Origin of the sequence: Pseudomonas sp. o96-267, from assembly GCF_003935465.1 — a bacterium.
In the GTDB taxonomy this organism is placed as follows: domain Bacteria; phylum Pseudomonadota; class Gammaproteobacteria; order Pseudomonadales; family Pseudomonadaceae; genus Aquipseudomonas; species Aquipseudomonas sediminis.
The window spans coordinates 54,356-106,112 of record NZ_RHQP01000008.1 but is presented as its reverse complement, the minus strand read 5'-3'; the positions used below and the strand labels follow the sequence as shown (position 1 = coordinate 106,112).

The window sequence follows — 51,757 nt, the reverse complement described above, 5'->3', positions numbered from 1 at the left end:
ATTGGCAGAGCGAAGAGGCCATTCGCGGCTGGCGCGAGCATGCCGAGCACAGCGCCGTTCGCGAGCAGGGACGCACCGACTGGTACGCCGCCTTCACCACTCGCGTGGCCAAGGTCGAACGCGCCTACACATTCTCGCGCCCAAGCTGAGTGATAGTGGCAAGCCGGCTGACCGTCGTGTAAGGATTATTTTACGGTTGCCAGGGCGTTGCCTGCCTTGCCTGAAAGGCGTAAGGAAAATTTGCCACTGCTGATCGCGGCTAACGTGTCTAAGTGTCGCAAGCCATCTTGAGAGCGCGTCTGCGCTCGGTTGTCATGGGGTTGTCCGCAACGCATTCGTGCGCTGCCATAACAATGACAATCAGGAGGCGAGATGAACGCCGTGGCTAAGATCGAGCAGCACAACCCCATCGGAACCGACGGTTTCGAGTTTGTCGAATTCACCGCACCGAATGCCGAAGGTATCGAGCAACTGCGCCAGTTGTTCACCGCCATGGGCTTCACCGAAACCGCCAAGCACCGCTCCAAAGAGGTGTGGTTGTTTCAGCAGAACGACATCAACATCGTGCTCAACGGCAGCCCTACCGGCCACGTGCGCGCCTTCGGCGAAAAGCATGGCCCCAGTGCCTGCGCCATGGCCTTCCGGGTCAAGAATGCGGCCCAGGCTGCGGCTTATGTCGAACAGCAGGGCGCAACGCTGGTGGGCAGCCACGCCAACTTCGGTGAGCTGAACATCCCCTGCGTCGAAGGTATCGGTGGCTCGCTGCTGTATCTGGTTGACCGTTATGGCGACAAGAGCATCTACGACGTCGACTTCGAGTACATCGAAGGCCGCAGCGCCAATGACAACGCCGTCGGCCTGCAATGCATCGATCACCTGACCCACAACGTGCGCCGCGGGCAGATGGACGTCTGGTCCGGCTTCTACGAGCGTATCGCCAATTTTCGCGAGATCCGCTACTTCGATATCGAAGGCAAGCTCACCGGCCTGTTCTCCCGAGCCATGACCGCGCCGTGCGGCAAGATCCGCATCCCGATCAACGAGTCGGCCGATGACAAGTCGCAGATCGAGGAGTTCATCCGCGAGTACCACGGCGAAGGCATCCAGCACATCGCCCTGAGCACCGACGACATCTACGCCACCGTCCGCCAACTGCGCGCCAATGGCGTCGACTTCATGACCACCCCGGACACCTACTACGAGAAGGTCGACAGCCGCGTCGCCGGTCATGGCGAGCCGACGGACGTATTGCGTGAGCTGAACATCCTGATCGATGGTGCGCCCGGCGATGACGGCATCCTGCTGCAGATTTTCACCAACACGGTGATCGGCCCGATCTTCTTCGAGATCATCCAGCGCAAGGGCAACCAGGGTTTCGGCGAGGGCAACTTCAAGGCGCTGTTCGAATCGATCGAGGAAGACCAGCTGCGTCGCGGCGTGATCGCCGAGGAGTGATGCCATGAGCCGCCAATGGATCCGCTTTCCCCTGCGTGAAGGCGAGTGCTCGCGCCAGGCGCACTGCGACCTGCCGCAGGGCACCTACGAGCGCGAGATGGGCCGCGAAGGCTTCTTCGGCCCCACTGCGCACCTGCACCACAAGCATCCGCCGACCGGCTGGATCGACTGGGAAGGCCCGCTGTGTCCGCACGCGTTCAACTTCAACAACATTCCCAGCGAGCGCGACTGCCCGCTGGCGGCGCCGCTGACGCTGCACAACGCCGACGTCAAGCTGCGCGTGTGGCGCACCCACGGCGCGATGCGCCATCTGGTGCGCAATGCCGACGGCGATGAGTTGCTGTTCGTCCACGAGGGCAGTGGGCATTTCTACTGCGATTTCGGCCATCTGGAGTACCGCGACGGCGACTACCTGCTGATCCCCCGTGGCACCGCCTGGCGTATCGAGGCCAGCACGCCGAGTTACTTCCTGCTGATCGAGAACACCGATGGTGCGTATCAGTTGCCGGACAAGGGCCTGCTCGGCCCGCAGGCGATCTTCGACCTGGCGGTGCTGGAGCACCCGTATATCGACGAAGCCTTCAAGGCGCAGCAGGACGAGAACACCTGGCAGATTCGCATCAAGCGGCGCGGCCAGATCAGCACCGTGACCTACCCCTACAACCCGCTGGATGTGGTCGGCTGGCATGGCGACAACACCGTGGTGCGCCTGAACTGGCGCGACATCCGCCCGCTGGTCAGCCATCGCTACCACCTGCCGCCGTCGGTGCACACCACCTTCGTCGCCAATGGCTTCGTGATCTGCACCTTCACCCCGCGTCCGGTGGAGTCCGACCCCGGCGCGCTCAAGGTGCCGTTCTTCCACAACAACGACGACTACGACGAAGTGCTGTTCTACCACCGTGGCAACTTCTTCAGCCGCGACAACATCGAGCAGGGCATGGTCACCCTGCACCCGTGCGGCTTCCCCCATGGGCCGCACCCCAAGGCACTGAAGAAGAGTCAGATCGACCCGGCCACTTTCATCGACGAGGTGGCGGTGATGATCGACACCCGCCGCGCCCTGGAAGTGAGCGATGCCGCTGCTGCGGTGGACGTGGCCGAGTACGTCAATTCCTGGCGTGCGCCGGGTCTGTAGGGTTAAACGACGCTGTGGGAGCGAGCTCTGCTCGCGAAGCTTTTTGTTCGGTCAGGGTTCGCGAGCAGAGCTCGCTCCTACCTCAGAATTCGAAGGATTATCGATGAAACTTGCATCACTGAACCAAGGCCGCGATGGCGTGCTGATCGTCGTTTCCCGCGATCTCACCCGTGCCGTCGTTGTGCCGCAGATCGCTTTCACCCTGCAGGCTGCGCTGGACGACTGGGCTGTGGCCCGGCCCAAGCTCGAAGCGGTCTATCAGCGCCTCAACGACGGCATGGAAGAGGGCGCTTTCGCCTTCGATCAGGCCGCCTGTCACAGCCCGCTGCCGCGTGCCTATCACTGGGCCGACGGCAGCGCCTACGTCAACCACGTCGAGCTGGTACGCAAGGCACGCGGCGCCGAGATGCCCGAATCCTTCTGGCATGATCCACTGATGTACCAGGGCGGCGCCGATGCCTTCATCCCGCCGCACAGTCCGATCAGCCTGGCCGACGAAGCCTGGGGCATCGACTTGGAGGCCGAGCTGGCGGTGATTACCGACGACGTGCCGATGGGCGCCACATCGGCCGAAGCGGGCGGCCATATTCGTCTGCTGATGCTGGTCAACGATGTGTCGCTGCGCAACCTGATCCCCGGCGAACTGGCCAAGGGCTTTGGTTTCTACCAGAGCAAACCGTCGTCGAGCTTCTCCCCGGTGGCCATAACCCCGGACGAGCTGGGCGAGAGCTGGAAGGACGGCAAGGTGCATCGGCCGCTGGTGTCGCATATCAACGGCGCGCTGTTCGGCCAGCCGAACGCCGGCGTCGATATGACCTTCAACTTCCCGACTCTGGTGGCTCACGCAGCCAAGACACGACCGCTGGGCGCGGGCACCATCATCGGCTCGGGCACCGTGTCGAACTACGACCGCAGCGCCGGTTCGAGCTGCCTGGCAGAGAAACGCATGCTGGAGATCGTCGAGTCGGGCGAGGCGAAGACGCCGTTTCTCAAGTTCGGCGACCGGGTGCGCATCGAGATGTTCGACGTAGCCGGGCAGAGCATCTTCGGCGCCATCGATCAGGTGGTGCAGCGCTACGACGCCCGCTGATTCGTAGGAGCGGCTTTAGCCGCGATTCGTCTGAAGTCGCTGAAAGCATCGCGGCTGAAGCCGCTCCTACCAAGTCGCGTTTCGAAAGGAATCCGCAATGCTGAAACTCTACGGCTACTGGCGCTCCAGCGCCGCCTACCGCGTGCGCATCGCCCTCAACCTGAAGGGCCTGGCTTACCAGCAAGTGCCGGTGCATCTGCTCAAGGACGGCGGCCAGCAGCACGGCGCCGACTACCGCGCGCTGAACCCGCAGGGCCTGTTGCCGCTGCTGGTGGACGAAGAAAACGGCGGCGTGCGCATCGCCCAGTCGCTGGCGATCATCGAGTACCTCGAAGAAATCTTCCCGGTGCCGGCGCTGCTGCCGGCTGATCCGGCCGAGCGTGCCCAGGTGCGTGCGCTGGCGCTGCACCTTGCCTGCGACGTGCACCCGCTGAACAACCTGCGCGTGCTGCAGTACCTGTCCAGCGAACTGGGTGCCGGCGACGAGGCGAAGAACGCCTGGTACCGGCACTGGGTCGCGCTCGGTCTAACCGCCGTGGAGGAGGGCCTGGCTGCATTCGACGGTCGCCTGTCGCTCGGCGACCGGCCTGGATATCTGGAAGCCTGCCTGATTCCGCAGCTGTATAATGCGCGGCGTTTTAACTGTGACCTTGCCGCGTACCCACGCATTGTCGCCATGGCGGCGCGCTGTGAACCCCTGGAGGCCTTCCAACTGGCCGCACCGGAGGCACAAGCCGACGCTCAGTGACACCTTCGGCTTCACCCAAGCCTTGCATTCCGCTGCGCCACAAGCGCGGCGGGTCCGATTCCGTCACAGATAAAAACAAACAGGTGACGCATGACCCGTGAAAAACCGAAGAACCTCTGGCTCTCGCGCTGGGGCTTCATCCTCGCAGCAACCGGCTCGGCCGTCGGCCTGGGCAATATCTGGAAATTTCCTTACATCACTGGCGAGTACGGCGGCGGCGCCTTCGTGCTGATGTACCTGGCGTGCATCCTGGCCATCGGCATTCCGGTAATGATGACCGAGATCGCCATCGGCCGCCGTGGCCGCGGCAGCCCCATCGACGCCATCGGCCGCGTGGTCCGTGAGAACGGTGGCAACCCGCTGTGGAAGGCCGTTGGCGGTATGGCCATGCTCGCCGGTTTCATGATCCTGTGCTTCTACGTGGTCGTTGCCGGCTGGGCTTTCGCCTATACGTGGAAGATGCTCGACGGTTCGTTGGCGGCCACCAGCGTCGAAGCACTGGGTGGGGTGTTCGAGGCGCACAACGCCAATCCCTGGCAACTCGGTGGCTGGAGCGTACTGGTGGCGCTACTGACGTTGTGGATCGTCGCCAAGGGCGTGCAGAAAGGCATCGAGAATGCCGTGCGCTGGATGATACCGGGTCTGGCGTTGATGCTGGTGGCGCTGGTCGGCTATGCGTTCACCAGTGGCAGTTTCAGCGCAGGCTTCGGGTTCCTCTTCCACTTCGATGCCTCGAAGATCACCGGCGAAGCACTGTTGGCGGCATTGGGACACGCCTTCTTCACCCTGAGTCTGGCCTCGGGCGCCATCCTCACCTACGGCTCCTACATCCCGGATGGTCAATCCATCGCGCGGACCACCTTCATCGTCGCTCTCTGCGATACCTGCGTGGCGCTGCTGGCCGGTCTGGCGATCTTCCCGATCATCTTCGCCAACGGCATGAGCCCCAGTGCCGGGCCGGGGCTGATTTTCATGAGTCTGCCGCTGGCCTTCCAGCAGATGCCATTCGGTACTGCGTTCGGCGTCTTGTTCTTCGCCATGGTATCGATCGCGGCACTGACCTCGGCGATCTCGATGATCGAGGCCAGCGTGGCCTACCTGAACGAAAAGCACGGCATCAGCCGCCTGCGCGCTGCCATCGGGGCCGGCGTGGTGCTGCTGGTGATCAGCCTGCTGGCGATGCTGTCGTTCAACCTGCTGGCGGGCTGGACGCCGCTGGGCAAGAACTTCTTCGACTGGCTGGATTACCTCACCTCGCGCTGGATGATGCCGTTGGGTGGCATCTTCATGGTCGTACTCGCAGGCTACGCACTGCGCGGCGAGATCATGCGTGACGAGCTGGATCTGCCGCCGGCCGGTTATGCCCTGTGGCTGTTCATGGTGCGCTACGTCAGCCCGGTGCTGATCATGGTGGTGTTCCTGCATGCGCTGGGCTGGCTGATGTTCGACCCTGCACTGCAGTGGTACTGGATTGCCGGTGCCATCGGCCTGCTGGCTGTGGCTGGGGAGGTTCTGCGACCGAGGGTAGTACCGGCGCTTGCCGGGCGCTGATCGCGGCTCGAATCCAGAGGCGCAGCTTCGGCAGAAGCTGCGCCTTTTTTATTGCGATGAGCCAGAAACGGCGCCTCAGTAGGCGGTATTTCGCCATTTATTCGGCGTCAATAAGCGGATAGTTGCCTGTCTTGGCCATTTCATTGGCTATGCTGATAACCATGGGTTGGCTAATTGCCAGCACTCAAGCGGTGGCACTCTTTGCCGATAAACCGGACTCGACATGGCACAGCAGTTGCGTAGTCAGTCGACCAGGTCGCGCCCACGATGCGCGGCTGTATAAGAAGAATCTGGAGTCGCCGTTATGTTCAAGCCTGCCGCACGCTTTTTCGCCAATCTTGCCGTTGGCAAGAAACTCTTTATCGGTTTCGGCCTCGTGCTGTTGCTTACCGCCGCCATGACGGTCAGTGGCTATCTGGCGGTTCAAGCGGTACTACATGGGCATGAGCAGGTTGGGCAGTTGGCGCAGGTAAACCAGGAGATTCTCCAGGCGCGTCGTCTGGAACGCAGTTTCGCTATCGAACAGACCCAGGAGAGCGCAGAGCGTGTGCGCGAAAGCTTGCTTAAAGTACAGGGCATGCTGGAGCACCTGGGCAAGGATGCAACCGAAAGCACGCGTGTGCAGACTATGCAGCAGGCCACTGCCGAGTACCTGAAGCAGTTCGACAACTATGTCGAGCAGCAGGGTAAGGCCCGTGAGGCTCGCCAGGACATGCGCACTGCTGCTGGAGAAACCCGTGACCAGTTCGAGGTGATTGAGCTGGACATGTATGACGCCGTGCGTGAGCTGCGCCTGCAGGGTGATCGTCTGCGGGGTAGCGACCCCCTGACCCTGGCGGAAACCGCATCCGGCCTGAGCAAACGCATGCTCGACCTGCGCGGCCAGGAAAGCCTGTACATCATCGATGGCTCGCCCGAAGCGCTGGAAGAGTGGGAGTACGTCAGCGAAGACCTGCAGACCGTTGCCCGCAGCCTGACCGTCTGGCTCAACGATGATCAGAAAGCCTCTATCGAAACCGCCCTGCAGGCGTTGACTCTCTACCAGCGCTCCTTCCTCTACTACCAACAGCTGCGTGAGCAGAACCAGGCCACCGAGAAGGCCATGATCGAGCGCGCCCGCTCGGTCGTCGACCTGGCCGAGTCGGCCCAGGCCGGCGCCGAAACCCGGATGCTCGCCGACACTCAGCGCGCACTGGTGATGCTCGGCATCATGGGCTTGGCTGCCGTGGTGCTGGGCCTGTGTGCCTCGCTGCTGATCACTCGTCTGATCGTCGCGCCCCTGCGCCAGACCGTGACCTTCGCCCAGCGTATCGCCGCCGGTGACCTCAGCCAGGACATCCCTCAGGATCGCGGTGACGAAGTGGGCCAGTTGCTTGCCGCCATGCAGGACATGACCGTCAGCCTGCGCAATCTGGTTGGCCGTATTGGCGGTGGCGTCGGGCAGATCGCTGCGGCTGCCGAGCAACTGTCTGCGATCACCGCGCAAACCAGCGCCGGGGTGCAGACGCAGAAACTGGAAACCGAACAGACCGCTACCGCCATGCACCAGATGGCCGCCACCGTGCAGGAAGTGGCGCAGAACGCCGAGCAGGCCTCGCTTGCCGCACGCGATGCCGACCTGGAGGCGCAGCAGGGCAATCGCGTGGTGCAGCAGGCGGTTGATCAGATCGACAGTCTGGCCAGCGAAGTGGAACAGTCGGCCAAGGCCATCGCCGATCTGAACCAGGAAAGTGCGCGCATCGGCAGCGTGCTTGAAGTGATTCGCAACGTCGCTGAGCAGACCAACCTGCTGGCGCTCAACGCGGCCATCGAGGCGGCGCGAGCCGGCGAGCAGGGCCGTGGTTTCGCTGTGGTCGCCGATGAGGTACGGGCACTGGCCAAGCGTGCTCAGGAGAGCACCGAGGAGATCGAAAGCCTGATCGCCGGCCTGCAACGCATGGCCAAAGGCGCGGTGCAGCAGATGGACAGCAGTCGTGATCTGACCCGGCGTACCGTCGAACTGGCCGGTGAAGCCGGCGATGCCCTAGGGCGTATCACCCAGGCGGTGAGCACCATCGAGCAGATGAACCAGCAGATCGCTGCTGCCGCCGAGGAGCAGAGTGCGGTGGCTGAGGCAATCAACGAAAGCGTCACCCGCGTGCGCGATATCGGTGAGCAGAGCGCCACTGCCAGCGAGCAGACCGCCGCGTCCAGTGCCGAGCTGGCTCGCCTGGGAGTGGAACTGCAGGGGATGGTGCGACAGTTTCGCACCTGAACCTGGTTAATACCGGACGCAGGATACGCTGTGCGCACCGGCACCTAATTGAGCATTCCCGTGCGAGCGCTCTGCGCAGCATGCAACGGCGTACCCTGCGACTGTAGGAGCGAGCTCTGCTCGCGAACCGAGGCGAGCACCAAGCTTCGCGAGCAGAGCTCGCTCCTACAGATTTAGGTTCAGGTTCAGGTTCGGGCTGGGCTGAAGCGCTGACCCGAGATCGCCGGATGGTAGAGCGGCTGGATCTTGTTGCCGGCGGGGTCCAGCAGGTGGAAGCTGCGTGCGCCGTCGCCATGGTCGAAGGGGCGATCCAGCAGTGTCACCCCACGCGCCTTGAGGTACTGGTACCAGGCATCCAGCTCCTCGACGCTGTCGACGATGAAACCGTAGTGATCGACCAGCGCTACGCCATGGCTCTCTGCATAGGCGCGGCCGAGCGAGAGGTTGTCATTGCCACAGGTCAGGTAGACCAGGTCCTCGTTGGCGCGGTGCAGCAACTGCATGCCCAGCACGTCCACGTAGAAACGCTCACACGCTTCCAGGTTGGGTACCAGCAGGGCCAGGTGGCGCAGGCCATTGAGGCGCGACGGGCGTTCGAGCATCTTTTTTGCACTCCATTATGTATACAGTTATTTTTCAAATATAAAACATAATGGAGTTTGCTGTGTACGTGCTATTGCTCAAGACCCAACTCAAACCCGGCAGTTTCGAGACGTTCATGGATGCCATGCGGATCAACGCCGCTGCTTCGGTGCGCGATGAACCGGGCTGCCTGACCTTCGATGTGATGCGTGACCGCAGTGATGCCGACTTAGTGTGGCTGTACGAGGTATATGTCGACGAGGCGGCTTTCGAGGCGCATACGCGAACTGCGCATTTCCTCGCGAGTCGGCCGCTGGTGGAGCCGCTGATCGAGCGTCAGGACGCCATCGAAGGCGATATGCTGGCGCTCAATCCGTCGCGTTGAGAAGAAGCTGCCCCTGTGCACCGCCAGCCGCTGCGAAGGCTTGGCCCGGTTAGGCTGTGCTGTGCGCCATCTGCACATCCAGCACCCGGATGCGCCCCGGCTCGGGGTAGTGCCAGTGCACGTCAAGATCCCAGAAGCGCGCGCCATAGCGGCGTTCCGGCTCTGGCTGTTGGTAGGCTGGGCGTGGGTCTTGCGCCAGGCATTGCTCGATCAGCTCCACCAGCGGTTCGTTCAGACGCAGCGCATGCTGGCGCGCCAACGGCAATGCATCGGCATGCCATTCCACCGGGATCAGGCGTGGCGCGCCATCGGCCATGGCGTTGTGCGCATCGCTCACGCAGTCGGCGTAGGGCACGTAGGGTTTGATGTCCAGCACGGGCGTGCCGTCGAGCAGATCGATGCCGGACAGGTACAGCCGGCCAGGTTCGACCTTGTCCAGGCGTACCACCGATTGGCCGATGCCATTGGGGCGATGGGTTGCACGGGTACTGAACACGCCCACCGACTGATTACCGCCCAGGCGTGGTGGGCGCACCTTTAGCCGTGGCTTGTCCTCCAGCGCCTGGTGAAACAGAAACAGCAGCCAGACATGGCTGACCTGTTCCAGTCCCTGCACGGCTTCACCTTGATCGAAGGGCGGCAACAGTTCCAGCACGCCGCGAGCGGCGGGAGCCAAGTGTGGCTGGCGGGGAATGGCGAACTTTTCCTTGAAGCAGGAACGCACGATACCGACAGGCGAAACCAGATGCTGCATGGCGTCCTCTTAGCGGCTGCGCACAGGCGCGTCGTGCGCTACCCGGCAGCCGGCATCGCGGAAGGGGCCGGTGAATCGAATCCAGCCGTCACCAGGGCTGACCTGGGCGCAGGTCAGGTGGCCGTCGACCTTGCTCTGCCAGAGGAAGAAGGGGGCTGGCGCGGCCAGGGCGGGCAGGCTCAGGGCAAGTAGGGCGGTGAGTAACAGGGTACGCATGAGGGTGGTCTCCAGAGCGTGACGGACACAGCCTAACACGGCCTCAGAAACGTTCCTTCTCACCCAGATAGCGCCACTGCCCGGAAGGCAGTTTGGCCATGGGTACGCCGCCGATACGGATGCGCTTCATGCTCAGCACTTTCAGGCCCAGCGCCGTGCAGATCTGCCGAAGCAGGTCAGGAGTCGGATTCTTCAGGGCGAGCGCAGACGCTGTTCGCTCTGCCAGCTGGCCTTGCACGGTGGGAACTGCGTGCCCTTGTGCAACCAGCCTTTCTTCAAGCGTTCCAGCGCGCTGGCGGGCGCCTCGCCGGCGACCTCGACCAGGTATTCCTGCTCCAGCTTGGCGGCATCCTCGCGCAGCTTGCGCTGTGTGCGCCAATCCTGGCTGAGCACCATCAGGCCGCTGGCGCCGGTCTGCAATGGCAGGCTCTGCTCCTGGCGCAGGAAGTGGCCATGCAGGATGCGCTGGGCGTGTGGGTCTTGTTCCCAGTGTCGTTCGCGCACCAGCAGGTGTTGCAACTGCGCGGCGTTACAGCCAGCCGCACCATGCACCAACAGGGTGACGGGCTCTACCGGCTCAAGTGTGGCATCCGGATGCAGCTCGATACGCTGATCTTCGATCTTGAATTGCGGCGCCTCGACCACCTGGCCGTCCACCGTCACCCAGCCGCCAGTGATGTACAGATCGGCCTCGCGGCGCGAGCAGCCGAACAGTTCGATGACGCGTTTGGACAGGCGGGTGGGTTCGCTCATGACTGGGCTCGACAAAAAGAAGGTCATTGTACCGGCAAGAAGTAGTGGTACCGGGAAAGAAAAAGCCCCGCATGCTGCGGGGCTTTTCAGGAGATAGGTCGGTCAGACCAACTCGCCCCACATGTCGTATTCGTCGGCATCGACGATGCGCACACGCACCTTGTCGCCCGGCTTGACGTTGGGGGAGTCGATGAACACGCTGCCATCGATCTCCGGGGCGTCGGCCCAGGAGCGAGCCACGGCACCTTCGCCGTCCACTTCGTCGACCAGCACGTCCATCTCCAAGCCGATCTTGGCCTGCAGCCGCGCAGAGCTGATCGCCTGCTGGTGCGCCATGAAGCGCTCCCAACGCTCCTGCTTGACGTCGTCAGGCACCACTTCCAGACCCAGGTCGTTGGCGGGAGCGCCTTCGACCGGGGAATACTGGAAGCAGCCAACGCGGTCGAGCTGGGCTTCGGTCAGCCAGTCCAGCAGGTACTGGAAGTCTTCCTCGGTCTCGCCAGGGAAGCCGACGATGAAGGTGGAGCGGATGGTCAGTTCCGGGCAGATCTCACGCCACTTCTTGATGCGCGCCAGGGTCTTGTCTTCGAACGCGGGACGCTTCATCGACTTGAGCACTTTCGGGCTGGCGTGCTGGAAGGGGATGTCCAGGTACGGCAGCAGCTTGCCGGCGGCCATCAGCGGGATCACGTCATCGACGTTGGGGTAGGGGTAGACGTAGTGCAGGCGCACCCACACGCCCATCGACGACAGCGCCTCGCACAGCTCGAGCATGCGCGTTTTCACCGGCTGGCCGTTCCAGAAGTCCAGCTTGTACTTCATATCGACGCCGTAGGCGCTGGTGTCCTGACTGATCACCAGTAGCTCTTTCACGCCAGCCTTGACCAGGCGCTCGGCTTCGCTGAGCACATCGCCCACCGGACGGCTGACCAGCTTGCCGCGCATCGACGGGATGATGCAGAAGCTGCAGGTATGGTTGCAGCCTTCGGAAATCTTCAGGTAGGCGTAGTGGCGCGGGGTCAGCTTGATGCCCTGCGGCGGCACCAGGTCGATCAGCGGGTTGTGCTCGGTCTTCGGCGGGATGACTTCGTGTACGGCGTTGACCACCTGCTCGTACTGCTGCGGGCCGGTGACGGCCAGCACGCTCGGGTGTACGTCGCGAATGCTGTCTTCGGCCACGCCCATGCAACCGGTGACGATCACCTTGCCGTTCTCGGCCAGGGCCTCGCCGATGGCGTCCAGCGACTCGGCCTTGGCACTGTCGATGAAGCCACAGGTGTTGACCACCACCACGTCGGCATCCTGGTAGGTCGGCACGATCTCGTAACCTTCCATGCGCAGTTGGGTCAGGATGCGTTCGGAGTCGACAGTCGCTTTCGGGCACCCCAAGGAAATAAACCCTACACTTGGAGCTTTCTTAGTTTGAGTAGTTGTCATTGACTGATCACGGGAGAACAAAAATTAGCGCGCGAGTATACAGCTATCTCAGGTTTTCCGATCCCCGGCAGGCGACCGGCAGCAGTGCCGACCGTCAGTTGCAGTACGCCCAGCGCTGGGCGGCTGAGCGTGGTCTGGTGCTCGATGAATCGTTGTCGCTGCGCGATGAGGGGTTGTCGGCCTATCACCAGAACCACGTCAAGCAGGGGGCGCTCGGGACGTTTCTACGTGCCGTCGATGAGGGACGCATACCCGACGGCTCAGTGTTGATCGTTGAAGGCCTCGACCGGCTGAGCCGGGCCGAACCCATCCAGGCGCAGGCTCAGATGGCTCAGATCATCAATGCCGGCATCACGGTGGTGACGGCCAGCGATGGGCGGGAGTACAACCGGGCCGGGCTCAAGGCACAGCCGATGGATCTGGTGTATTCGCTGCTGGTCATGATCCGTGCGCACGAGGAATCCGACACCAAGAGCAAGCGGGTGAAGGCCTCAATCCGGCGGCTGTGTGAAGGATGGGTCGCCGGAACTTATCGCGGGCTGATCCGTAACGGCAAAGATCCGCAGTGGCTGCAGTGGGATGGCCAGGCATGGCAGTTGATACCGGATCGGGTGGAGGCGGTGCGCTATGCCATCGAGCTGTACAAGCAGGGCGAGGGGGCGACGCGGGCCGCACGGAAGATGGCTGAGCGCGGGTATGTGTTGAGTGACTGGGGGATTGCCGGGCAGCAGATCTATCGACTGGTGAAGTTGCCGGCGTTGCGGGGCGCAAAGCGCATCAGCGTCGACGGTGAGGATTACCTGCTTGAGGGCTATTACCCGCCCGTGTTGACTGATGATGAGTTTGAAGCCCTGCAGGCGGCGACCGAAACGCGGCACGGCCGGCGCGGTGTGCCTGAGATTGTGGGCCTGGTGACGGGCTTGGGCATCGCTTATTGCGGCTACTGTGGCACTGCGGTTGTTGCACAGAACCTGCTGAGCCGTGCGCGTGAGGATGGCTCGGTGGCGGACGGGCATCGTCGTCTGCATTGCGTCGCTTATAGCAAACGAACGGGGTGTCAGGCGGGCAGTTGCAGCGTGGTGCCGGTGGAAAAGGCAGTGTTGTCGTACTGCTCAGATCAGATGAACCTGGCTCGGCTGCTGGAGCCGGCGGACGATGGCCGGCAGTTACGGCAGCGCCTGCAGGCGTGCCGGCGAAAGCAGGGGGACGTCGAGCGGCAGTTGCAGCGCGTGACCGATGCAGTGCTGGCCGACGATAGTGGTGTAGCGCCGCTCGCGTTCGTGCGTAAAGCGCGTGAGCTTGAGGCCGAGTTGCAGCAGTTGCAGGCCGAGGCGGATCAATTGGAGCGGGAGCAGGCGATGGTTGGCCAGGTGCAGACGCCGGCCGGTGCCGACCTGTGGCGCCGACTTGCTATCGAAGCGCAGGACATCAAAAGCCCTGCGCGTGAGCAGCTGCGGCAGCTGGTGCTCGATACGTTCAGCCGCATAACGGTGTACATGCGAGGGTTGGTGCCTGACCCTGCTTCGAAGGTCATCCACCTGGTTCTTGTGTCGAGGGCGGGGCAGCGGGTGGCGCTGGATGTCGATCGGCGGTCGGGTGCCTGGAAGGCCGGGCTCGACCGCCGTGAATGATCATTTCTGAAGGGGGAGGTTTTCTATCTCTGCTGCAATATGGCGAAGTGTCTGCGCTGCCCAGGCTCGTCTTTCTTCTGGGGATGATCCGTCTGATGTGGCAGTCATCATCTGTTGGCGGGTCAGATCAAGCAGCATTTCGCTCAATGTTTGCTGCGTATGTAGCCCTAAATTGCTTAGGTCGTCCGTGTCTAGGGATATGTCCATGATGAAGTCCCGTTCCTTATACATTGGCCATGGGGCAATGCTTACATCTTCCAAAAACAATCTAATAGCTCTTTCGTACTGATCCTTCAGGGCAACTGCTAGTGCGCTAGATGGTGGCAAGTGCACTGTTCCATTGAGGATGTTCCAGTCTTGTTCTTCGTTCATGGGTGCTCCATTAGGCTGCTTTTCTGCCTATCAGTTTAGCTGCAAGTTCAGGGTCTCCGGGTGGGCTGCTGTGCACCACCAGATGGCCCATGCCTTCCCAGTAGTTCTCTTGCACCTCGATGCAGACTCGCCACGCAGCCCAGGCCACGTCGGCGCCTGCCTCGATCACATTACCTGCCTTGTCGACTATGGCCAGGCGGGCTGGCTTGCCGTCTGCCGTGGTGCAGCTGAAGCCGGTGCTGGCCGTGGCGCTGATGCGGGCGGCCTGCAGCAGGGGGTTGGGTACTGAATCTTTCATGCTGCCTCCGACTGCTTGCGCCAGGCGCCGAAGGCGTCGAAGACACGCTCGGCTTGGGCTTCGGTGAGGGTGATTTCGGCGGGGATGGCGAGCCAGGCCAGGCCGATGAAGTGGTAGGGGTTGCAGCCAGCCTTCAGCTCGACGCAGTAGGCTTCGACGGTTTCAGCCAGTTGGGCGGCTTTGTAGATGCCTTGCGGGGCAATCTCCACGCTCTTCATGTAGGCGGTGCCGAGCTGGTCGCGGCACAGCGCGGCCAGGTAGAGGCTCCAGCGGTGTGGCATTTCGGTGACTGCCGTGGCAACCGCCTCTCGGCCGTTGCCGATCGCTCGGGCGTGCTTCCAGTCAACGAGCACCTGTAGTTCCAGGTGATCGATATCGAGCACCGCCACGTGGTTACTGCGCAGCATCGACCGGTAGTAGTTGGCCAGGCGGGCTTTGTGGTTGTAGGGCTTGCGCTGGCTCATGCTGACATCTCCCACAACTGTTTTTGCCCTTTGTTCGCCGTATCAACGCGTGGGCGACTTGGAGTGTTCCAGCTTCCGCCTCCGCGTTTGCCGACAAAGCGCCAGTTGCTAGCTTGTAGGCTGGTCCCGGGCTCAGTTTCAAGTACGTAGGTAATGAGTCGTCTGTACCCCATAGCCCGCGAAGCCATCCAAGCTGCGCCATAGAGTTTCGAGCAACCATTTCGTATGCCATTTGTGCAGCAGCGCGTCACCTCTAGGGTGAGGCCGTCATCTAGGTGGCGCGCCACTGGGCGGCCAATAATCGCCACTCCAACGACCTCGGTGCCATAAACCAAGCCGATGCTGAACTTATGGCCCTGCACAGGTCCGTGGTGCCGGTGGTGTTTTGAAACGAAGGCGTTGGCTTCGGCAAGAGACAGGGGGCAGATTGATAGGCTCATGCTGCCTCCTTTCGATACAGCTCGATCATGTCGGCGTCGTTGGCGGCGATCAGGGCTTCGGCTTCGGTCGGGCAAACGCTGTTGCCGATCAGCTTGATCTGCTGGGCGATGGTGAGCGGCTTCCATTCGAGTTGGCCGGTGGCTTCGTTGAGGAATAGGCCGCGGTCGATGATGTAGTCCGGGGCGAAGCCCTGGGCGAGTTTGAGCTCCTGCGGTTTGAGCATGCGCAGGCTGATATCAACCAGCACGTAGTCACCCAGCACCACCAGGTCTACCTGATCAGGGAAGTGCTCGGGCAGGTACTTGTGGAGGAAGCGGGCACAGAGCTTGGCCTTTTCCATCAGATGCGGCGGGAGCAGGTCGGCCGGCACCTGGTGCACGGTGACCAAGCCAAGGCGGGCCTTGGTTGGCAGGGTGTGGGCGGGTTCGTTGCAGCTCTGCCACTGGCCGCCGGTACCGTAGTACTTGATCAGGTACGCAGTGGCCAGGCGCTGGTTGCTCTTGCCGCAGATGGTGCTGATCGGTGCAGAGGCTGCGCGACCGTCGCCCTGGTAGAAGCCGCCGTTGGCCTGTTCGAAATGGCAGGCTGCCACGGCATGGTGGCCGCTGCTGGTGGTGGCGGTACTGAGCGGTGAGAACATCGCCGAGCCGACGCTGCCCTTGCGCATGGTGACCATGGCGGCCGTGACCTGCTGCTGGGGCTTGGCCAAGTGCGCTGAGGCCACTGCAAAGTGCCCGCCCTTGATGTTGGCGACCTGGGTGCGCAGCGGTTCATCAGCGGCGAAGGTGCGCTGGCCGCTGGCGTTGGCGAACTCGGTGAGATGGGCGGCCGCCAGGGCCTGGTCATCCAGTGGGACGGTGAACGGCTGCTCGGCCATGACGGTGTGACGCCAGAAGCCTTTGGCCACGCGCACGTTGGTGTTGGCCACCAGGCGTTCGTCAATGATCGATGTGCCAAGGTCGCTGAAGTCGATGCACTCAGCTGCTTGGCGCCAGGCTTGCTGGCCGCGCTTGGGCTGTTCGTGGTGCGTCGGTGCCGGCCAGACGATTGGCTTGCCGTCCGTGCGGCCGATGCCGAACCAGCGGGTGCGGATGGTCGGCGCGCCGGTATTCGAGGCGCGGCGGATGCGGTGCTCGAAGTTGACACCGAGGCCGCGCACCAGCGCTTCCTTGGGTACCCATTGGCCGACCGCGTCCATGATTTCGGGGAAGTCGGGATGGTCGGCAGCCAGGCCGGTGCTGAGGCAGGCCACGAAGGCCTCGAAGGCGCGCCCGGCCAGTTCCTTGATCGGCCTGCCGGTGTCGTCGAGCGGCCCCCAGGTAGTGAACTCGGGCACGTTCTCCATGAACATCAGGCGCGGGCGAGTGACGTAGACCCAGTGGACGATGACCCAGGCCAGCATGCGCACGCGCTTGCTGCGAGGTGCGGCGCCCTTGGCCCGGCTGAAATGGCGGCAGTCGGGCGAGGCCCAAAGGATGCCGACTGGTTGCCCGCCCGTTGCTTCGAGCGGATCCACCTCGAAAACGTCGCTGATGTAGTGGCGCGTGTTCGGGTGGTTGGCACGGTGCACGGCGATGGCCAGAGGGTTGTGGTTGATCGCCACGTCCGGATCACGGTAGACCCGGGCGCCGCCGCTGCTCGCGCCGCCGGCACCGGCGAACAGGTCGACGTACAGCTCGCGGTTGAAGGGCAGCGCTTGCTGCGCTGCCTGGTGTAGGTGGGGGTTGAAGGCGGTCATTAGGGCACCTCAACCTTGATTGGTACTGAATGCCCTTTGCAGGGTGGTGATTCAGTAACGACTGCATGGGATGGGATCGTAAGGCGCTCAGGAGGGAGGGCCAAGCCGGCCACGGCCTTGGCGTAGATTTCCTTGGTCGTGTCCCATGGCACAGGGATTCGTTGGGTGTACTCGGTCTCGCCGCGACACACTTCGCAGTTCTCGTCGGGTTCGTCGATCTCGCATTGATCGCAGGTGCGTTCACTGTCGATATGGAACTCGCCGAGCAGCAGGCCCTTGGCGCCGTTCTCGGCGGTCAGCGCCTGCGGCATCAGCACATACCCGTTCGGCACTTCGCGCAGGGTGCCGGCGGCGATCTTCGCTTCCAGGGCATTCAGGCGGTCTGCCATTTGCTGGAAGCGCGGGTGCAGGTCGATGCAATCCGACTCGGGGTCGAGGATCTGGTTGGCCTCGTTCATGATCACCCACACCATGCCGCCGATAACGCGCCCGTAGAAGTTGGGCGCGTTGCGCAACAGGCGTGCCAGGTGGTTGTAGAGCGTCTGCAGGTGCTGGAGGTTGTCGCTGTCGAAGGCGTTGTCGCCGTTGTCCAGCAGCATGGCGAGGTCATCGCCGGCTTCGTGATTCTGGAATGGCCCGCCGAAGCGGGCGTCGATCATCTGCAGCACCTGATGCAGTTCTTCAGCGGCCTCGATGTCGCGGGCCGAGGGCTTGGCCATTTTCATGCTGTAGCCCTCCGCCGGTGAGTGGTGGCCAGCAGTTCGAGCAGGCGGCCGTGGTAGTGGATGGCGGCCTGGCTCGGCTGCCATGGGTCGATGAATTGCGGGATGGGCTCGATGCCAGCCAGGCACGGCCAGGGCTCCGGGTGCTCGGGCATCAGGTCGCGCTTTTCGGTGGCCAGTGCCACCAGGTCGGCGTTCGTCACGCAGACCGGCAGGATGGGGTCGAGGTCGAAGCGCTTGCAGATGGCGATCCAGACACGGCGCTCGACTTGGTCATACAGGGACTCAAGGTTCTGGCACTCGTAGAACTCGCGCATGCCTTCCTTGAGCGGGCGCACCAGATCGCCCACGTAGGCTTCGGTGGCGTCGTGCAGCAGCGCTTCCAGGCGGTACTCGGCCGGCACCAGGTCGGACACCAGATAACAGTGTTGGGCCACGCTGTAGTAGTGGCGGGTGTGGCCGTTGAAGCGGCACTGCATGCTCAGGCTGTGGGCGATATCGGTCGGGTCCACCATGTCGGCGGTGGGGTTGGCCAGGTCGAACTTCCGGCCGCTGCGGGTGAGAATCCAGCTCATACCAATGCTCCTACCTGCAGGGTCTGGTGGAGATTCAGTGCCATCAGCAGTTGCTTGGCCTCGTGCATGGCGTCATCGAGGGCATGGTGCTTGGTGCCCTCGAACGGCAGTGCCTTGGCCTTGGGGTAGAGTGCCAGCAGGGTGCGCAGGTCGCGGTCATTCCAGAACAGCCAGGGGCGCTGGATGCCGCAGGCGTCGAAGGCGTTGCCGACGATGACGTTGTCGAAGCTGCTGCCGTTGCCCCACAGCATTGCCTTGGGATTTGGTGTGTGCAGGTGGTTGTTGCCCATGAACGCGGCCAGGTCTGCGAGCGCCCATTCCAGGGTGTGGCCGCCGGGGTTGAATATCTCTGCGCGGGCAGTCTCTTCCTGCTTCAGCCACCATTCGATAGTGCTGGCATCCACCTGCAGGCCAGCCTGCAGGGAGCTTTCCAGGCGTACGCGGCGGTAGAGGCTGCCGTTGATGGCGCCTTGCTCAATGCGCACGCAACCGATGGCGACGATGGCCGAGGTGGGGCGGTTGCCCATGGTCTCCAGGTCGAGCACGTAGTGGGTGTCGTTGATCATGCTGCCACCCCCTGCTTTGCCTTGGCTGCAGCCACCAGCGACATGGCCTGGTCATACGAGAGTGCGCGGCGGTAGAAGGGCGGGAAGTCGGGGCCGAGGTGGTTGGTCAGCACCAGGGCCTTGGTGATCGGCGCGGGGTCGCCTGGCTGCCAGTCGTCAACGATCTCTGTCAGACCGAGGGCGTCGGCGATGGCCTGGGCGTTGGTGGTTTTGCCGCAGCGTTCGGGGCCGTAGACGAGCCAGCTTTTGCCGTTGGGTACGCCAGCGGCGAAGGCAGCCGCTTCACGCAGGGCGGCTTCTGCTTCTTGCTGGGTATTGGGCAGTGCGGTCGGGGTGGTGCCTTCGAGCTGATCCTCGATGCGCTGGGCGAGCAGCTCCAGTTCGCCGCATACGGTGAGGGCGTGGCGCGCCTGGTTGCTCAGCTCCAGCACCTGGCTGGTGGTGAGTTGGTTGTAGGTCAGGGCTGCCAGCTTGAGCTGTTTGGCGGCGCGGCGGATGGTGATGAGCTCGTCGCGGGTGTAGCTGCGGCCGGCGTAGATGGCGATGCGGCGGTCGGCGTCCTGCAGCTGGGCTTCGATATCGCGGTTGGCCTTGGCGAGCCGGCCGACCGAGCTGGTGAGTTGTTCCTCGAGGCTGGTGGTGTACTCGGTGAAGGCGGTTTTGGCGTCGCCGTAGCCTTGGTCATAGCCATTGGTGCGGGCGGTTTCTGCATTGGCGTAAGCCAGCCAGGACAGGCCGAGCAGGGCGATGATTGCCAGGGCGGCGATAACGCCGATGGTGATGAGTGAAATGGTCATGTGCTGTGTCTCCGATTGGTTGGTGCCCTGCGCCAGGGGTCAGAGTCTCTGGCGCAGGGAGTTGGGGCTTAGTTGCCTTGCTGGTAGGTGCCGATGGTGAGCGGCAGGAGGCCGCCAATTTCGTCGGTGAGCACCTGCTGGAACTCTTCGGCGAAGGCTTCTTGCTGAGCTTCCTGGCCGACCCAACGCAGCTTCAGCACCGGAGCCTTGTCGCCGGTGATCACCGACAGGCGCAGGGTGATGTCGGCGACGCTCAGCGGGTCGTAGGGCTTGGTGCTGAACACGAAGGTGGTCGGCAGGGTTTCGAGGCTGCGCGCTTCGATATCCTCCATCGCGCTGCGACGGTTGCTCAGGTCGCCCACTTCGCTGTTCAGCTCAGAGGTCGCCTTGATCTGCATGCGCCGCACGGCGTTGATGGCCGCTGCGATGTTCAACTGCTGGTCGCCCGAGCTGGCGGTGATGTGCGGCGCCCAGTCCTCGAGGAACTCGGCCAGCTGCTGCTGGCTGAGCGAGCGGCCAACCATCTCGCCGAGCGCCTTGTAGGCGGCAGTAGGCTTGAGGGTGAGGGTTGCGCGGTCGTCGCCGTGGCCGGCATCGTCCGGGGTGCCCAGGTTGAAGATGACGGTGGCGCGCATGGCGTCCTGATCGACGAAACCTGCGGCGCCGGTATCTTCCTCGCCACCGATATGGCGCTCGACGTAGGCCGAGAAGGCTTTCAGCGAGTGGGTGGCCAGGGTGCCGCGAAAGCGGTCGCGCCCGAGCTGGTAGGGTTCCAGATTGGTGAGCGTGCAGCTCGCTGGGGTAACGGCCAGGGTGCTGCCGCCGTGCTCGATGCGCACGTTGGCGGCTGCGACGGCTTGGGCGATGAGGGTATCCAGTGCTTTGTGATCGAACATCGTTGTGGTCCTTGTCAGAGTAAGGATGGTTAGGTGGTGCGGTGTTGCGGGTGATCAGCTGCGCGCGTGAACGGGCGCGTCTTGCTTGCTGAAGAGCTGGTCGGTCGGGTTGGTCTGGAGCAGCTGCAGGCCGGCCGGGGTGACGTACATGGGGGTGTCGAGGGTGGTGTCCTCGCGCTTCTTGCCGCGTTTGGTGGGCTGCACGAAGTCCAGCTTGTGGGTGATGTTCACCTGGTTGGTCTGCGCGATCTGCTTGAGCTTGAGGGTGATGATTACCTGGCCTTCCTTGCCGTGATCGATGCAGCCCGCGGCGACGTCGGAAAGAGCGCGGCCGAGCTGATCGGCGAACACGCCGGCGTTGAGGTCCTGGATGAACTTGCTGGTATCGGTAGGTTTCATGTGCTGTGCCTCGTTTGTCAGAGAGTTGCCCGGTACCGCCGGGCGCGGGGGTTAAGCCGCTTGCTCGGCGCGGGCGTCGAGGTAGGCGGCGAGGTCGGCCAGGCGCACATGCAGCGGCGCACGGCGCGAGTCGTAGAGCTTGAACGTGGGCAGCTGGATCGCGCCTGAGCGAATCAGTTCGCGGAGGTGCTTTTCAGTTTCAATGCTCTTCAAGTACTTCCGCCGCACGACGTACAGCGGCAGGCTGTTGACCTTCCAGCGTTCTTGCAGCAGTTGCAGCGTTGTCTTCACTGCGCCACCTCCCCGCACCCCGCCAAGGGGTGGCTGAGCTTGGCGGCGATGATCGCGGTGACGCCTTCGCCGCTCTTGCCGATGGTGGTGGCGGCGATGTTGCCGGCCTCGTCGGTAATCACCGCGCCGAACGGGCGCTCGGTGTCGCCGGTGAGGGTCACGTAGGGCAGCCAGCGACGCGGCAGCAGGGCGAACAGCGCGCAGTACAGTGCGGCCAGCTCCAGGGCCTGGGGCGGAATGCCCTGCAGGCGCTCGATGCATTCGTCTGCGGCGTCGCGCACGGTGGCGGCGCTGACGGTGCCCGGGTTGGCGTGGTGCAGGCTGACCAGCTTGACGACGCCGATGGCGTCGGCGATTGGGTTGGGCTTGTTCATGCGGCGCTGTCCTTTGCGGGTACTTCGGTGATTTCGATGCCGAGCTGTTTGGCCAGCCAGTCGATGCCGGCCTCGGTGACCATGAGCACGGCGTAGTGCTTGCGGATGCCAAGGCGTTTTGGCTCGGTCACGCGCGGGTCCATGAACAGCTTGCCGCCGCCGATGTGGCGGGCTGCCAGGGTGCCGTCGCGGTTGAGGGCGTTGATGCTGCGCAGGTGGGCGCGTAGCTGGCTCTCGGCGATGCCCAGTACCTGGGCAGCCTCTTTAACGGTGCGGTTCATGGCGTGGCCCTCAGGCTGCGTTGAACGCGGCTTCGATGTGCTTGGCGGCGACCACGTACAGCTCGCGCGGTGTGCCGGCTTGCAGGTGCGCCGTGCCGACCTGTGTTGTCACCAGCGCGTCGCGCTGCATGGATTGCAGCGTGTTGTGCACGGTGATCGATACGCCGCACTGCAAGTGGCGAGTGCCGCCCATGCGCACCAGGTGGCGCAGGCTGGCTTCGTCCTTTGTATCGAGGGCGAAGGGCTCGCGTGCCGGGGCAGTCGGGGTGCCGATCGCGCCGGTTTCGGCGGTGTCGGCTGTGCCGTTGGCGATGGCTTCGATCTGCTCGCAGATGTGGGCGGAATTGGCCGGGTCGTTGGCCTGCAGGCGGATTGTCGAGCGGTGATGGCCCAGCACGATGCTGACTGCCAGCTTGTCCGCGACTTGCTCAAGCTCAAGCATGACTGCAACGCGTGAGGCGGGGCGCTCAAGGTGGAGCGTGGCCTGCATAGACATGGGCGTGGTGAGAGCGCGGCGCAGCCCGTGGAGGGACTGCTGGGTCAGGGTGTAGGTCATGCTGCGCGCTCCCTCCTGGTGAGAACGCGCAGGGCGCGATGGCTGTGCAGGGGCATATTGCCGATCAGTTCTTCGCGTCGCAGGGCGGCGGCGTTGTTCATCAGCGCGGCCAGGCGTTCGTACTGCTGGGAGTCGATGGCTTCCAGATTCAAGGCGCCCGTAAGCATGCCCAGGGCGTGGTAGCGGTTGGACTCGACCGAGAAGTCGTAGAGGGCTGTACGCGTCGAGCGCAGCGAATGTTCAAGCGCAAGCAGGAAGTGGTGCCAGGCGATGGTGATGTGGTCGCGGCTCATGCTGCACCTCCCCAAGGCCCGAAGTCCTCGAAGGCGGGCAGGGTTTGGGGCTGCTTCAGCGTGGGGCGGCCGCCTACGAGCACTACAAAGCGGCCAGTGGCCTGCTGAACAGCGCGGACGGCGTCCGGGTTGGTGGTGCATGCCGGGTGCAGGAGCACCTGGGCGGATGTGTGCTGTGTCTGTTGCATCGCGTACTCCGGGGTCAGAGTGTGGGTACGCGATCAATCTATAGCTGTTGGGTAATGCTTGTAAATACCTGATGGGTATTTATTTAGAGTTTATCTAGCCGGAATGTGGCTTTGCCTACGATGTGCCAATCCTGCGTCACTTCAATGTAGCGGGGGTTGAAGTCTGGGTTGAGCGCAAACAGGAACATGCGGCCATCTTCTTCTACCAGCTTCTTGAAGGTTCCGTCGCCGTGGGCTGGACGCTTAGCGAATACGAAGTCGCCGACTGACCAGGCTAGGGCTGGCTCAATCATCACGCGGTCGTCATCCCAAAACTTAGGCTGCATAGAGAAGCCGGACAGGCGCAGGATAAAGGAGCCAGGGGTGTAGTTCTTCGGAGCGTCTATCCATTCCTCGGCGACGCCTGGTTGGTAGAGGTCGATTACTTCCATTGCAGCTCCTGCCGCTGTGACACCTACTACAGGTATCTTGCCCTTGGTGTACGCCTGGAAGGTCGCATCCGTGTGATAGCTACCGGATTCGGCAGTGCTCAGGCCGAGCAATACGATTGGGTTGTCTAGGTCGTAGGGAGCCAGGCCAAGCAGCTCTTCGAGTTCGCGCGCGGCGTCATCGCCGATGCCCTTGAATCTAGTTGGGCCGGCGAATTGCCCAACTTGGCTCGGTGATTTGCCAAGTCGGCGAGCGAGTTCGGCCGGGCCAATGTCCTGCTCGTCCATTATCCGGCGCAGGTTGGCGTGTCGTATTTCGGGGATCGTGGGGTATTTGCTCATAAGAGAGATTGAGCCATTAATTACCCGCCGGGTAAATTCCCTGTCTGGTATTGCCATTCGTTACCCGTTCGGTAATTATGTGTGCCGAGGTGACCCGACATGAAGCTCACAGACTACATCCGCAAGATCGACAATCCGCGCGACCCGGCAGGCAACCCGCTGGAGGCTTACGCCGGGCGTTGTGGCGTGACCATCGGCTACATGAAGGTTCACGTGCTGTATGCGCGCAAAGAGCCACGCTTTCGCCTGCTGCGTGCGCTGGCACGCGAAAGCCAGGGCAATGTCAGCCTGATGGAAGTTCTGGAGCACTTCGGTGTTCAGCAAGAGGAATTGACCGGGCTGGCTGCTTAGCGGCAAAGCCTGGAAGGTGCCAGCCCCCGAAGGGGCTGGCGGGGTGCTCGCCTGAGCTCTGACACACAGGCGGGCGGTACCTGGCGAGGCTCTGACCTCTCGCCAGGCGCACGACGCTCGATGCCGACACAGCACGTGAAGCATCGAGTCGCCGTAGCCGGAATAGTAGGGGAAGCCCTGGTGCTCTGGCTATGTCGTTAAACGGCGGTTTTAGGTAGTAACCGCGCCGGGGGCTCTGACCCCTGGTGCGGCCGGGGTCGAGCGGGGCAACTCTGACTGCCCAGCTCGGCAGACACAGCACACAACAGCCGGCCCCGCCGGGGGCCGGCTTGGGGTAGGTATGAGCCGACTTGATCTACTGCCGGGCGCTGGCCCGGTGCTCTCTTTGCGCCATGCGCTTTATCGCGCCGGGCGTGACCATCGGGGCGGCATTGGCGCCCTGGCCACCGATATGCTGTTGGACCCGGCGACGGGCTACGACACCCTGCAGAAGAAGCTCAACCCAACCGAGGAACGCCGCTGGCCGAACCCGGACGAGTTGGAAGACATCATCCGCCTGACCCAAGACCCGCGCCTGTTGGACGCCCTGAATCGCCCGGCCGGTGTGGTGTGGTTCAAGCCGATGGCGGTAACCGCTACCAATGATGCGCTGGAGGCCTTGGCGAAGATGATGCAGCGCCAGGCTGAGTTCGTCGGCAGCCTGCACGACGGCGGCGCCGACAACCGCTGGAAGCCGGACGAGGTGGACGCGCTGAGACACACCGGGCATCAGGTGATTCGCAAGATTCTCGGGATCATCGCCGGCGCCGAGCAGGCGATGCTGGCCGGGGAGGATCGCCACGATGGATGAGCGCGTACTGGAAATGGCAGAGGCGGCGCAGCAAGAGCGCCTGCAACAGGCCATCGACAACCGTGTGGTTTACCAGGGCGAAAGCGCGACCGAGTGCGCCAGCTGTGGTGACGACATTCCCGAAGCCCGGCGCCAAGCAGTGCCGGGTTGCCGTTTTTGCGTGGCGTGCCAGGGGTTGATGGAGGTGCGGCGATGAGCACGAACAATGATGAGCTGCGCCAGATCGTCACTGACGCACTGGTGGGCATGATTTCGGGCGTTACCGGGCTGGTGCCACCAACCGGGCCAGGCTCGATTCCTGACTTCGTTCAGGCACCCATCGACAGGGAGGTGGAGAAGATCAGCGCAGGCCTGCTGGCTGCTGGATCGGCTGTGGAAGAGGTGGAGCCTATCGGGTATGCCTGGATTAATCGCTACAACCAAGCGGTCGATCACGTAGCGCCATTCCCGCCTACAGACGGCGGCGTGAGCTACGGCGAGCGTCTCATGACCGTCTCCCAGCACGAGCGCATCGTCGCCGGCCTTTCCGCGCAGCAGCCCGGGGCGGGGAGCATGCCTGACGCCGCGCGCCTCGATTTCATGCTCGATAAATGGCGCAAGGTCGTATGCGAGCTCCTTCCGCATGACAACTTCGAGGTCTATGTCGAAGAAGGCTTTATGGGTGACAAGCGATATCCGGGCGTCCGCTACAGCGGTGAGTGGAATCAGGGCACACCACAGGCGTTGGAGATTCAACGCGAAGCTATCGATGCGGCCATCACCTCTCAAGGCAAGAAGTCTGGAGGTGATGTATGAACCGCCCAGCCCTGCGCGCCCATCTGCGCGCCAAAGTGAACCGTGCCGCCCAGCGCCTGCGTGAACTGCACGCGATGCGCGATTGGGAAGGCATGAAGGTTGCCCTGCAGGCCTACTGGCAGGCCGCCAACGCATGGAGGGCGGTCGATCATGGCTGATCACAGCATGTTGCATGAGTGGATTGAGTCTGTGCGTCAGCGCCAAACACCTGAATGGTGTGATTGGGCCTTGCAAGGTATTCAAGGCGCAGTGGTCTTTCATCTAGGCGCTTTCTGCGACATTCCTCCCGGTAAGCCTGAGCATTGGCAAATTCTCAAGCCGCCTTATCCGGTCACGGCGCTTGAGTTTACTTATGAGCTTGAGCATGTTCGTAAGGCTGGCTTGCTTCTGTGCGTTGAAAGTTTCGACGCTGATGGCTTCTATGTCATCCCAGCCGAGAAGGTGCGCGGGGGTGGGTGGATAACTGGCGAACCAATTCGCGGGTGGCGGAACGAAGCCGGGGCGCTTATTTTCGAAACTTCCAGCAAGACGGAGCCTAGTGGAGTTCTCATGGCGCGCTGGGCTTTGGCTGCAACGGTTTTCAATTTGCTGCAATGCGTCAACGTTCAGGCCATCGACAATCCTGCGCCTCAAAGGCTGAATGCCAAGCGGGTGGCAAAGGGCAATGTGCCGCTGTATTCCTTCAAGACTCTCTGCTTGGGGTTGCCGAATGAGCGCTGCAATGGCGCGGCGCTTGGCGGCACACATGCCTCGCCTCGTTTGCACCTGCGCCGGGGGCATATTCGTCACCTTGGCGAAGGGCGGCGAGTTTGGGTGCAATCGTGCGTTGTGGGTAGTGGCCCGGGCGTAGTGGAAAAGGACTATCGCCTAGTGGCTAAGGCGGCCGCCGCATGATTCCTGAAAACGATAAACCTATAAGCGTTCGCGCCCGTGAATACATTCAGGTGCATGGCATGTGCCTGGTTCCTATCCCGCCAGGTGGGAAAGGACCTTCGATAAAGGACTGGAACAAGCCGGGCGGCTACTTCACCGATGCCGACAAGGCCGAAGACTTCTGGACGAAGAACCCCAATCACAACATGGGCGTGGTGCTGGGGCCGAGCCGTGTGTGTTCGCTGGACGTCGACCATGTGGAGTACACGCGGCATGTGCTGCTGCATGTGCTCGACCTGAACCTCGATGACCTGGCGGCGGTGTACCCGACGCTGGTGGGCAACCCGGCGCGCTTCCGCCTGATGTTCCGCGTGCCGGAGGGCGTGGAGCTGAGCCGGCATTCCCTGGTATGGCCAAACCCCGATGACCCGGACGGCAGCAAGCACAAGCTGGCCACTGCGACGCTGAAGCAAGCCGAGGCCACCGGCAATGCCGCGCTGGCCACTGAAATGCGGGCGAAGCAGAAGAAGCTGGCACCGGTGACGGTGTTCGAGCTGCGCGGTGGCCTGGTGCAGGATGTATTGCCGCCGTCGATCCACCCGGACACGGGCCAGCCGTATTTCTGGCGTACGCCGCCCTCGGCGGATGGCCTGCCGGAGCTGCCGCGCGAGCTGCTGAGCATCTGGAACAACTGGGAAATCTTCAAGCCGCTGGGGCAGGGCGCCTGTGAGTGGGCGCCGGCGCCGAAAGAGCGCCCAGCGCCCAAGGCGAAGCCGACCCGGCCGGCGCCCTCTGGCGCAAGCGGTAGCACTGACGTGGTGGGCGCCTACAATCAGGCGAACGACGTCGAGCAGCTGCTGGCGGCGCATGGCTACAAGCGGCGCGGCAAGAAGTGGCTTTACCCGGGTAGCACCACGGGCCTGGCGGGTGTGACGGTGGTCGACGGCAAGGTGTATTCGCATCACGGTGCCGACCCGCTGGCGAATGGGCATATGAACGATGCGTTCGATGTGTTCTGCCTGCTCGAGCATGACGGCGATCAGAAGGCGGCGACCAAGGCAGCCGCCAAGGCGCTGGGCATCGACCATGCGAGCCAGCGCAAGAAGGTATCAGGCGGCACGCCGCCAGCGGCGAAGGGCGAGGTGGGTGGCAAGCCTGCGGCTGCTGATAACGCCGCCAGCCCGGCCGATGAGTCGGGCGACCTTCCCCCGCCCCCTACCGATTCGGATTGCGGCGCGCCGGCCGGCAGCAGCACCACCGGGGGGGCGGGGGGTGGCTTTCATATCCAGGGCCTGCTCCGTCGCTTCGCGCTGATCGTCGGCACCACGCAGGCCTGGGACGTGGATAACGGCAAGCGGATCAAGAAGGCCGCGTTTCAGGCGCTGATCGGCAAAGAGCTGTTCAAGCAGTGGGATGCTGAGACCGACCCGAAGCGCAAGAAGACGGTCAGCGAGGATTGGGTTAAGGAAATCGAGCGTGCCCAGGCACTGGCGGGCAAGGCGGTTGGCGATCTGAAGATGCCGATGCTGACGCGCTATGTGTACATCGACGGCACGAAGGACGTGTGGGACTACGCGAAGAAACGGCGCGTGGCTGAGGGCGCGGTGAAGATGGCCCTGGGCGATGCCTACAGCCTGTGGCTGAACAGCCCGGATCGGCGTGTGGTGGATATGAACCATATCGTGTTTGACCCGACGATGAGCCATGACCCCGAGGTGTATATCAACACCTATGAGGGCTTGCCGCTGACGCCTGAGCGCAATGATGCGAAGTGCGAGAACCTGATCTGGCTGATCAGCTTTCTGTGCAACCACGCCGAGGATGCAACGGATTGGTTGTGCCGCTGGTTGGCGTACCCGCTGCAGCACAGCGGGGCAAAGATGGACACGGCGGTGCTGATGCATTCGACCACTGAGGGCTCGGGCAAGAGCCTGCTGTTTTCGGTGGTGATGGGGATGCTGTACGGGCAGTACTCGGCGACGGTGGGGCAGACTCAGCTTGAGGGGTCGTTCAACGCCTGGCAGAGCGGCAAGCTGTGGGCGGTGTTCGAGGAGGTTGTGAGCCGCGATCAGAAGTACAACCAGGTGGGCAAGATCAAGCAGTTGATCACCGGGCAGACGGTGCGCATTGAGAGCAAGTTCGTGAACGGTTGGGAGGAAGCCAGCCACATGAATGCGGTGTTTCTCTCGAACGAGATCGTGCCGTGGCCGATCAGCGACAGCGACCGCCGGTTTCTGGTGATGTGGCCGGAGGAGAAGCTGCCTGCGGCTCGGCAGATGGCGATCAAGCAGGAGCTGGCCAACGGTGGCGTCGAGGCGCTTTATGCGTGGCTGTTGGCGTATGACCTGGGCGACTTCGACCAGCAGACCAAGCCGCCCGTGACGCCGGCACGCGAACGCCTGGTGGCATTGAGCAGGGCGCCGTGGCAGACGTTCGCCAACCTGTGGCGCTTGGGCGAGCTGGGCGATGGGTTGTGGGGCGGGTGCCTGAGCTCTGATCTGTACGCGATGTTCGTGGAGTGGTGCCAGCGCAATGGTGAGCACCGGATGAGCCAGACGAAGTTCAGCCTGTTCATCGAGACGCTGGGTGTGGACAAGACGCGGGCGATCCCGTGGACGGAGGGCAGCACGCGACGGTTTGCGGCGTTTTTGATACCGAGGGATGAGTCAGCCTTCCTGCCACCATCCATGCAGGCGGCCGCGCTTGGGGCGCATGTAGAGGCGTGGCGGGCCAAGGCGAAGCTGTGCGGCTGGCATGTGGAGGCGTGGGACCACGTCAAGGCGGCTGCAGCATGACTACGCCTAAAAGTGTGTTGGGTGTGTTGGCACTGTGTAGGCTTGTTTTTGCAACCTTACACACTTTCAGCCCAGTAACCACGCGGGTTACAGACGAGTGTGTAAGGTGTGTAAGGTTTAAGCGCGTGCGCGCGCGTGTGCGAAAAAAAATTGCACGCTGCATCACCTCTCTGGCTGCCCCGAACCCTTCGAAATTTTCCTTACGCGAGGCTCTGAAAACCTTACACACCTTACACACCTTACACAGATGCTCTAAAGCCTTTGTTTTTATTGAAGTTTTAGTGTGTTGGGTGTGTGTAGGGTTGGCGGTTTTTGTGTTGGGTTGCGGTTTTGGCGCGAGGGACGGGCAATGATCGAGGCTATCGAGACGCTGTTGATGCATTGGGGCGATCAGCTGGCCCAGAACGGCCTGGGGGGCGGTTTGCCCAGCACCATGGGCACCATCGTCGAGTTCGCCGGCTGTGCGCCGCGTGGCGGGGTGTATGGCGCGAAGCTGCTGGTTGCCGGCGCCGGGCCGGATTACGCAGCGGCTGAGGTGAACCAGGTGCTGTACGCCATCGAGCGGCTGGAGGGCGGCAGCGCGCTGGTGCGGTTGGCCTATGCGCGGTATCGCAACGAACCCCGGCTGACCATCGCCGAGCAGGTGGATGCGCTGGAGCTGGGGCGCGGCGATGCAGGGCGCCGGGCGTACTACCGGCAGGTAGGCGTGCTGCATGAGCGCCTGCAGGCCGGGCTACTGGAACGCCAGGGTAAGCTGGCGGTGATGCGGCGGGAGTCGCGCCGGGATGGCGACCGTGTGCGCCGGGCATCGTTGAAGCAGGCGGATGCGGCCCACCGTGGGCGTGGCCTTGAGTTGAAGGCTGACCGCTCGTCGGGCGACTCGGCTCCATAAGGCGCCGGCAAGGCTCCGAAGGGCGCCGGCTGGGATAACCCATAAACGGGGGTTTTCGGTTTGTCACTCGGGGGGTAAAAAGTCACCACGATTCGATAGGTACGCCTAGCGAGCAACAGAGCGCCACGTGCTGTGTCGCACAACCCGAGACCCGACTCGGATTCAGAGCCCCGCCTTGCGGGGCTTTGTCTTTTCTGGCTGACGCTACCGTGGCAGGGGCGGCAGCCGTTCCCGCGGCACGCGGGTTTTTTATTCTGGCCCTTGGCCGCCTGGGAGGGTTTATGAGCGAGCCACTGACCGGGCTGGCGGTGTGCGCAGCAGGCGTTGGCATCTGCATCTCCGGCTTCATGGCCGGCGTGGATGGCAACGCGGCGACCGGTGCGCTGTGCGGTGCGCTGGTGTTCGTGATCGCTCGTCCTGACTTGAAGGTCCTTCCTCGGGTGCTGTTGTTTCTGGTCAGCCTGGTGATGGGCTACCAGTTCAGCCCGGCTCTCGGTGAGCTTGAGCTGTGGGGCATCCGCCCATTCACCTATTCCGGGCCTGCTGCGTTCGCCGCTGCTGCGCTGGTCGTTGGCCTGACGATGGCCGCGATCAGAAAGCGCGTGGCGCCGTCGGCCCCTGGGGGAATCGATGGCTAGTGTGATCCTGACCCACGCGCTGCTGATGCTGTGCGGCGCCATCTTCATTCGGCTGTTCACGTTCCGGCGGGGCGCTTTGCGCTTCAGCCGGCTTAAGTCGTGTGGCGCCTGGCTGGTGATGGTCTGCGCCGGGGTTGCGGTGATCCACATCCTGCGTGGCGACCTGGTGGTGCAGCCTGCAGCCTGGCCGCTGGTGGTGTTGGTAGCGGTGTTCGCCTGGGCCATCTGGCGAGCGGGCGGCAACCTCGCCGGCGTGCTGCGCCCTGATGAGCCCGTGTGGTCAGGGGTTGAGCGGCGGCGGGGTGGGGGCCAGTGAGTGCGGGTCCTTCCTGGCACCTCTTCGCCATGCGGAGGCGTAGACCGCGATCTTTTTGCAGATAGACGGGTGTATAGGGGGTTCCGCTTCCGGGCCTGTCTATTCCGGTGCTTTGGAGTTGGTCATGCCTTCACAGAAAGAGATTGCTCAGCATCTGGACATGAGCGAGCGCAACTGCCGCGACGTGCTCAAGGCGCTGGGCATCGATTGGAGCGAGTCGACCCTCGACGAGATCCGCACCGCCTACATCCGCGACCTGCGCGAGAAGGCAGCAGGGCGTGGCGGCAGCCAGGTCGAGCAGCTCAACCACGCGCGCATCGAAGAATCCACGGTTAAGGCTGCCAATGGGCGGCTGACCTATCACGAGAAACTGGGAACGTTGGTACCGGCCGCAGACGCTGCGTCGGCTTTGAAGGACTGGGCAGGCTTCGCCAACCGTGAGTATCAGGGCGGTGTCGAAAAGATCGTCCAGCAGATCGAGGCCGAGCATCAGGTGACGGTCGACCGCGACGGGGTGAACCGCATTGCTGGATCTACAATCAGCCGAATTGGCGGCTATGCGGATAAACTTGGCCGTCGTATTGCTGGACGCGGCCCAGCAATTCAATCCCCCCAAGGATCAGCCGACAGCTGAGTACATCGAGAACGAGTTCTACCTGCCGGCCGAAGCCGGCGTGCTGCACGGTCTCTACGAGTTCTACTACACCCCGTACTTCCTGGGCGTAGCCGCGGCGCTAGACCATCCCGACGTCAAGGAAATCGACCTCATGAAGGCCGCCCAGATCGGCTGGACGTACTTCATGATCGCCGTGCTGTTCAAGCGCATCACAGGTCGGCCAATGCCGATCATGGTGCTGTTCGCCAAAGAAGGCGACGGCAAGGCTTTCCACGACGAGAAGCTGGTGCCGGCCATTCGCGCGAACGAAGCGGTTGGCCGACTGGTTGACGTGGAGACCGCGAAGAAGTCCGGCAACCGTTGGAACCACAAGGGCTTCCCGGGCGGCTTCCTCAAACTGGTTGCGTCCAACTCGCCCGGTAACGTGAAGTCGACGTCGAGCGTCGGCCTGGCCGTGGTGGAGGAGCCGGACGATACCAGCGACGACGTGAAGGGGCAGGGTGATGCAATCGGCCTGCTCGAGGAGCGCGTGAAGCGCTACCCCGGATCGAAAACCGTCGTCGGCGGTACGCCTTCGCTCAAGGGGCTGTCGAAAACTGAGCAGCGCCTGAAGCAAACCGACCAGCGTGTGCTGCCGATCTACTGCCACGGCTGTGGCGAAGCTCACGTGCTGGACTTCGAGCACATCAGCTACCTGAGCGGCGACCCGGATAAAGGCGACGTGCCGCATGAGGTCTACGGCTACGCCAAGCCGGAAACGGCGAAGTACGGATGCCCCCACTGCGGGGAGATGTGGGACGACAACCAGCGCAAAGAGAACATCCGCCGCACGGTGTATGAGGCTGTCGAGCGGGGTGACCCGATGTGCGGCTGGGTTGCTACGGCCCCGTTCTATGGCAAAGCCGGGTTCATGGAACTCAGCGAGCTCTACGCCTGCCTGCCGGGCACCTCGCTGGCTGACCTGGTGCGCGAACAGCTTGCCGCGGAAAAGCTGGCCGATGCCGGTGACCCGAAGCAGCTGATCAAGTTCGTCAACCAGAAGCAGGGGCGGCCTTACGAGTACCGCAGCGATCTGCCCGAAGCCGACAAGCTGCGGGAGCGCTGCGAGGAGTACCGCGAACTGGTGGTGCCCGGGGGCGGCCTGATCCTGTTCCTCACCGTCGACGTCCAGCACGACCGCATTGCCTTGATCCTGCGGGCCTGGGGTCGTGGTGAGGAAAGTTGGCTGGTGCTGTGGACTGAGATCGCCGCGCAGAGCGGCACCTCGGACAAAACCGACCCGGTATGGACGGAGCTGGACCGCATTCTGTTCGGCTCCTACGCGCACACGAAGGGTTACCGGCTGCATGTCAGTGCGGCCAGCATCGACTCGTCGGACGGGCAAACCAACGACGCCGTGTATCACTACGTGCGTACGCGCAAAAAGCGCTTCGCCAAACTGCTGGCCATCAAGGGCAGCACCAATGTCGATGCCGAGATCCTCACGGCGCCGCGCAAGATCGACCTGAACACCACCAGTACCAAAGCCTCGCGCTACGGCCTGCAGGTGTACATGGTCGGCGGCACCAAAGCGAAAGACCTGCTCTTCGAGCGCCTGAAGCTGGCGGGCAGTGGCCCAGGCCGCATGCATGCCTACAAGGGTGTTCGCGCGGACTACTTCGACCAGCTACTGGCCGAGGTCAAGGCGCCCAGCCGCAAGCATGGCGGCAAGAAGGTCTACCAGAAGAAGGCTGGCGCGGCAAACGAAGCACTGGACTGCGAGCAGTACCAGATTCACCTGGCGCGCTACATGCGCTTGCACCTGAAGAAGCCTCAGGACTGGGACGACATCGAGGCCCGCTTGATGCAGGCCGACCTGCTGGCCGAGGCAGACGAACAGGTGCCAGTTACCGCAGAGCCAAGTGCAATTCAACCCGCTGCTGCCAAGCCGGCAGTCAGCCTGGCCGACCTCGGCCGGATGATGAACGGAGACGACTGATGGCCACCCTGCAGCAACTCAATGAGGCACGCGAAGCGCTGCACCTGCTCGTTACTGGCAAAAGCACAGTGAGCGTGCAGCGTGACGGCAAGATCGTCTGGTTTCAGCAGACCAATCGCCGTGACCTTGAGAACTACATCGCCCAACTGGAGGCCCAGCTCGGCGGTGGCTCGCAAGGTCGCCGCCGTCCGGCACGTGTGATCGCATGAGCAAGGTTCAGATCCTGGCGCCCAATGGGTTGCCAGCCCGCGAGCAGCTCAGTACCTGGCAGGGTGCTGGTGTTGGTTTCGGGGGCCAGTTGGAACGCTGGCAGCCGCGCCTGCAGACGATAGACGCCGCGTTGCTGCCCAACCTCAAGCTGGGTAACGCGCGGGCTGAGGACGTAACCCGTAACAACGCTTTTGCCGCCAACGGCGTGCAGATGCACATCGATAACATCGTTGGCCACCTGTTCCGCCTTAGCTACAAGCCCCGCTGGCGTTTGCTCGGCATCACCGATGCTGACGCCCGCGCATTCGCGCAGGATGTCGAGGCCTGGTGGTACGAGTTCGCTGAAGACCCAGTTGGCTGCTGGCTCGATGTGGAGCGCAAACGCACTGCCACCATGATGGTGCGCGAGGCAGTCGGTACCCACACGAAACTCGGTGAGGTCTCGGCAGCGGCTGAATGGGTCGAGCGCCGCGGCACGCCGATGCGTACCGCTGTGCGGATGGTCAGCCCCAAGCGCATCGGCAACCCTGGCGACCGCTCCGACACTGCCACCATGCGCGCTGGCGTCGAGTTCGACCGTAACGGTGTGGCGATCGCCTACCACATTCGCCAGCTGGCTTCGGGTGGTCTGGGCCTCGGTACCGGCTTCGGCGGGGAGTGGCGCAGGGTCGAACGCGAGGCGGCCAACGGGCGCATCAAGTTCATCCACGTGTTCGAGCCCAGCGAGGACGGCCAGGCCCGTGGTGCCAACCAGTTCCTTACGGTGCTGGAGCAAAGCCACATGCTGCCCAAGTTGCAGCACACCAAGCTGCAGAACGCCATCGTAAACGCCATGTATGCGGCGACCATCGAGAGCGAGCTGGGCAACGAGGCCGCCCTGGAGCTGATCGGCGCTGGCGATGAGAGCGTCGAGAAAATCGCCAAGTACATGATGGCGGTGAACAGCTTCAACAGCGGCAGCAAGCTTTCCATGAACGGTGTGAAGATCCCGCACCTGTGGCCCGGTGAGAAGCTGCACCTGCAGACCAGCGGCAACGTCGACAACGGCTTCGCCGACTTCGAGTCGAGCATCCTGCGCTGGATGGCGGCGGGCTTGAACCTGCCTTATGAACCCTTCGCCCGCGACTACCGGCAGAGCACCTACAGCAGCGCCCGCGCTTCGATGATGGAGGGTTGGCGCTACTACATGGGGCGCCGCAAGGTCATCGCCGCGCGCTTCGCCACGCACCTGTTCGTGCTGGCCTTCGAGGAGGCCCTGCAGCGGCGCTTGCTGACGCTGCCCCGCAAAGCCACCCGTGGCTTCTACGAGGCGCGCGCTTCGTGGTGCAACTGCGAATGGATCGGCGCCGGCCGCCTGGCCATCGACGGGCTCAAGGAGGTGAAGGAAGCGGTGCTGCGCATCGAGTCAGGCCTGAGCACCTACGAGAAGGAGCTTGCCCTGCTGGGTGAGGACTACCAGGAAACCTTCGCGCAGCAAGTGCGTGAGATGAACGAGCGTCGGGAGGCAGGCCTGCCGCCGCCCAGCTGGATGCAAGCCCAGGCACTGGCGCCGGAACAACCCGAGCCCACCGAATAGGACGCCCCATGAACTATCCGCAAATCGCCAGCCGGGTGCTGAACACACCCCTGTTGCTGGAACCGGCCTACGCGCGCGTGTTCTTCAGCGCGCTCGGCAGCCGGCTGAACATCACCGAGCTGAAGGACGAGCAAGGCGCCATCGACATGGGCCAGAAGCTGCGCGTGGACGCTCGCACCTACAACAAGACGCGCATCAACGGCTGGGGCGAAGAAGAAATTCTGTTCCAGGTCGTGGACGGCATCGCGTTGCTGGATGTGAAGGGCACGCTGGCCCACAAGTTCGGCTACCTCAAGCCCACCAGCGGCATGACCGGCTATGACGGCATCATCAACCGCTTCGCGATGATGCTTGCCGAGAGCGACGTCAAAGGCGTGCTGATGGACATGCACACGCCTGGGGGCGAGGTGTCCGGCTGCTTCGATACCGCCGACCGCCTGCGACAGCTTGCACAGCAAGCCGGCAAGCCGCTGTGGGCCATGGCCTGCGACTCTGCGTGCTCCGCTGGCATGGCGCTCGCCAGCGCGGCCGACCGCCGCCTGATTACCCAGACCGGCTACGTCGGCTCGGTCGGCGTGGTGATGGCCCACGCCAGTTACGAAAACTACCTGGAGCAGGAGGGCATCAAGGTCACGCTCATCCACTCCGGTGCGCGCAAGGTCGACGGCAACCCCTACGAGGACCTGCCCGAGGAAGTGCTGAGCCGCTTCCAGACCGACACCGACGCGCTACGCCAACAGTTCGCCGAACTGGTCGCCCGCAACCTGGGGATTTCCAGCGAGGCGGTGCTGGCCACCGAAGCTGCGGTGTTCCGTGGCCAGGCGGCAATCGATGTCGGCTTCGCCGATGCCTTGGTCAACGGCCATGAGGCCGTCGCCGAGTTTTCTGAATACCTGTCCACCCCGGGCAGGGTGACAACCCTAGGAGTCAAACGCATGGCTAGAGATAACCCCGCGCCGACTGCCGAAGCTGCACCGCCTGCCCAGGCGGCCAGCCCGGCCCCGGCCAATACCGACGCCGCTGCAACCGCCAGTGCCGAGCGCACGCGCGTGCAGGGCATCCTGCATCACGCCGAAGCCGAAGGGCGCGGCAAGCTCGCCAACCACCTGGCCTTCAATACCTCGATGTCCGTCGAGGACGCCGGCGCGATGTTGGCAGCTGCTGAGAAAGAGCAGGGCGCCACCCTCGATGCCAGCACCGCGCTGGACAAGATGATGGCCAACGAAGAACAGCCGAACCTCACCTCTGGTGGCGGTGACGCTAAACCCACCAAGGCCCAGGAAATCGCCGCTTCCTACGCCGCTGCCACGGGAGTGAAACTCGCATGAGCATCGTCAACGAACCCACCGATAACTGGATCACCGGCTCTCACCCGTACCACACAGCGCTCGGCACCATCGCCAGCGGCGAGAACCTGGCGGCCCGTACGCCAATGGGCCAGGTCACTGCCACCGGCAAGTTCGTGGCCTGGGACCCGGCCGCCGATGATGGCTCCGAGAAGGCAGTGCGCCTGAGTCTCTATGCCACTGACGCCAGCACTGCTGACGCCGAGGCGCAGATGATCACCGGCGGCAGCTTCAACCCGGAGCTCGTTGTCTGGCCGGCCGCTGTGACCACCGCGCAAAAACTCGCTGCATTCGTGGGCACGCCCATCGTCCTGCAGCTGCCCGTCTAAGCGCGGGCGACACCATCCTCAAGGCCGCCAAGCGGCCTTTTTCGTTTCAGGAGAACCGAACCATGGCCGCTGGCTACGATACGACCACTCTGTTGGGTGTGAAGCAGATCCTGCCGAAGTTCACCCCGCTGTTCATCCAGATGTTTTTCCCCACCGTGGCCACCTTCGGAACCGAAGAAGTGGCTTTCGACAAGATCAAGAAGGGCGTTCGCCTTGCTCCGTTCGTGTCGCCGATGGCTTCCGGCCGGGCGCGCCGCGAGCGTGGCGGTCAACTGCTGACCTTCACGCCGGCTTACGTCAAACCGACCGACGTGGTTAAGCCAAGCCGCACGCTCAAGCGGCGCCCTGGTGAAGCCCTGAACGGCGAGTTGAGCCCAGCCCAGCGCATGGACGCTATCCGCGCCGATATCCTCAACGACCACGAGCAGGAGATCGTTGCCCGTGAGGAATGGATGGCCGTCCAGGCGGTGCTCACCGGTAAGGTCGTGGTCGAAGGTGAAGACTACGAAGCCCAAGAAGTCGACTACGGGCGCAGCCCGGATAACCAGGTGGTGCTGGCTGGTGCCGCCAAGTGGGACACCGTTGACCCGGACACCTACGACCCGACCAACGACCTGGAAGACTGGGCCGTAAACGCCAATGGCACAGTCGGTGTGCTGATGATGGACAAGCTGGCCTGGCGACTCTTCAGCGGTTTCCAAGCCGTGAAGGACAAGCTGGAAACCCGTCGCGGGAGCACCTCCCAGCTCGAGCTTGGCCCGCAGCTGGAAAAGGAAGTCATGCGTAAGGGCTTCTTCGGCGAGTACGAGATCACCGTCTACACCGGCAAGTACGAAGACGGCGAGGGCAACAAGCTTAACTACATGCCGGCCAACACTCTGCTGATGGCACCCGCCAGCGCGGACAACGTCATGGCCTACGGCGGTATTCAGGATGCCAAGGCCAACGACATGGGCATCGTGGAAACCACTCGCTACCCGTCCAACTGGTTCACCGACAACCCCAGCGTCGAGTGGCTGCAGACGCAGGCCGCGCCGGTACCGGCGCTGTTCGACGCCGACGAGTTCGTCGTCATCACCGTGGCCTGAGCGGCCGCCATCTGAACAGGCCGCCTGATCAGGCGGCCCATGGAGTATGCACGCATGGCCAAGTACATCGTAAAAGCCACGATCCAGACCCTGGAGAAGGGCAAGAAGCTCGTCATCAAACCCAGTGCCGAGCCGCAGGAAGTGCCCAAGGCACTGGTGAAGGAACTGCTCGGTAAGGGCCTGATCGTCGAAACCGGCACTGGTAGCGCGAAATCCGCCGCTGAACCAACCCAGGCAGGTGATGACACCGGCACCGGCGACGACAACTCGGGCGACTGACCATGAGCAGCGACTTCGACCGACTCATGCGGCGTGCTGACGACAGCCTCTTCCGCGTGTTCGGGGAGGATCGCTGCCAAGGCAAGCCGACCTACACGCCACCCAGTGGCGCCCCGCTAGGCTGCGAGGTGATGCTGGGGCGCGACGTGGCGGTGACCGGCGCCGACGGCATGTTTCGCTCGGTGAAGATCGTCGCCTCGCTGCGTACCCACCAGGTGCGTGGCAAGCGCGGCGGGCTGCTGGAGCTGGCCGAAGGCCGGTTCAAGCTGCATGACTTCATCGACACCGACGGCATTGTCGAGCGCTGGGAGCTGCTGGAGGTGACTTGATGGCCGGTTATGACAGCGTGCGGGTCGAGTTCCGTGGTGATGCCACCCGCTTCGATGCCGCGCCGGACAAGCTTCGGCGTGCCATCCAGCTGGCACTCAACACCGTAGGCCGCAGCACGCGCACCCAGAGTTGGCGCGAGATCCGCGACGAGATCAACCTCAAGCCCAGTTACATCCAGAGGGAAGTCAACTTCATACCCGCCACGCCGGAAGACCTGCGCGTGATCATCTACGCCCGCTCACGCGGCGTAACGCTCAGCCAGTTCCCGCACCGCCAACTGTGGCGGCAAGGGAAGAACGGCAAGCGCGTAGCGGCTGGCGTGCGGGTGGATGTTGGCAAAGGCTGGACGGAGCTGAACGAGGGCGCCTTCATCGCCCCGATTGGCCCCAAAGGCGGGCTGATTGCCGAGCGCATCGGCAAGCCCCGGTTGCCGCTGGAAGTGCTGCACGGGCCGTCTCCCTCGCAAGTGCTCAACACCAAGCTCGAAGACATCGGCGCCGACGCCGAGCGCAAGCTCGAGGCCGAGACCGAACGCCAACTGAGGCGGATTGACCTATGACCAACCCCATCAAGCAGGCGGCCCAGGCTCTGGTCGACCGCCTCGGGCAGATCACGCCCGCCAATGGCTACCTGACCGACGCTGGCACGCGCATCAAGGAAGGCTGGCTCAGCGACCTGATGAAGGACGATGACCTGGTGTTTCCCTTCATCGCCCTGCAGCCCGGCCTGTACGTGCCGGGCGATGACGCGGGTGATGCACGGGAGCTGCGCATCGGGCGGCGGGTAGTCGGCGCAGTGCAGGGTGGCGATAACTACCGCGACCTGCTCGAGGAGCTGTATTGCGATATCGCCCGCTGCGTGATGGTCGGTGGCGGCACGCCCAACCCGTGGGGGCGGCCTGGCCCGTACAAGGTCAGCTTCGAGCCCACCCAGTTGTTCCCCCCTGGTGACGGCCTGGCAGCCGGCACCCTGCTGTTCCCCCTGCAACTTCACATCGTCATCAGAGGTAGTGACACATGAGCAAGAGCAAAACGGCCGACTCCGGCCAAGTGGAGAAGGTCGAGGTTACCCTCGCCAAGCCCCACATCCATGGCCGTCAGCGCTGTAAGGCTGGCGACAAAATCAAAGTAACCGCTGAACAGAAGGCCTGGCTGGAAAAGCAGGGCGTAGTTGGCGGCCAGCAGGAGGAAGTGAACAATGGCTGATCTCCGCGGCGCGTACCTCGGTACCGGCAAGCTCTATCTGGAAGACCTGGACAATCCGAAGGGCCTGATCTTTATCGGCAACTGCAGCAGCTTCACTTATGAAGGGCAGTCGCAGGAAATCGAAGAGCAGGACTACACCACCCCGGGCGGCGGCTTGGACGCTTCGGTGGTGCGAATCCAGGCCCTGAACATCACCTACAACGCTCGCCACTTCAAGGCCGCAAACATCGCTCGCGCGGTGTTCGGCTCGAGTGAGGACGAGGTGGCTGGCACCGTTACCGGCGAGGAGCACACCATCTATCCGGGAGCGCTGGTTGATCTGGTGAAGCCGGGGGCCACTAACGTGGTTATCACGCCGGCTGCTGGTGGTGCTGCGCTGGTGCTCGACACGGACTACATCATCAACGCTGCCGGCTACCCGGAAGTTCTGGAAGGCGGGGCGGTGACCGATGCAGGCCTGGCAGTGGAGGTGGACTACTCCTATGCCGCCCACGCGACCATTCAGGCGCTGGTGGCCAGCGGCAAGCGCTACCGCCTGAAGTTCCTCGGCCTGAACGAGGTCAACTCCGGCAAGCCCCGCGTGATCGAGATCTATCGCGTGAACCACTCGCCGGCCTCGATGAGCCTCATTGGCGATGAGTTCCAGGGTATGGAGTTCACCGCCAAGGCCGAGAAGGACCCGACCAAGCAAGGCACCGGGCTGTCGCAGTACATGGAAATCAAGGACGTAGCGTGAGGTGGTGGCCAGGGATGGCTCATCTGGGAGTATGAACGACAGCACTGCCTGGAAGTCCTAAGCTGTACATCGCCTGCGCTGTACCTCAGTATGCGTTTAGCTACTGGTTGCCTAACCTAGTAACTATTTCGTATTTTTAGCCCGCTTGAATGATGGCTACTTGACCCATACTGTTGGCAATGGATAATGCGGCGCGGCTGAAATCAGCTAGCTTGTTCTGGGAAAAAAAATGGCCATATTTCTTTTTGTGCCCGCTACTGGTCATGATGCACTCAACGGTGCGCTGACCAGCTTGCAGGCCGAGAACCGCCTAGATTTCATCAAACTGCCTAAAGAAGGCATTTTCATCAGCTTTCACGGCACCGCCCAGGAGCTTTCTAACATCCTTGGCGTAACGGACGGTTCGAACGGTACCGGCGTCGTAGTGGGGGTTTCCTCGTACTATGGCCGTGGCCCAACGAATATTTGGGACTGGATATCCTCCCGCTGGGAATCATGAGATGGCGGCACGTACCCCTAAAAAGCCTGCAGCAGTCGAAAACACGACTCCGACGCCTCCCATTGCGCCGCCCCCGGCCAGTGCCGAGTCTTGGACGATGCAGGCTGTTGTGCAATTGACTGCGGCAACTGCCAAGCTTGAGGGTGCGATCACTACGTTGTCTGAGAAGTGTGGCGATCTCAAGGATGGGCAGGATGTGCTGTCTCAGCGTATTGAGAAGCTAGAACGCAAGGTAATCGTTGCCACCACTGTCATCGCGGTTGTGATCGCACTTGGCTCGGTGGTGTTCGGTGTTGCAGGGTACGTCGGCAACAAGGCCATCGATTTTGGCCTGGAAATGGCGAAGGGCAAGATGCAGGAGGCAAGCCAGGTAGTGCCACCCTCTGTACCGCCGCAGCAGTGAGTGATTACCTCCAAAAAGCCCCGCAAATGCGGGGCTTTTTGTTGGGCGGGCTACTTGTCTTCTTCGCGTCGGCGGATGCGGCGCTCTGGTTTTACCGTGGTAGGGATTTCCATGTCGGTATCAAGGGTCACGCCCGCGTCCAGCACGGTCAGCTCTTCCCGCCGTTTGGCCTCCCACTCGGCCTGATCCATGCCCAGCGGCCTGGTCTGCTTGCGTAAGGGGCGCTTGGCGGTGGGGGATGGGGTGTTGCCGCGTTTTTCGAGAGAAAGCTCATCGTCGGGTTCGCGCACCGGTAATTTGTCGATCAAGGCGCTAAGGCGAGCCTGAACGTCACCCATGGCATCGAGGCGGTCAATCAGCTGCTGAGTCAGAGCATCCGATTCTTCGCTTCGCGGTATCTGCTGCATCAAGCCAAGCATCGTGCCCGTCAGCGTCATCTCGGTCATGAGCGACTTGATTTCCAGCGCCGTCATGCGGCCTTCGGCAACACGCTTCTCGGTGAAGCTTTCTTGGAGGCGAGCCACCACTTCCGCCGTTGTCGATCGGTTGTTCTGGCGGGCGGCTTCTTCCAGCTGAGCCTTAAGGTCAGCGGGCATCCGGAAGTTTACTTGTAGGTCTGGTTTAGTCATTTGCCGATTTTCTAGCAGATTGCTATAGACAGCAACAAAGCAGATTGCTATAAATTAATCTCAATAAAGCAAAGTGCTTGGTAAGGAGGCGCTATGAGGGCTGACCCGCAGATGGTGGTACGTGTACCAGAGGAATTGAAGGTTTGGATCAAGGTTCAGGCGGCGCTGAATAGGCGCAGCCAGAATGCCGAGATTGTGTATCGGCTGGAGCAGGCGAAAAAACTAGAGGAGGCGGCATGAACACCGCGCAAGAAAAAGCCCCGACGCGGCAACGTCAGGGCTCGGATGCAAACCGTTTGGAGGTGATTCGCGTGAATAAAGCTAGCACGGCCCAGGCTGCTGGGCAAGAACAGCGGCGGTTTTTGGATACGCCCGAGGCAGCCTTTGCGCTGGTCGGCGATATCGACCCCATCTGCCTTGATGATCTGCTCAACTGCATGCTGCTGCGCTCCGGCGCCTTGGTCACCATGCTGATGGGCAGCATCCATGATCGCGACGGCATCACCTACAACCCTTCCACCATCACCAATCTGCTCTGGCTGCTGCAAGGCCAGATTGATCAGATGCAGGTGGTCGTGGCCAAGTTGGGGGCTGAGTGATGAGCGAGCTGATTATTGCTGGTACTGGCATTCGCCAGGATGCAGAAGGGCGTTACTCGCTGAACGATCTGCATAAAGCGTCAGGCGGCGAAAAGCGGCACGGTCCAAGCTACTGGTTGGCTAACGCTCAAACCGTTGAGCTTATTGGTGAGCTGGAAACTACCGGAAATCCCGTAATAAGCGATACCGAAAATCCGGTATCGACCATCAAGGGAGGTAAGAACCAAGGAACGTACGTCTGCAAGGAACTGGTTTATGCCTACGCAATGTGGATCAGTCCTAGATTTCACCTGCAGGTCATCCGTACCTTCGATGCGGTGGTAACGCAGCAGCGTGGCCAAGCCGAGTTCGCTCAGGGTGTCTTCAAAGAGTTCCAGGCCACCCGCCTGGAGCTGATCACCACCGTGGCGGACATGACCGAGCAATCCCTGCGGCTCGCTGACCTGATGGGGTTGAAGGATAACCAGGGACGCTTCTACGCCGACAAGCTGGTAAAGCGCCAAATTGGTGTGGGCCCGCTAGAGTTGCTGGATATCAAGGCATTGCCGTCGGGCAATGACGCTCTCTTCTTCACGCCGAAGGATCTCGGCGAGCGAGTGGGCATGTCGCCACAGTCATTCAACAAGTTGCTCCAGCGGCTTGGCTATCAGGAGACGGAACGCAAAGGGCGCCGATCAGTCTGGAGGCATACGCTCAAGGGCGAGCCTTGGGCGCGCTACGAAGACACAGCGCGGCAACACAGCGACGGTGCGCCAGTCACAGCCCTGCGCTGGAAGGCGGAAATCCTCGACGAACTGAAGAAGGATGCGGCTGATCTGGGCCGTGTGCTTCGGCCTGTAGCGAGGGGTTGATATGGCTAGCGTGGTGCAGTTCCCAACCAACCCAAATTTCGTTACCGCGCGTGAACTGGCCCGGCAGCGCTGGGAGGCTGGAGATTTCCGGGGCCCAGGCATCTGGCTTGAGCAGGAAGCGCTGGGGCGTATCGAAAGCGCCATGACTGAGCTCTACAACATGGCCAACGCTGACCAGGCGCCCGGCGGAATCAGTCCGAGTGTGGTTGCAGCGAAAACACTGGATGCGCTGATCTGGCTAGCAATGGCGGCCGAGATCAGCCGCTTAGCGCTGGCGGAATCCGCCCAGCGGTCGCCGGGATAGCCACTTAACCAAGGTATTGCCGATAACCCAGCCGGTTGCTGGGTTTCGGTGTTGGTACTGATCGGCTAGAGTTCCTGCCATATCCATAGGGAGGGAAACCCGATGCAGTGTCCAGTATGTGAGCATGAGGCGCCAGTCGCTGCCTTTGGAGACCCTCTTCGATGTCCGGAGTGTGGCGCCTTCTATGAGAAGGCCGTGCAGCTTAAGGCTCGAAGAGATGCTGGAGCCGGAAGGCAACCTGAGCCGGATCGGGTGCAGCCCCCAGTCAATCCTAATAGGGGGCGGCGTGGTTCTAGGTCTAGTGTCTGGTTGGCGGCGACTGCGATTTTGGTCATCGGGCTTGTCGTGCTCGCAAGGGCTTGCAAGCCAGCAGGTAGCCCGACTTTGGCAGCTAAAAGTGAAGCGCCTGCCATTGATAGAGCTCAGAGCGATGTCGGGCGGAGTTATGCAATTTTGCGAATTGCACAGGAAAATGTAAGAAAAAGGCTTAAAGATCCTGAGTCTGCGAGTTTCAGTGACCTATTTATCGGTCAGTCTGGGGTACCTTGCGGATCGGTTAACTCAAAGAACTCTTTTGGCGGTTATACGGGATATCAAAGATTCCTAGCTTCTGGTGGTGGGTTGGCTGTTCTGGAGAGTGATATGTCTCCGGAAGAGTTTGAAAAGACCTGGCAGCAACTTTGTAGAAGAACCAATTGAAAACCAAACCCGCTCCGGCGGGTTTTTTATTGCCCGGAGAACGATATGAGTGAAGGCGCTGTTGGTAAGTCGGTGATCAAAACATTAAGCGGTGGCCGGCGAGTGTGCTGCATGGAGCTGACGGTGGGCCAGGTGCGTGGCTTGCTCGATGTGCAACCTGGAGGCGGGCTGGTTGATGAGCTGCTGCTGGAGGAGGTTCGCCTGGTCGATCTGCCGGTGTTCACCGGGCTGAAAGCGGAGGAGCTGGAAGAGATGTTGCCGAGCGAGCTGGAGGTTCTGGTGGAGGGCTGCAAGGAGGCAAACCCCAGTTTTTTTCGCATGCTGGCCACGGTTGCCAGTCTCCGCAAAGCAGCCTGAAGAATCTGGATGACGTGGCCTGCAAGCTGGTCCGGCTTGGCCACCATGGTGTTTGGGCTTACCCGTGGTCCTTATTCCTGCGCGCAATCAAGGGGTGATGTATGACTGACGTTGAGCTGCGGCTAGTCGCGGACGTCGACAATGCTGTTAAGGGCATTGGCAGCCTGAGCAAGGAGTATCAGGGGCTGGTGAATCAATTGGCCAAGCCGCTGAAACAGGTGAACGCCTTCCGTGAACTGGAAAGCAGCCTGGAAGGTACTGAGCGTCAAACCCGCTCGGCGCGTGACCGCGTGCGCGAGCTGGGTGATGAACTGGCTCGCACTGCCGAGCCGAGCAAGCAACTCACGGCACAGTACCGCGATGCCGTAAATGAGCTCCGGCGGCTGGAACGCGCAGAGGGCACGGCCCAGCAGCGCCTGGCCCAGCGTCGCCGCGAACTGCAGGCAGCGGGCGTTGATACCCGCGACCTGGTTGCAGAGCAGCGGCGGTTAAGCCAGGCACTGCAGGGGACCTTGGCGGCCGGCCGAAATGAGCAGGCAGTGAGCGGCATCCGTGCCCAGTCTGCCGCGCTGGCTCAATTGGTGCGTGAGCAGCGCGCCGCCAGCCTTGAAGCCGCCCGCCAGAACCTGGGCGTGAATCGCTATCGCGAGCTGCAGGCTGAAATCGGCCAGGTCCGCGTGCAGTACCAGCTGCTTCGTACCTCTGGCAAGCTGACCACGCAGGAGCTGGCCATCGCCCAGCGCTCGATGACCGAGCGCGTGCGTGAAACCCAGCGAGCCCTACGTGAGATGAACGCCGAGCAGCGCCGGGCCAGCGGCATTTCCCAGTTGGGTGGCGGGATCGGTGGGGCGATTGGCGCCATTGGTGCGGGCTATGCCGCTGTGTCCACCATCAGTTATGTGTCTAGAACTGCAGATGCCTACAACCTGATGAATGCGCGGTTGCGGCTGGCCACTGCTAGCCAAGAGGAGTTCAACGTCGCGCAGCGTGAGCTGAGCCGGATTGCGGAGGCGACAGAGGCACCGATTCAGTCGCTGGTTACGCTGTATGGCCGGATCAGCCGCCCGCTGCGTGAGGCGGGGCGCAGCCAGGCGGATATCCTGCGGCTCACCGAAGCTGTGTCTACGTCGTTTCGGGTGTCTGGTGCCACGGCGCAGGAGGCAGAGAACGGCGTTATCCAGTTTGCCCAGGCGCTGGGTGCTGGTGCGTTGCGCGGTGAAGAGTTCAACTCGGTTGCCGAGCAGGCGCCGCGCTTGATGCAGGCGCTGGCTGACGGGATAGGCGTACCAGTTGGTGCGCTAAAAGAGATGGCGGCCCAAGGCGAGTTGACCGCCGCTGTAGTGACCGATGCCCTGACCGGGCAACTGGAGACCTTGCGGGCAGAGGCTGAAACGCTGCCCGACACGGTAGGCGGTGCCATGACCCGGCTGCGCGATGTGATGAATGAGGCTGTGGGCGGTACGGATGTTCAGCCTTTGATTGATCAGATCAAGAGGCTCTCCGAGGCGGCCTCTGATCCAGCAGTTCAGGGTGTTGTGCAGGGAATCACTGGGTGGTTGGTGAAGGTGGCTGCTGAGATTCCTGGGCTGCTTGCCGATTTTGCTCGGCTGGGGCCGCAGTTCGCTGCTGTGTTTGCTGCTGCGACCGGCAATATCACCGAGCTGGATAAGATCGATGCAAGAATAAAAATGCTGCGCCAAAGCTTGGAAGCTCCAATCATCACCGATGATATCTACAACTTCCTTACTGGAACCAGCGAGGAAGATGTGCGGGCCGAGCTAGATATGCTCACGAAGGCTAGGGCCAAACTGATCGAAGACCAGACCGGCCTGAACGAAGAGATGCAGTTCTTGGCTGATGTTGCTGCCGCTGCTACGGAGCAGTCTCGGGCGCGCGATATTGCTGATTACGCCAAGTACATCGGCGATCTGGAAGTCTTGCGCAAAAGCCAAATCAAGGCCGCTCAGGATGGCGCCAAGGCCCTGGTGGCGGCTGAGAAGAAAGCCACCGCCGACCTGCAGAAGGTGCGTGACGATCGCCTGAAGATCGAGCAGCGATACCAGGAGGCGCTGGCCGGCCTGGGGGGTACCGGTGAAGCAAGCTATAGCTCCGCGCAGAACCTGAAAATCGGTGCCCGCAATGCGCTGGCCAACGGTGACGTGGAGGGCGCGCAGCGCCTGGCGCAGGAAGCGCTGAAGATGCTGCAAGACCTGGCGGCCGCCGGCGAGAACACCTACGGCTTCCGTGGCTTCATTCAGGAACTGCAGCAAATCGAGCTCGCCGCCAACGATCTGGAGCAGAGCAACGCCGAGGACAAGCTGAAAAGCATCCAGGACGAGATGCAGCGACTGAAGGACAAGGCCAAGGAGCTGGAAGGGCTGCCGGTATCGGTGAAAACCGACGACGCCACCATCGAACAGGTGCGTACCACCATCGAAGAGCTGGTTGCGCAGTTGAGCCAGAAAGAGGTGGTGATTCCGGTGCGCGTGGTCAGCCCTGATGGGCCGATCATTAAGGATCTTGTGGCACCGCAAGACACCGTGATTCGTGATCTGCAAGTGCCGCAGTTCGCCGGCGGCGGTTACACCGGCCCTGGTGGTCGGCTGGAACCTGCTGGCGTGGTGCATCGCGGTGAGGTGGTGTGGTCGCAGCTGGACGTTGCCCGGGCGGGCGGCGTTGCCGTGGTCGAAGCCATGCGCCGAGGCATGCGCGGGTACGACATGGGCGGCATCGTCGCGCCTCGTGCAATGCCCGCTATCCCATCGCTGGCCCCGGCGCTGCAGCAGCAACTGAGCGACCAGGCCAGCCCTGGTGAATCATGGACGCTGAATTTCCCAGGCGGGGAGAGTGTCACGACGGTAGTGCCGGCGAGTCAGCAGCCCAGCATGCGGCGACTGCGCCTGAAATTCGGTGGTTCTTAAGTCCGCGTCTGCGGGCCTTTTGCGAGGTTAGCGATGAACGATCTTGGTGTGATTGAAATACGTATTGGCACGGAAAATTTCCGTATCAGCCCTAAGCTGGCCAGCAGGCTATCCACGTTGGGATTGAGGCTTGGCCCCAAAAAACCGGATGCCGGAACGGAGTTGCAACTGCTCAAGGCGCGGGTGGCGCGGCTTGAGCAGCAGATGCTAGCTGAGCGGGGCTAAGCCTTCGCCGCCTTCGGCAGCGTAAAACCTGCCATCTCTTCCAGCAGCACAAAGCGAAGGTCCTCCGGGCTCATGCTCCGTACCACTGAAGGCAGCCAGCCGAACTTGTGCACTAGGTAGAAATGCACGGCGTCGATCCCGTCTACGGCTTTGTACTTCTCCCGCTCAGCCAACTTGTCGCCGAACACGTCGAGCGAGTAGGCCAGTTCGCCTTCGACTTGGCGTAGGCGCCTGATCGTTTCGTAATGCTCTTTCGTTTTCAAAGGAACCTCCATGGTTCGCTGTGTGGTGTTGGAGCCAATCAGCGTAGCAGGGAGGCTTGCTATTTTTGGAGCCCTTGAATGTCTCTACCACGGATCATGCTCGGCGGTGTCGAGCTCGTGCTGCACTCGGGCGCGCCAGTCGAAACGCTGGAGCCGCTCGGCGCGGGCAGCAACGTGCTGCGCATGAGTGACGGCGCGGGCGTTAAGCAAACGCACTGGACGAAGATGCAAGGCACCATCAGCGGCCAGGGCTGGATGCCTCCGGGGTTGGTAGGGCTGGATTACAGCCTGCCGCTGGAGCTGCGCAGCACCAAGGTCGAAGCCATTGGCGGTGTCGGCCTGGTGTACACGCTCACCAGCACCCCGCGCCCGGATTTCGCGCCGTGGGGCCTGGCCCTGGTTGGCCGTGATTGGGTGCCTACCACCTGCAGCGTCACCGCAGGCGTTGCCACGTTGGCCGCAGTCGCTGGCGCCACGCAGTACCGCGTGTGCTGGTTGCCGGTGTTCTCGGTGTTCTGCGAGCGCCCCAGCGAGAACCAGGATTCATCCGGCAATACCCACAGTTGGCAAACCACCTGGCAAGAGGCCTAACCCATGCTGATCGGAGCTCAGCCGCTGGCCAGCGGCCCGCTTGCTGTCGCCCTGGGTTCGACCTACGAGCCGGAGTATGTGGTGCGTGGCCAGGCCTTCAACTGGCGCGTGCGCCTGCTGGTGGATGGGGTAGACCTCACCAGCCAGGTTACCGGCATGATCGACGTCGACCTCGAGGAGGGCGCCGCCGCCGTCGGTGGCTTCGTGCTGTACCTGCCGCCAGGCCCTGTGGTGCCGGACGACTGGAAAGGCAAGCCGGTTGTGATCGACTACATCAGCCGCAACCGTGATGGCGTGATCACTGAACAGCGCCTGCTCACCGGCAAAATCGAAATGCCGGAATGGGACCCGACCTGGCGCCTGCTGGCGTGCGATTGCAGCGACCAGTTGCAGCAGCGCGTTGAGGGCATGAGCATCGAGGCCATCGACGCACTGACCGGTGGCCACTGGTCCGCCGACCTGTTCGAACCGGTGACCGGCCGCAGCCGCTGGGACTATGCGCAGGAGCGCATGGAGAGCCGCCCCGCCAGCCTGGATTGCTCGCCGACCGGGCAGGTGCGCGTGACCAATTGGGCGGCGGCCGTGGTGCCGCACTTCGTGTTTGGCCCCGGTACCACGCTGTTCGAGAGCGTGCAGATTGACCTGCAACCGCTTGGCGCCGCCACCAACCGCCTGGAGATCGAAGCCGGCTACCGCTTCCCGCGCCTCTGGCAGCACATCCAGGGCTTTGGCTGGACGCACCCGCACGCGAGCAGCTCAGGCATCCCGGGCTTCTGCGAATGGCGCACGTACACCAGCGACCTGCCGACCACTGAGATGATCATCGACGCCATCACCGGCGCCGGGTTGACCATGGTGGGTGGTGTGGGTGGCTCCAAGCTGCCGCTGAGCCTACCGGACCCATGCGGCGATGGTAGCCCCTGGACGAACCGTTTCGACAATCTCTGGCTGAGCGCCACGGCCTCCGGTGGGCGGCGCTGGGTGCAGCAGGTGACCGAGAGCTACAAGCTGTTGCTGACTGCGACCGGCGGCGAGGACGAAGCCACCCAGGTGATTGCCCGCGACAGCGGCAGCGTGGCCATCGAAAGCGCGCAAGCGGATGAGTGGGAGTCGAGCAAGCCGAGCACAAGCACGCCTGACTACACGGACCTGTCCGACGAAGTGCGCCGCACCTCGGCGCTGCTCACCCTGCTGTGGGGCGGTGCAGTGCAACTGCTGAGCGCGCACCGTGGCACCACGCTCAGCTGGCAGGTGCCGACCGACCTGGCGCTGGGCATCGACACCGTGCACACCCTGCGCCTTGAGGACAAGGCCCTGGCGCTCGGCAAGTGCCGGCGCATCCAGCACCGCATCGATATCGAGGGCGGCACGGCGATCACCACCATCAGCGTGGCGATCAGTCGCGGCGGTGGCGTGGGTGACCCGCTCACCGTGCCGGCCCGGCCGGACACCAGCCTTGAACCGGTTTCGGGTGGATCACTGCTGGTCACGCAGCTGGGCGGTCGCTTGAACGACCCGTACACCGGTCTGGCTATTCCGCCGTATGACGATACCCGCCTGGGCTTCTCGGGCAACTGGGACGCGAAAGACGACCTTACCGCCGAGGACTTCCCGCGCCGGTTCGACGTCGAGGCGGTAGAGATTCCCGAGATATACCGCGACGAGCGTACTGGTGATGTGACCGCGCACTACCGCGTGGCTATCCCCAATGACCTGTTGGAGTTGTAGATGGCGACACTTGCACAGCAGCGCGCCGCGATTGCAGCGGGTATGCGCGCCTCGAGGCAGGCCACCAGCGAAGCGTCGCGCCGGGCAACCGGCGAGGCGATAGTGAGCCGCCGCACGGGGCGCGATGAGGTCGATGACCTCAACGCGGTTATTAGCCAGCCACGCCAGCGCACGAGCCTACGCAGCGTCGAGCCGCGTGGCAGCGTGCCGGCGTTGGTGGGGCGGGGTAACTATGCCGCCCCACCGGCAACCGGCGGCGGCATTGCCAGCCCGCTGGTGGAGCCTACCGCCAGCACGCGCGAGTACTACGACCCGGTGCTGTTGCCGACCACAGACGGCCTGGCCTGGGTGCGGTGGCGCAGCGTGAAGAAGTTCGTGATGCAGGATGCCAACGATGACGAAGTGATTCTGGAGTTTGCCAATGGGGTTTCCTAACAGCCCGGTTGACCCGGAGATCGTGCAATGGGGCT

69 protein-coding genes and 2 pseudogenes (2 of these 71 cut by a window edge) are annotated in these 51,757 nt (G+C 62.7%); 47 read left to right on the top strand and 24 right to left on the bottom strand.

Annotated features, from left to right (window positions below; genetic code table 11):
- The 8 genes and pseudogenes from EGJ86_RS07585 to EGJ86_RS25590 form a co-directional block, all read left to right on the top strand.
- Positions 1-149, top strand: partial view of an antibiotic biosynthesis monooxygenase gene (locus tag EGJ86_RS07585; RefSeq protein ID WP_125834650.1) — the 3' end only. 178 nt of this gene lie to the left of the window's left edge; only the last 149 of its 327 coding nucleotides appear in the window; its start codon lies off the left edge, out of view; the stop codon is at positions 147-149.
- A 223-nt stretch (positions 150-372) separates the two neighbouring features.
- A complete protein-coding gene (hppD, locus tag EGJ86_RS07580; RefSeq protein ID WP_099525241.1) occupies positions 373-1,455 on the top strand; it encodes a 4-hydroxyphenylpyruvate dioxygenase in 1,083 nt (360 codons plus the stop codon).
- A gap of 4 nt (positions 1,456-1,459) precedes the next feature.
- Positions 1,460-2,593 (top strand): homogentisate 1,2-dioxygenase, encoded by a 1,134-nt coding sequence (locus tag EGJ86_RS07575; RefSeq protein ID WP_125834649.1) that lies wholly within the window; start codon positions 1,460-1,462, stop codon positions 2,591-2,593.
- 103 nt (positions 2,594-2,696) lie between these two features.
- A complete protein-coding gene (locus EGJ86_RS07570; RefSeq protein ID WP_125834648.1) occupies positions 2,697-3,683 on the top strand; it encodes a fumarylacetoacetate hydrolase family protein in 987 nt (328 codons plus the stop codon).
- 97 nt (positions 3,684-3,780) lie between these two features.
- On the top strand, positions 3,781-4,431 hold the full coding sequence (gene maiA / locus EGJ86_RS07565) for a maleylacetoacetate isomerase (protein WP_125834647.1): 651 nt from the start codon (positions 3,781-3,783) through the stop codon (positions 4,429-4,431).
- Positions 4,432-4,521: 90 nt separating this feature from the next.
- Positions 4,522-5,982, top strand: coding sequence for a sodium-dependent transporter (locus tag EGJ86_RS07560; RefSeq protein ID WP_125834646.1), 1,461 nt, complete (start codon positions 4,522-4,524; stop codon positions 5,980-5,982).
- Between the two features lie 304 nt (positions 5,983-6,286).
- A pseudogene (locus tag EGJ86_RS25595) lies at positions 6,287-7,378 on the top strand (HAMP domain-containing protein); the annotation flags it as partial.
- Positions 7,364-8,236, top strand: coding sequence for a methyl-accepting chemotaxis protein (locus EGJ86_RS25590; protein ID WP_372237962.1), 873 nt, complete (start codon positions 7,364-7,366; stop codon positions 8,234-8,236). The pseudogene EGJ86_RS25595 and the gene EGJ86_RS25590, both read left to right, overlap by 15 nt.
- 185 nt (positions 8,237-8,421) lie before the next feature.
- Here the strand turns inward: EGJ86_RS25590 and EGJ86_RS07550 are convergent, their stop codons facing one another.
- Positions 8,422-8,838: a VOC family protein gene (locus EGJ86_RS07550; protein WP_125834645.1), complete on the bottom strand. Its 417-nt coding sequence runs from the start codon at positions 8,836-8,838 to the stop codon at positions 8,422-8,424.
- Positions 8,839-8,900: 62 nt separating this feature from the next.
- Between EGJ86_RS07550 and EGJ86_RS07545 the strand changes: the two genes are divergently transcribed.
- Complete coding sequence (locus EGJ86_RS07545; protein ID WP_125834644.1) at positions 8,901-9,203, top strand: putative quinol monooxygenase; 303 nt, start codon at positions 8,901-8,903, stop codon at positions 9,201-9,203.
- A 49-nt stretch (positions 9,204-9,252) separates the two neighbouring features.
- Here the strand turns inward: EGJ86_RS07545 and tsaA are convergent, their stop codons facing one another.
- The 4 genes and pseudogenes from tsaA to rimO form a co-directional block, all read right to left on the bottom strand.
- Complete coding sequence (gene tsaA, locus EGJ86_RS07540; protein ID WP_125834643.1) at positions 9,253-9,957, bottom strand: tRNA (N6-threonylcarbamoyladenosine(37)-N6)-methyltransferase TrmO; 705 nt, start codon at positions 9,955-9,957, stop codon at positions 9,253-9,255.
- Between the two features lie 9 nt (positions 9,958-9,966).
- On the bottom strand, positions 9,967-10,173 hold the full coding sequence (locus EGJ86_RS07535; protein WP_099525251.1) for a hypothetical protein: 207 nt from the start codon (positions 10,171-10,173) through the stop codon (positions 9,967-9,969).
- A gap of 43 nt (positions 10,174-10,216) precedes the next feature.
- A pseudogene (locus EGJ86_RS07530) lies at positions 10,217-10,926 on the bottom strand (RNA pseudouridine synthase).
- 102 nt (positions 10,927-11,028) lie between these two features.
- Positions 11,029-12,363, bottom strand: coding sequence for a 30S ribosomal protein S12 methylthiotransferase RimO (gene rimO / locus EGJ86_RS07525; RefSeq protein WP_125834642.1), 1,335 nt, complete (start codon positions 12,361-12,363; stop codon positions 11,029-11,031).
- On the opposite strand from rimO, the gene EGJ86_RS07520 reads away from it, so the two are divergent.
- Entirely contained in the window at positions 12,357-13,994 is a 1,638-nt protein-coding gene (locus EGJ86_RS07520; RefSeq protein WP_256672373.1) for a recombinase family protein, read from the top strand. The genes rimO and EGJ86_RS07520 overlap by 7 nt on opposite strands.
- Here the strand turns inward: EGJ86_RS07520 and EGJ86_RS07515 are convergent, their stop codons facing one another.
- The 17 genes from EGJ86_RS07515 to EGJ86_RS07435 all read right to left on the bottom strand — a co-directional run bounded on the left by EGJ86_RS07515 (position 13,995) and on the right by EGJ86_RS07435 (position 24,015).
- Positions 13,995-14,366 carry a hypothetical protein gene (locus EGJ86_RS07515; RefSeq protein WP_125834641.1) on the bottom strand — a complete coding sequence of 124 codons (372 nt, stop codon included), beginning with the start codon at positions 14,364-14,366 and terminating at the stop codon, positions 13,995-13,997. It lies immediately after the preceding gene.
- Between the two features lie 10 nt (positions 14,367-14,376).
- Positions 14,377-14,664, bottom strand: a complete 288-nt coding sequence (locus EGJ86_RS07510) for a hypothetical protein (protein WP_125834640.1) — start codon at positions 14,662-14,664, stop codon at positions 14,377-14,379.
- Positions 14,661-15,128 (bottom strand): hypothetical protein, encoded by a 468-nt coding sequence (locus tag EGJ86_RS07505; RefSeq protein ID WP_125834639.1) that lies wholly within the window; start codon positions 15,126-15,128, stop codon positions 14,661-14,663. The genes EGJ86_RS07510 and EGJ86_RS07505 overlap by 4 nt, the downstream gene beginning before the upstream one ends.
- On the bottom strand, positions 15,125-15,568 hold the full coding sequence (locus tag EGJ86_RS07500) for an XF1762 family protein (protein WP_125834638.1): 444 nt from the start codon (positions 15,566-15,568) through the stop codon (positions 15,125-15,127). The genes EGJ86_RS07505 and EGJ86_RS07500 overlap by 4 nt, the downstream gene beginning before the upstream one ends.
- On the bottom strand, positions 15,565-17,307 hold the full coding sequence (locus tag EGJ86_RS07495; RefSeq protein ID WP_125834637.1) for a DNA cytosine methyltransferase: 1,743 nt from the start codon (positions 17,305-17,307) through the stop codon (positions 15,565-15,567). The genes EGJ86_RS07500 and EGJ86_RS07495 overlap by 4 nt, the downstream gene beginning before the upstream one ends.
- Positions 17,307-18,032, bottom strand: a complete 726-nt coding sequence (locus EGJ86_RS07490; RefSeq protein WP_125834636.1) for a hypothetical protein — start codon at positions 18,030-18,032, stop codon at positions 17,307-17,309. The genes EGJ86_RS07495 and EGJ86_RS07490 overlap by 1 nt, the downstream gene beginning before the upstream one ends.
- Entirely contained in the window at positions 18,029-18,604 is a 576-nt protein-coding gene (locus EGJ86_RS07485) for a phosphohydrolase (RefSeq protein WP_125834635.1), read from the bottom strand. Before EGJ86_RS07485 ends, EGJ86_RS07490 begins: the two co-directional genes overlap by 4 nt.
- Positions 18,601-19,170: a 3'-5' exonuclease gene (locus tag EGJ86_RS07480; RefSeq protein WP_125834634.1), complete on the bottom strand. Its 570-nt coding sequence runs from the start codon at positions 19,168-19,170 to the stop codon at positions 18,601-18,603. The genes EGJ86_RS07485 and EGJ86_RS07480 overlap by 4 nt, the downstream gene beginning before the upstream one ends.
- Complete coding sequence (locus EGJ86_RS25295) at positions 19,167-19,967, bottom strand: hypothetical protein (RefSeq protein WP_256672372.1); 801 nt, start codon at positions 19,965-19,967, stop codon at positions 19,167-19,169. The genes EGJ86_RS07480 and EGJ86_RS25295 overlap by 4 nt, the downstream gene beginning before the upstream one ends.
- A gap of 68 nt (positions 19,968-20,035) precedes the next feature.
- Positions 20,036-20,863: a DUF2303 family protein gene (locus tag EGJ86_RS07470; RefSeq protein WP_125834633.1), complete on the bottom strand. Its 828-nt coding sequence runs from the start codon at positions 20,861-20,863 to the stop codon at positions 20,036-20,038.
- A 54-nt stretch (positions 20,864-20,917) separates the two neighbouring features.
- Entirely contained in the window at positions 20,918-21,262 is a 345-nt protein-coding gene (locus tag EGJ86_RS07465) for a hypothetical protein (protein WP_125834632.1), read from the bottom strand.
- A 51-nt stretch (positions 21,263-21,313) separates the two neighbouring features.
- Positions 21,314-21,553, bottom strand: a complete 240-nt coding sequence (locus EGJ86_RS24975; RefSeq protein ID WP_158620898.1) for a pyocin activator PrtN family protein — start codon at positions 21,551-21,553, stop codon at positions 21,314-21,316.
- Positions 21,550-21,927, bottom strand: a complete 378-nt coding sequence (locus tag EGJ86_RS24970) for a hypothetical protein (protein WP_158620897.1) — start codon at positions 21,925-21,927, stop codon at positions 21,550-21,552. Before EGJ86_RS24970 ends, EGJ86_RS24975 begins: the two co-directional genes overlap by 4 nt.
- Entirely contained in the window at positions 21,924-22,208 is a 285-nt protein-coding gene (locus EGJ86_RS07455; protein WP_125834630.1) for a hypothetical protein, read from the bottom strand. Before EGJ86_RS07455 ends, EGJ86_RS24970 begins: the two co-directional genes overlap by 4 nt.
- A gap of 10 nt (positions 22,209-22,218) precedes the next feature.
- Complete coding sequence (locus EGJ86_RS07450) at positions 22,219-22,764, bottom strand: hypothetical protein (RefSeq protein ID WP_125834629.1); 546 nt, start codon at positions 22,762-22,764, stop codon at positions 22,219-22,221.
- The gene (locus EGJ86_RS07445; RefSeq protein WP_125834628.1) at positions 22,761-23,057 is read right to left on the bottom strand and encodes a hypothetical protein; all 297 of its coding nucleotides are present in this window, start codon (positions 23,055-23,057) and stop codon (positions 22,761-22,763) included. Before EGJ86_RS07445 ends, EGJ86_RS07450 begins: the two co-directional genes overlap by 4 nt.
- Positions 23,058-23,328: 271 nt before the next feature.
- Positions 23,329-24,015, bottom strand: coding sequence for a LexA family transcriptional regulator (locus tag EGJ86_RS07435; protein WP_218565880.1), 687 nt, complete (start codon positions 24,013-24,015; stop codon positions 23,329-23,331).
- Between the two features lie 99 nt (positions 24,016-24,114).
- Here EGJ86_RS07435 and EGJ86_RS07430 point away from each other — a divergent pair, with 99 nt between their 5' ends.
- The 25 genes from EGJ86_RS07430 (at position 24,115) to EGJ86_RS07315 (ending at position 42,120) form a co-directional block, all read left to right on the top strand.
- A complete protein-coding gene (locus EGJ86_RS07430) occupies positions 24,115-24,366 on the top strand; it encodes a hypothetical protein (protein ID WP_125834625.1) in 252 nt (83 codons plus the stop codon).
- Positions 24,367-24,706: 340 nt separating this feature from the next.
- The gene (locus EGJ86_RS07425) at positions 24,707-25,216 is read left to right on the top strand and encodes a phage regulatory CII family protein (protein ID WP_125834624.1); all 510 of its coding nucleotides are present in this window, start codon (positions 24,707-24,709) and stop codon (positions 25,214-25,216) included.
- Positions 25,209-25,412: a TraR/DksA C4-type zinc finger protein gene (locus EGJ86_RS07420; RefSeq protein ID WP_125834623.1), complete on the top strand. Its 204-nt coding sequence runs from the start codon at positions 25,209-25,211 to the stop codon at positions 25,410-25,412. The genes EGJ86_RS07425 and EGJ86_RS07420 overlap by 8 nt, the downstream gene beginning before the upstream one ends.
- On the top strand, positions 25,409-26,011 hold the full coding sequence (locus EGJ86_RS07415) for a hypothetical protein (RefSeq protein ID WP_125834622.1): 603 nt from the start codon (positions 25,409-25,411) through the stop codon (positions 26,009-26,011). Before EGJ86_RS07420 ends, EGJ86_RS07415 begins: the two co-directional genes overlap by 4 nt.
- Positions 26,008-26,169 carry a hypothetical protein gene (locus tag EGJ86_RS24965; RefSeq protein ID WP_158620896.1) on the top strand — a complete coding sequence of 54 codons (162 nt, stop codon included), beginning with the start codon at positions 26,008-26,010 and terminating at the stop codon, positions 26,167-26,169. The genes EGJ86_RS07415 and EGJ86_RS24965 overlap by 4 nt, the downstream gene beginning before the upstream one ends.
- Positions 26,162-26,905, top strand: coding sequence for a hypothetical protein (locus EGJ86_RS07410; RefSeq protein WP_125834621.1), 744 nt, complete (start codon positions 26,162-26,164; stop codon positions 26,903-26,905). The genes EGJ86_RS24965 and EGJ86_RS07410 overlap by 8 nt, the downstream gene beginning before the upstream one ends.
- Positions 26,902-29,679 carry a bifunctional DNA primase/polymerase gene (locus EGJ86_RS07405; protein WP_125834620.1) on the top strand — a complete coding sequence of 926 codons (2,778 nt, stop codon included), beginning with the start codon at positions 26,902-26,904 and terminating at the stop codon, positions 29,677-29,679. The genes EGJ86_RS07410 and EGJ86_RS07405 overlap by 4 nt, the downstream gene beginning before the upstream one ends.
- Before the next feature lie 349 nt (positions 29,680-30,028).
- Positions 30,029-30,571, top strand: coding sequence for a hypothetical protein (locus tag EGJ86_RS07400; protein ID WP_125834619.1), 543 nt, complete (start codon positions 30,029-30,031; stop codon positions 30,569-30,571).
- A gap of 281 nt (positions 30,572-30,852) precedes the next feature.
- Entirely contained in the window at positions 30,853-31,209 is a 357-nt protein-coding gene (locus EGJ86_RS07395) for a putative holin (protein WP_125834618.1), read from the top strand.
- Positions 31,202-31,525 (top strand): phage holin family protein, encoded by a 324-nt coding sequence (locus EGJ86_RS07390; protein ID WP_125834617.1) that lies wholly within the window; start codon positions 31,202-31,204, stop codon positions 31,523-31,525. The genes EGJ86_RS07395 and EGJ86_RS07390 overlap by 8 nt, the downstream gene beginning before the upstream one ends.
- Positions 31,526-31,649: 124 nt before the next feature.
- Positions 31,650-32,159 carry a hypothetical protein gene (locus tag EGJ86_RS07385; protein WP_125834616.1) on the top strand — a complete coding sequence of 170 codons (510 nt, stop codon included), beginning with the start codon at positions 31,650-31,652 and terminating at the stop codon, positions 32,157-32,159.
- Positions 32,095-34,119, top strand: a complete 2,025-nt coding sequence (locus tag EGJ86_RS07380; RefSeq protein ID WP_218565879.1) for a phage terminase large subunit family protein — start codon at positions 32,095-32,097, stop codon at positions 34,117-34,119. Before EGJ86_RS07385 ends, EGJ86_RS07380 begins: the two co-directional genes overlap by 65 nt.
- Entirely contained in the window at positions 34,119-34,328 is a 210-nt protein-coding gene (gene gpW / locus EGJ86_RS07375) for a gpW family head-tail joining protein (protein ID WP_125834614.1), read from the top strand. Before EGJ86_RS07380 ends, gpW begins: the two co-directional genes overlap by 1 nt.
- On the top strand, positions 34,325-35,905 hold the full coding sequence (locus EGJ86_RS07370) for a phage portal protein (RefSeq protein WP_125834613.1): 1,581 nt from the start codon (positions 34,325-34,327) through the stop codon (positions 35,903-35,905). Before gpW ends, EGJ86_RS07370 begins: the two co-directional genes overlap by 4 nt.
- Positions 35,906-35,913: 8 nt before the next feature.
- Positions 35,914-37,233, top strand: coding sequence for a S49 family peptidase (locus EGJ86_RS07365; protein WP_125834612.1), 1,320 nt, complete (start codon positions 35,914-35,916; stop codon positions 37,231-37,233).
- Positions 37,230-37,580, top strand: coding sequence for a head decoration protein (locus tag EGJ86_RS07360; protein ID WP_125834611.1), 351 nt, complete (start codon positions 37,230-37,232; stop codon positions 37,578-37,580). Before EGJ86_RS07365 ends, EGJ86_RS07360 begins: the two co-directional genes overlap by 4 nt.
- A 62-nt stretch (positions 37,581-37,642) precedes the next feature.
- Positions 37,643-38,668: a major capsid protein gene (locus tag EGJ86_RS07355; protein WP_125834610.1), complete on the top strand. Its 1,026-nt coding sequence runs from the start codon at positions 37,643-37,645 to the stop codon at positions 38,666-38,668.
- A gap of 54 nt (positions 38,669-38,722) precedes the next feature.
- The gene (locus EGJ86_RS07350; RefSeq protein ID WP_125834609.1) at positions 38,723-38,947 is read left to right on the top strand and encodes a hypothetical protein; all 225 of its coding nucleotides are present in this window, start codon (positions 38,723-38,725) and stop codon (positions 38,945-38,947) included.
- A gap of 2 nt (positions 38,948-38,949) precedes the next feature.
- Positions 38,950-39,276: a hypothetical protein gene (locus EGJ86_RS07345; protein ID WP_125834608.1), complete on the top strand. Its 327-nt coding sequence runs from the start codon at positions 38,950-38,952 to the stop codon at positions 39,274-39,276.
- A complete protein-coding gene (locus EGJ86_RS07340) occupies positions 39,276-39,836 on the top strand; it encodes a phage tail protein (RefSeq protein ID WP_074681687.1) in 561 nt (186 codons plus the stop codon). The genes EGJ86_RS07345 and EGJ86_RS07340 overlap by 1 nt, the downstream gene beginning before the upstream one ends.
- Entirely contained in the window at positions 39,833-40,297 is a 465-nt protein-coding gene (locus tag EGJ86_RS07335) for a hypothetical protein (RefSeq protein ID WP_125834607.1), read from the top strand. Before EGJ86_RS07340 ends, EGJ86_RS07335 begins: the two co-directional genes overlap by 4 nt.
- Positions 40,294-40,482, top strand: a complete 189-nt coding sequence (locus tag EGJ86_RS07330) for a hypothetical protein (RefSeq protein ID WP_125834606.1) — start codon at positions 40,294-40,296, stop codon at positions 40,480-40,482. Before EGJ86_RS07335 ends, EGJ86_RS07330 begins: the two co-directional genes overlap by 4 nt.
- On the top strand, positions 40,475-41,218 hold the full coding sequence (locus EGJ86_RS07325; RefSeq protein ID WP_125834605.1) for a hypothetical protein: 744 nt from the start codon (positions 40,475-40,477) through the stop codon (positions 41,216-41,218). Before EGJ86_RS07330 ends, EGJ86_RS07325 begins: the two co-directional genes overlap by 8 nt.
- Positions 41,219-41,447: 229 nt before the next feature.
- A complete protein-coding gene (locus tag EGJ86_RS07320; RefSeq protein WP_125834604.1) occupies positions 41,448-41,717 on the top strand; it encodes a hypothetical protein in 270 nt (89 codons plus the stop codon).
- Between the two features lies 1 nt (position 41,718).
- Entirely contained in the window at positions 41,719-42,120 is a 402-nt protein-coding gene (locus EGJ86_RS07315; RefSeq protein ID WP_125834603.1) for a hypothetical protein, read from the top strand.
- A gap of 50 nt (positions 42,121-42,170) precedes the next feature.
- Here the strand turns inward: EGJ86_RS07315 and EGJ86_RS07310 are convergent, their stop codons facing one another.
- Positions 42,171-42,749, bottom strand: coding sequence for an Arc family DNA-binding protein (locus EGJ86_RS07310; protein WP_125834602.1), 579 nt, complete (start codon positions 42,747-42,749; stop codon positions 42,171-42,173).
- A gap of 93 nt (positions 42,750-42,842) precedes the next feature.
- Between EGJ86_RS07310 and EGJ86_RS07305 the strand changes: the two genes are divergently transcribed.
- The 8 genes from EGJ86_RS07305 (at position 42,843) to EGJ86_RS07270 (ending at position 48,705) form a co-directional block, all read left to right on the top strand.
- The gene (locus EGJ86_RS07305) at positions 42,843-42,989 is read left to right on the top strand and encodes an Arc family DNA-binding protein (RefSeq protein WP_125834601.1); all 147 of its coding nucleotides are present in this window, start codon (positions 42,843-42,845) and stop codon (positions 42,987-42,989) included.
- Positions 42,986-43,348, top strand: coding sequence for a hypothetical protein (locus tag EGJ86_RS07300; protein WP_125834600.1), 363 nt, complete (start codon positions 42,986-42,988; stop codon positions 43,346-43,348). Before EGJ86_RS07305 ends, EGJ86_RS07300 begins: the two co-directional genes overlap by 4 nt.
- Positions 43,348-44,199, top strand: coding sequence for a KilA-N domain-containing protein (locus EGJ86_RS07295; RefSeq protein ID WP_125834599.1), 852 nt, complete (start codon positions 43,348-43,350; stop codon positions 44,197-44,199). Before EGJ86_RS07300 ends, EGJ86_RS07295 begins: the two co-directional genes overlap by 1 nt.
- Position 44,200: 1 nt before the next feature.
- Positions 44,201-44,503 carry a hypothetical protein gene (locus EGJ86_RS07290; RefSeq protein WP_125834598.1) on the top strand — a complete coding sequence of 101 codons (303 nt, stop codon included), beginning with the start codon at positions 44,201-44,203 and terminating at the stop codon, positions 44,501-44,503.
- Positions 44,504-44,887: 384 nt separating this feature from the next.
- Positions 44,888-45,202, top strand: coding sequence for a hypothetical protein (locus EGJ86_RS07285; RefSeq protein ID WP_125834597.1), 315 nt, complete (start codon positions 44,888-44,890; stop codon positions 45,200-45,202).
- Positions 45,203-45,247: 45 nt separating this feature from the next.
- Positions 45,248-45,559 (top strand): hypothetical protein, encoded by a 312-nt coding sequence (locus EGJ86_RS07280; protein ID WP_125834596.1) that lies wholly within the window; start codon positions 45,248-45,250, stop codon positions 45,557-45,559.
- Between the two features lie 101 nt (positions 45,560-45,660).
- A complete protein-coding gene (locus tag EGJ86_RS07275; protein WP_125834595.1) occupies positions 45,661-48,480 on the top strand; it encodes a tape measure protein in 2,820 nt (939 codons plus the stop codon).
- Positions 48,481-48,513: 33 nt separating this feature from the next.
- Positions 48,514-48,705 (top strand): hypothetical protein, encoded by a 192-nt coding sequence (locus tag EGJ86_RS07270; protein ID WP_125834594.1) that lies wholly within the window; start codon positions 48,514-48,516, stop codon positions 48,703-48,705.
- On the opposite strand, the gene EGJ86_RS07265 is transcribed toward EGJ86_RS07270, so the two are convergent.
- The gene (locus EGJ86_RS07265) at positions 48,702-48,968 is read right to left on the bottom strand and encodes a hypothetical protein (RefSeq protein ID WP_125834593.1); all 267 of its coding nucleotides are present in this window, start codon (positions 48,966-48,968) and stop codon (positions 48,702-48,704) included. The genes EGJ86_RS07270 and EGJ86_RS07265 overlap by 4 nt on opposite strands.
- Before the next feature lie 78 nt (positions 48,969-49,046).
- On the opposite strand from EGJ86_RS07265, the gene EGJ86_RS07260 reads away from it, so the two are divergent.
- The 4 genes in view from EGJ86_RS07260 to EGJ86_RS07245 are tightly spaced (at most 3 nt apart) and all read left to right on the top strand, a layout consistent with a single transcriptional unit that may run on beyond the window.
- Positions 49,047-49,559, top strand: a complete 513-nt coding sequence (locus tag EGJ86_RS07260) for a hypothetical protein (protein ID WP_125834592.1) — start codon at positions 49,047-49,049, stop codon at positions 49,557-49,559.
- 3 nt (positions 49,560-49,562) lie between these two features.
- The gene (locus tag EGJ86_RS07255) at positions 49,563-51,287 is read left to right on the top strand and encodes a hypothetical protein (protein ID WP_256672369.1); all 1,725 of its coding nucleotides are present in this window, start codon (positions 49,563-49,565) and stop codon (positions 51,285-51,287) included.
- Complete coding sequence (locus EGJ86_RS07250) at positions 51,288-51,722, top strand: hypothetical protein (protein ID WP_125834591.1); 435 nt, start codon at positions 51,288-51,290, stop codon at positions 51,720-51,722.
- Positions 51,709-51,757 carry the 5' end (the start) of a hypothetical protein gene (locus EGJ86_RS07245; protein WP_125834590.1) on the top strand. It continues 1,325 nt past the right edge of the window, so 49 of the gene's 1,374 nt are visible here — the first part of the coding sequence; it begins with the start codon at positions 51,709-51,711; the stop codon falls past the right edge of the window. Before EGJ86_RS07250 ends, EGJ86_RS07245 begins: the two co-directional genes overlap by 14 nt.

Excerpts from the sequence above, each read along its gene's own strand:
- EGJ86_RS07320 (WP_125834604.1), top strand. The coding sequence starts at position 41,448 with ATGGCCATATTTCTTTTTGTGCCCGCTACTGGTCATGATGCACTCAAC.
- EGJ86_RS07425 (WP_125834624.1), top strand. The coding sequence starts at position 24,707 with ATGAGCCGACTTGATCTACTGCCGGGCGCTGGCCCGGTGCTCTCTTTG.
- EGJ86_RS07485 (WP_125834635.1), bottom strand. The coding sequence starts at position 18,604 with ATGAGCTGGATTCTCACCCGCAGCGGCCGGAAGTTCGACCTGGCCAAC.
- EGJ86_RS25295 (WP_256672372.1), bottom strand. The coding sequence starts at position 19,967 with ATGACCATTTCACTCATCACCATCGGCGTTATCGCCGCCCTGGCAATC.
- EGJ86_RS07515 (WP_125834641.1), bottom strand. The coding sequence starts at position 14,366 with ATGAACGAAGAACAAGACTGGAACATCCTCAATGGAACAGTGCACTTG.
- EGJ86_RS07300 (WP_125834600.1), top strand. The coding sequence starts at position 42,986 with ATGAACACCGCGCAAGAAAAAGCCCCGACGCGGCAACGTCAGGGCTCG.
- EGJ86_RS07395 (WP_125834618.1), top strand. The coding sequence starts at position 30,853 with ATGAGCGAGCCACTGACCGGGCTGGCGGTGTGCGCAGCAGGCGTTGGC.
- EGJ86_RS07510 (WP_125834640.1), bottom strand. The coding sequence starts at position 14,664 with ATGAAAGATTCAGTACCCAACCCCCTGCTGCAGGCCGCCCGCATCAGC.
- EGJ86_RS07505 (WP_125834639.1), bottom strand. The coding sequence starts at position 15,128 with ATGAGCCAGCGCAAGCCCTACAACCACAAAGCCCGCCTGGCCAACTAC.
- EGJ86_RS07275 (WP_125834595.1), top strand. The coding sequence starts at position 45,661 with ATGACTGACGTTGAGCTGCGGCTAGTCGCGGACGTCGACAATGCTGTT.
- EGJ86_RS07495 (WP_125834637.1), bottom strand. The coding sequence starts at position 17,307 with ATGACCGCCTTCAACCCCCACCTACACCAGGCAGCGCAGCAAGCGCTG.
- rimO (WP_125834642.1), bottom strand. The coding sequence starts at position 12,363 with ATGACAACTACTCAAACTAAGAAAGCTCCAAGTGTAGGGTTTATTTCC.
- EGJ86_RS07335 (WP_125834607.1), top strand. The coding sequence starts at position 39,833 with ATGACCAACCCCATCAAGCAGGCGGCCCAGGCTCTGGTCGACCGCCTC.
- EGJ86_RS07330 (WP_125834606.1), top strand. The coding sequence starts at position 40,294 with ATGAGCAAGAGCAAAACGGCCGACTCCGGCCAAGTGGAGAAGGTCGAG.
- EGJ86_RS07390 (WP_125834617.1), top strand. The coding sequence starts at position 31,202 with ATGGCTAGTGTGATCCTGACCCACGCGCTGCTGATGCTGTGCGGCGCC.
- EGJ86_RS07570 (WP_125834648.1), top strand. The coding sequence starts at position 2,697 with ATGAAACTTGCATCACTGAACCAAGGCCGCGATGGCGTGCTGATCGTC.
- EGJ86_RS07420 (WP_125834623.1), top strand. The coding sequence starts at position 25,209 with ATGGATGAGCGCGTACTGGAAATGGCAGAGGCGGCGCAGCAAGAGCGC.
- EGJ86_RS07270 (WP_125834594.1), top strand. The coding sequence starts at position 48,514 with ATGAACGATCTTGGTGTGATTGAAATACGTATTGGCACGGAAAATTTC.
- EGJ86_RS07430 (WP_125834625.1), top strand. The coding sequence starts at position 24,115 with ATGAAGCTCACAGACTACATCCGCAAGATCGACAATCCGCGCGACCCG.
- EGJ86_RS07325 (WP_125834605.1), top strand. The coding sequence starts at position 40,475 with ATGGCTGATCTCCGCGGCGCGTACCTCGGTACCGGCAAGCTCTATCTG.
- EGJ86_RS07450 (WP_125834629.1), bottom strand. The coding sequence starts at position 22,764 with ATGACCTACACCCTGACCCAGCAGTCCCTCCACGGGCTGCGCCGCGCT.
- EGJ86_RS07310 (WP_125834602.1), bottom strand. The coding sequence starts at position 42,749 with ATGACTAAACCAGACCTACAAGTAAACTTCCGGATGCCCGCTGACCTT.
- EGJ86_RS07260 (WP_125834592.1), top strand. The coding sequence starts at position 49,047 with ATGTCTCTACCACGGATCATGCTCGGCGGTGTCGAGCTCGTGCTGCAC.
- EGJ86_RS07405 (WP_125834620.1), top strand. The coding sequence starts at position 26,902 with ATGATTCCTGAAAACGATAAACCTATAAGCGTTCGCGCCCGTGAATAC.
- EGJ86_RS07490 (WP_125834636.1), bottom strand. The coding sequence starts at position 18,032 with ATGAAAATGGCCAAGCCCTCGGCCCGCGACATCGAGGCCGCTGAAGAA.
- EGJ86_RS07575 (WP_125834649.1), top strand. The coding sequence starts at position 1,460 with ATGAGCCGCCAATGGATCCGCTTTCCCCTGCGTGAAGGCGAGTGCTCG.
- EGJ86_RS07250 (WP_125834591.1), top strand. The coding sequence starts at position 51,288 with ATGGCGACACTTGCACAGCAGCGCGCCGCGATTGCAGCGGGTATGCGC.
- EGJ86_RS07295 (WP_125834599.1), top strand. The coding sequence starts at position 43,348 with ATGAGCGAGCTGATTATTGCTGGTACTGGCATTCGCCAGGATGCAGAA.
- EGJ86_RS07465 (WP_125834632.1), bottom strand. The coding sequence starts at position 21,262 with ATGAAACCTACCGATACCAGCAAGTTCATCCAGGACCTCAACGCCGGC.
- EGJ86_RS24965 (WP_158620896.1), top strand. The coding sequence starts at position 26,008 with ATGAACCGCCCAGCCCTGCGCGCCCATCTGCGCGCCAAAGTGAACCGT.
- EGJ86_RS07500 (WP_125834638.1), bottom strand. The coding sequence starts at position 15,568 with ATGAGCCTATCAATCTGCCCCCTGTCTCTTGCCGAAGCCAACGCCTTC.
- hppD (WP_099525241.1), top strand. The coding sequence starts at position 373 with ATGAACGCCGTGGCTAAGATCGAGCAGCACAACCCCATCGGAACCGAC.
- EGJ86_RS07360 (WP_125834611.1), top strand. The coding sequence starts at position 37,230 with ATGAGCATCGTCAACGAACCCACCGATAACTGGATCACCGGCTCTCAC.
- EGJ86_RS07560 (WP_125834646.1), top strand. The coding sequence starts at position 4,522 with ATGACCCGTGAAAAACCGAAGAACCTCTGGCTCTCGCGCTGGGGCTTC.
- EGJ86_RS07445 (WP_125834628.1), bottom strand. The coding sequence starts at position 23,057 with ATGAGCCGCGACCACATCACCATCGCCTGGCACCACTTCCTGCTTGCG.
- EGJ86_RS07365 (WP_125834612.1), top strand. The coding sequence starts at position 35,914 with ATGAACTATCCGCAAATCGCCAGCCGGGTGCTGAACACACCCCTGTTG.
- EGJ86_RS07410 (WP_125834621.1), top strand. The coding sequence starts at position 26,162 with ATGGCTGATCACAGCATGTTGCATGAGTGGATTGAGTCTGTGCGTCAG.
- EGJ86_RS07385 (WP_125834616.1), top strand. The coding sequence starts at position 31,650 with ATGCCTTCACAGAAAGAGATTGCTCAGCATCTGGACATGAGCGAGCGC.
- EGJ86_RS07550 (WP_125834645.1), bottom strand. The coding sequence starts at position 8,838 with ATGCTCGAACGCCCGTCGCGCCTCAATGGCCTGCGCCACCTGGCCCTG.
- EGJ86_RS07480 (WP_125834634.1), bottom strand. The coding sequence starts at position 19,170 with ATGATCAACGACACCCACTACGTGCTCGACCTGGAGACCATGGGCAAC.
- EGJ86_RS07340 (WP_074681687.1), top strand. The coding sequence starts at position 39,276 with ATGGCCGGTTATGACAGCGTGCGGGTCGAGTTCCGTGGTGATGCCACC.
- EGJ86_RS07255 (WP_256672369.1), top strand. The coding sequence starts at position 49,563 with ATGCTGATCGGAGCTCAGCCGCTGGCCAGCGGCCCGCTTGCTGTCGCC.
- gpW (WP_125834614.1), top strand. The coding sequence starts at position 34,119 with ATGGCCACCCTGCAGCAACTCAATGAGGCACGCGAAGCGCTGCACCTG.
- EGJ86_RS07350 (WP_125834609.1), top strand. The coding sequence starts at position 38,723 with ATGGCCAAGTACATCGTAAAAGCCACGATCCAGACCCTGGAGAAGGGC.
- tsaA (WP_125834643.1), bottom strand. The coding sequence starts at position 9,957 with ATGCAGCATCTGGTTTCGCCTGTCGGTATCGTGCGTTCCTGCTTCAAG.
- EGJ86_RS07435 (WP_218565880.1), bottom strand. The coding sequence starts at position 24,015 with ATGAGCAAATACCCCACGATCCCCGAAATACGACACGCCAACCTGCGC.
- EGJ86_RS07370 (WP_125834613.1), top strand. The coding sequence starts at position 34,325 with ATGAGCAAGGTTCAGATCCTGGCGCCCAATGGGTTGCCAGCCCGCGAG.
- EGJ86_RS07315 (WP_125834603.1), top strand. The coding sequence starts at position 41,719 with ATGGCGGCACGTACCCCTAAAAAGCCTGCAGCAGTCGAAAACACGACT.
- EGJ86_RS07400 (WP_125834619.1), top strand. The coding sequence starts at position 30,029 with ATGATCGAGGCTATCGAGACGCTGTTGATGCATTGGGGCGATCAGCTG.
- EGJ86_RS07535 (WP_099525251.1), bottom strand. The coding sequence starts at position 10,173 with ATGCGTACCCTGTTACTCACCGCCCTACTTGCCCTGAGCCTGCCCGCC.
- maiA (WP_125834647.1), top strand. The coding sequence starts at position 3,781 with ATGCTGAAACTCTACGGCTACTGGCGCTCCAGCGCCGCCTACCGCGTG.
- EGJ86_RS07305 (WP_125834601.1), top strand. The coding sequence starts at position 42,843 with ATGAGGGCTGACCCGCAGATGGTGGTACGTGTACCAGAGGAATTGAAG.
- EGJ86_RS07470 (WP_125834633.1), bottom strand. The coding sequence starts at position 20,863 with ATGTTCGATCACAAAGCACTGGATACCCTCATCGCCCAAGCCGTCGCA.
- EGJ86_RS07345 (WP_125834608.1), top strand. The coding sequence starts at position 38,950 with ATGAGCAGCGACTTCGACCGACTCATGCGGCGTGCTGACGACAGCCTC.
- EGJ86_RS07355 (WP_125834610.1), top strand. The coding sequence starts at position 37,643 with ATGGCCGCTGGCTACGATACGACCACTCTGTTGGGTGTGAAGCAGATC.
- EGJ86_RS07290 (WP_125834598.1), top strand. The coding sequence starts at position 44,201 with ATGGCTAGCGTGGTGCAGTTCCCAACCAACCCAAATTTCGTTACCGCG.
- EGJ86_RS25590 (WP_372237962.1), top strand. The coding sequence starts at position 7,364 with ATGCAGGACATGACCGTCAGCCTGCGCAATCTGGTTGGCCGTATTGGC.
- EGJ86_RS07415 (WP_125834622.1), top strand. The coding sequence starts at position 25,409 with ATGAGCACGAACAATGATGAGCTGCGCCAGATCGTCACTGACGCACTG.
- EGJ86_RS24970 (WP_158620897.1), bottom strand. The coding sequence starts at position 21,927 with ATGAACAAGCCCAACCCAATCGCCGACGCCATCGGCGTCGTCAAGCTG.
- EGJ86_RS07280 (WP_125834596.1), top strand. The coding sequence starts at position 45,248 with ATGAGTGAAGGCGCTGTTGGTAAGTCGGTGATCAAAACATTAAGCGGT.
- EGJ86_RS07455 (WP_125834630.1), bottom strand. The coding sequence starts at position 22,208 with ATGAACCGCACCGTTAAAGAGGCTGCCCAGGTACTGGGCATCGCCGAG.